Source organism: Streptomyces sp. NBC_00080, from assembly GCF_045041255.1.
GTDB classification, from domain to species: Bacteria; Actinomycetota; Actinomycetes; order Streptomycetales; family Streptomycetaceae; genus Streptomyces; species Streptomyces coriariae.
The window spans coordinates 227501-284671 of the sequence record NZ_CP108235.1 but is presented as its reverse complement, the minus strand read 5'-3'; the positions used below and the strand labels follow the sequence as shown (position 1 = coordinate 284671).

Genomic DNA, 57171 nt, shown 5'->3' with positions numbered 1-57171 from the left:
CCGGCTGCACACCGGCACCGGGGAGCCGACCGGACCCCTCCACATCGCCTGCTTCCCCAGTGCGCTCGCACCGGTGGCCGCCTCCCTCGGCGAAGCCCTGGAGAGCGCCCACAGGGACCTGCGGCTGCATATCACCGAGGCCGAACCCGAAGCGGCCGTAAGGCTGCTGCTCGAGCGACGCGTCGACGTCGCGCTGCTCTACCGCTACGCCAACCTCGCCGCACCCCCGCACCCCGGCGTCGAGGCCCACCTCTTGAGGGCCGATCCACTGGTCGCGATCCTGCGGACCGACCACCCGGCGGCTGACCCCGAGCGATCCGCGATCGACCTACGGGAACTCGCAGACACCCCGTGGATCACCGCCCCGCCTCAAACAGCCTGCGGTGACGCCGTCCTCCAGGCCTGCCGATCGGCCGGCTTCACACCGCAGGTACGGCACACCTGCACCGACTTCTCCGCCATGACCGCCCTCGCCGCGAGCGGCGGCCACACGGTCCTCATCCCGCACATGGCTGCAGCCCACCTCCCACCGACCCTGACGGCGCGACCGGTTTCTGACAGCACGCTCACCCGCACGATCGAGATCGCTGTCCGCCATGGCACAGCGCACGAACCCGCGATCGCCGCCTGCCTCGACGTACTTCGCACTCTCAGTGACACCTCGGCAGACACAGCGGCAATTCGAGGAACCTGACGCCCAAGGTCACGGTGCGCCGCCGGGCGGCGGCCAAGGCCGCGGCCGGGGTCGCCGAGGAGCCGCACGACGCGGCCACGTGGCCGGAACCGGAGCGTCACATACGTCGAAGGATCGGTGGCACAGCGTCAGGGGTGAGGCGCTCAGGGGCAGTCGTAGGTGAGGCGGACCTCGGCCGCGTGCGGCTCGGGGGTGAGGACGCGCAGCTCCGCCACAGCCCGCAGCCGTCCCGGTCCCTCGAAGGTCCACAGCAGTTCCAGCCGGACCGTACGCTGCCCCCGGGCGACGTCGGCATGCCGTACGACGGAGGAAGTGCCGTCGCTGCGCAGCCAGCGGTAGGTGAGCGTGCCGGGGCGGCCGTCGGTGCGGACCTCGCCCACAATGCCCACCGTCGAATCGCAGCCGAAGGCGTCCCGTACCGCTGTCACCGACACGTTCCGCACTCCGGGCCCCGTGTTCTCCCGCCAAAGCAGGAAGAGGACGGCGGCGACGAGCACCAGCGCGGGCAGCGCGTACCGGCGCAGCCTGCCGCGCCGGAAGGCGGGCGGCGCGGGCACGGCGGGCAGTGTGCGGTGCGGCTGGCGGGCCAGGGCGGCGGTGACTCCGGGGCCGAAACGCAGCACGGTGCCGTCGTCGTGCGGCGTCGGCGGTGCGACAACCGTCCGATCTGTGGGGAGGGACCCGTCCTCGACGGAGGTGGGGTCGTCGAGGACGGCGGTCGGGTCGGTCTCGGGCCGCTGGATCCAGTGGCTGGCCAGCACCGTGGCGCTGTAGTCCTCGTCGTCACCCGGAGGCGTCGGAGGTGCCGGAGGAAGAGGTGGGAACGCGGGCCGGTCGTGCGGGTCGGGTCCGTTCATCGGATGTCGCACCGCCGGGTGAGGAGTTGCCGGGAGGCTCCGCCACCGGCGGCGGGAGCGGTGGTGACCTGGACCGTCCAGTAGCAGCCGGTCCCCGTGAACGAGTGCTCGACGGTGAAGCCGTACTGCGTGGAGCCGCTCAGCCTTCGGACGTCGGCGGCCCCGTCCGAGGTGCCCGGCTGCCCGGACGCATCGCCCGAGAACCAGCCGACGGTCACGGACACCGGGCCGGTGCCGTCCGTTGTCACCGTGATCGACGCCGTACCTGTGCTGGTACCGGTCTGCCGGAACTCTGCGACGGCGACGTCCTTCACCCCGGTCCGCGGCGGGGGAGAGGGGCTCGTGGTGGTGCCGTCCGAAGAGGGCGGTGCCGACGGCTCCGCACTCGCCGTACCGCCGTCGGAAGTGGCCGGCGCGGGGTCGGTGGATGGCGTGACGGACGCGGACGGCGTGGTGGAGGTGTCCTTCGGACTACCGGACGGTGTGGCGGAGTCGGACGACGGCGTTCCGCTCGAAGGCGCGGGAGTCAGTGGAGCGCTCGTGGACGGGGCGTCCGGCGTCGCGCTCGTGGTGGCCAGCACCTCGGCCGCCTGCCCGGTGGCCGCCCCGGCGCCGTCTTTCCCGCCGAGACCCTGGGCCGTCAGTGCGACCAGGACGGCGAGGGCCGACACGAGGACGCCCGGCCAGGTGGGGCGCCACGGACGCAGCCGACCGGGCCCCGTCCCCTGCCCGAGGACCGTGCGGGCGGTGTCGGTCCCGGCGTGGGGCGCCTGTTTGGCGGACGGCAGCAGGAACAGGAGCAGTGTGACGAGTGCGGCGAGCCGTCCGCGTCCGCGCTCCTCCCAGTCGGGGCCGTAGGCCCCCTCCGCGATGCGCTCCAGGTCCTCGACGAAGGCCGCCGCGTCCGAGGGACGCTCGCTGGGCGACTTCGCCAGCCCGCGCCCGACCAGCGGACGCACCTCCTCCGGCAGTTCCTCGACCGGGACGGGGCTCTCGACGTGCCGCAGCGCCAGCTCGGCCATGTTGTCGCCCGTGTAGGGCCTGCGCCCCGTGAGGCACTCGAAGAAGGTGGCCGTGGCCGCGTAGACGTCCCCTGCGGGCGAGGCGGGGGCGCCGGTCCACTGCTCGGGAGCCATGTACGAGGGCGTTCCGGCCACTCCGGCCCGGACGCCCGCGTCCACCGCGATACCGAAGTCCACCAGCTTGGAGCCGCCGTCCGGCTCGACCAGGACGTTTGCCGGCTTGTAGTCCCGGTGCACCACCCCGACCCGGTGCGCGTCGGCAAGACCGAGCAGGGACCCCTTCAGGACGACGAGGGCAGCCTCGGGGGTCAGCGGGCCCCTGCGGGCGAGGAGGGTCCGCAGGGACACGCCCTCCACCAGCTCCATCACGATGGCGGCGCCGTTCGTCGCCTCGATGTACTCGTAGAGCCCGGCCACGTGAGGACTGCTCAGGCTGCCCAGCAACTCCGCCTCGGCCCGGAAGCCGTGGACGAAGCCGGGGCGGGTGCGCAGCGATTCGCTCAGGTACTTCACCGCCACCGGTACGCCGGTCGGTTCGTGCACGGCGCGCACGACCCGCCCGCTCGCACCGGACCCCAGCTCCAAAGCCTCGGCGTACCCCGGTACCGCCCATGCGTTCATCGTCGTCCCCCTGCCCATGCAGTCCGCGGAGTGTTCCCGGTGCCGTGTCCCGGCACGTCGGACCACGCGGACAGAGACACGATTATGGCCGCCTCGGTTGCAACCGCGCCCGTTCGCGACGGCGGCGCTCCCTTCGTGATCACGCACGTGCGCGCCTCTTCGTGGCTCCTGGGCCTGTGACAGCGTGCGTGTGACACACAGGATGCGCTCGACGAGACCCGCCTCGCGCAGTGCCTCGGCGACCCGTGCGTGGCGCGCCGTGACGCACAGGAAGACCCGATCGCGCCGCGCGGCTTCTACGACGGGTCCAAGCGCTTCGGCGAGGCCCTGTTCACCGCCCGACGAGGAGGTGTTGAGGCCTCCGGGTGGGGCTGCGAGTGCAGGGAAAAGGGTTTGAACGGGCGGTGCCGCGCTGCTACTTTCGTGGCGGACCGTGAAGTCGTCGTGTGGAGGTGAGCCCCGTGAACACAGCCCGTGGGTGCTCCCTCAACCCGTCACGGTCCGGCGGCTGACGGTCGGTGTCGCCAGGAGCGCCTGAGATCGAGGCACTCCTGGGAGGAGACTCCGATGAACACAAAGCCTTTCAACTCCGGCCTGAGCGAGAACGCGGTGGTGATCACGCGCGTCGCGGACAGGCAATGGCATGCACTGGATGACGACCTGGTGGTCGGCCGTGGGCATGCGGCGCACCGGCCCGACGGACGCTTGTTCGTCAGTATCGACGCCTGGCATGATGCCGTTTTCGACCGGCTCGCCGAGGCGATGCCGGCAGAGCTGCCGGCACCGCTGTACACGGTGGTGGACGAAGCCGACGCCGAGCTGACGGCCGGCTGGCGGCGGGCCGGGTTCGCGATCCGGCGCCGCGAGTGGGAGTACGTCGTGCCGACCGACCCGCGGGTCACAGGGCTCGATGCGGTCTTGCCGCCTCCGGGTGTGACGATCGTGCCTGCCGGTGAGGCGGACGAGAGTCTGCTGCGGGCGGTGGACCGTGCGATCCGTGACGAAGTCGAGGCGGCCGTCGGGTGGGAGTCGATGCCTGCCGAGGTGATTGCCGGGTCGGAAGGCGACACGGTCGTCGACCCGTCCAAGTACGCGGTGGCCGCGGCGCCGGACGGGTACCTGGGTCTGATCCGGGTGGTGACGGTGAACCGGCCGCGCATCGGGCTGGTCGCGGTCCGGGCCGGCGAGCAGCGCCGCGGCATCGCGCGGGCGCTTTTGGCCGAGGCACTGGGGACGCTGCACCGCTGCGGGTTCGCCGCGGCCTGGACCGAGGTCCAGGAGTCCAACAAAGCAGCCTCGGCGCTGTTCGAGGGCATCGGCGCCCGGCCGGTGGGCAGCAACCTGGAGCTGGTGCGGTGACGAAGGACAGGAACGTCATCGAAGTCGAGGGCAGGGTCGTCGAGTGCCTGCGCAGCGCCCTGTTCACCGTGGAGCTCGAGAACGGCCACCAGGTGCTCGCACACATCAGCGGGAAGATCCGCAAGAACTACATCAAGATCTTGCTGGAAGACCGCGTGCTGGTGGAGCTCCCGCCGTATGACCTGACGCGCGGCCGGATCGTGTTCCGGTACCGGAACTAGCGGCGGGCGGCATCTTCCGCAACAGCTGATTTCGGGGCTCCGGTCACGGCGTTTCCGTGACCGGGGTCCAGCATGGCCATACAGATCCGCGCGGTGCTCGCCCATGTGCTCCGCGACCCCGTCCTGCGCGGCGGGTATCTCCCATGCACAGTCCAGATCCGGAGTGAGCGCCTGGGTACGCACGAGGAGGAGGGTCGCGTTCAGGGGCGGGGCGGCGGCGTGCCGACGACGGCAGCGGCGTCGTGGCACAGATGGGCGAGTGGACGCGCGGTGTCGCCCGGCACGCGTCTCAGGTGTGCCCTACGGTGCGTATCTGCACCCACGGTCGGCGTACCGTTCCGGGGCCCGATGGCGTGTACCGGGTCCGGGTCCGGACTCCGGAGCCTCCGGAGCAGCCGGAGGAGTGGCTGTCGGCCGACGCTGGGCCATCGTCACCTCGGCCGAGGTGACGATGGCCCAGCTGCGGATGCCGGAGCTGACGTTCGCCGACATCGAGCCTGGACGCCGCTCGAGGCCGACCGCTTACTGCGGCTGTGTGGCGATCTGGATCAGGTTGCCGCAGGTGTCGTCGAAGACGGCGGTGGTGACAGGGCCCATCGCCAGGGGCTCCTGGGTGAAGCGAACGCCGAGGGCGTGCAGGCGTTCGTACTCCGCCTCCACATCGGTGACGGCGAACTGGGCGAGCGGGATGCCGTCCTGGACGAGCGCGTCGCGGTAGGGCTTGACGGCCGGGTGGCCGGCGGGCTCCAAGAGGAGTTCGGTGCCGTCGAGCTCGTCGGGCGCGACGACGGTCAGCCAGCGGGCCTCCTCGCCCAATGGGACGTCGTGCTTCTTCACGAAACCGAGGATCTCGGTGTAGAACTGCTCGGCCTTGGCCTGGTCGTCGACGAAGACGCTGGTCAGATGGATCTTCATGGAGTGCTCTTCTCTGGTCCGGACGCGTCGGGCATGGGCCAGCGCTCGGCTATCTGCCGCAGCGGGGCTGTGTTGAGGTCGTGGAACTTGTAGCGGCCCTCCCGTCTGGTCTCGACGAGCCCGGCGGCCTCCAGCAGGTCGAGGTGTTGGGAGACCGCCTGACGCGACATGCCGAGTCGGTGCTTCATGCTCAGCCGCGAGCAGATCTCGAACAGCGTCTGTCCGGACTTCTCCGTGAGCTCGTCGAGGATGATGCGGCGGGTGGGGTCGGCCAGGGCTTTGAAAAGTTCGTCGGCCACGACCTCAGGATAGGCAAGCAGTTACTTGCCTATCAAGCCGAGGCGCCGGTTCTCGTACGCGAAGGAGGAGAAGAAGGGACACGATCGCCGACTCCTGGCAGTGCTGCTACGACCTGGCCGGCAACCTGACCTGCCCAGGGCGCGGATTTTGGCGGCCCCGGGGGCGCCACCTGCATCTACCACGACGCCCGGCAGCTGACGAACAAGTTCAGTACCAGGGGCGCCTGGTCCGACTCCAAGATCAAGGTCAGCACCGCGCAGATCGATGTCGTCGCAGCAGCACGCTCACCTGCTCCGCGGCCAGGAGGCTGTTCGCCGCAAGGATCGACGAACCTCCAGGAGACGGATCTATGGCGTGCCGGGCGAGTGCGTGAGCTGCAGACGTGGTGCCGGCGGCAGCGGCACAGGCGCTCCCGTCTCAGGTGCCGCGCGGAACGCCTCGATCACATAGGCGGCGAAGCGCCGGGAGGCCGCGGCCCGTGCGGCATGCGGCGTGTCTTGGAGGCCTCGGTGGGCCATGAGCATGAGGACCAGGTCGTCGATGACGAAGCCGGGGCGCAGTTGGCCGGTCTTCTGGGCACGGCGTGCCAGTTCGCCGATCGCGCGCAGGGTCTGCTCCCGGTCGGCGGCGAAGTCCATGGCCTCGGGGAACGCTGTCATGAAAGCGTCGGCGAATCCCCGGCTGTGCGCGTGGAGTTCGCAGATCCGCTCGACCAGGCTCCGGAATCCGCGCCACGGGTCCGGGTCCGCAAGGACGTCGCGGACGGCGGCCTGGCAGGCCCGCCGTTGCTCGGCGAAGGTCTCCACGATCAGCGCCTGCTTGGTCGGGAAGTGCCGGTACAGCGTGGCGGGGCCGACGCTCGCATGCCGGGCGACCTCGCGCATGGGCGCACTCAGGCCCTTCTCGCCGAACACTGCGCGGGCGGCCTCCAGGATGCGGGCTCGGTTGTTGCGGGCGTCGGTGCGCACGGCCTGAGGCAATTGGCTGGTCATCGTTTCTCACTTTAGCCAAACGGACGGGGGCGTCCATTACGGTCCGAAGGCGGGTGCTGCCGCCCCGTTCCAGTAGCTCGCCTGTGACGCCCCGGCTGTCGGGCGGACTCGTCGGCCACGGCCGCAGCAACTGCGATCCCTCCCTTTACCGACATCAGGAGCAGAGATGAAAGCCGTCGTGATCAGGACGTTCGGTGACCCCGATGGCCTGGAGGTCGTCGATGTGCCCGCGCCCGTTCCTGCTCCGGGGCAGGTGAAGATCGCCACGGAGGCGATCGGAGTCGGCGGCGTGGACGCCGTGATCCGCCGGGGCACGCTTGCCGCCTACGCCTTCCGGGAGGGCCATCTCCTGGGCAGCGAGGTCTCGGGAAGGGTCGCCGCGGTGGGAGAGGGCGTGGACGCCTCATGGATCGGACGACGGGTGTGGGCGTTCACCGGCCTGTCCGGTGGATACGCCGAGCAGGCCGTCGCCGCAGTCGAGGACGTCCTTGTGCTGCCCGACGACCTGACCGCCGCCGAGGCAGTGACCCTCGGCGGCTCCGGCGTGGTCGCCCACTTCGCCCTGGAACGGGCCCGCTTCACGCCCGGCGAGACGGTGCTCGTGCGCGGTGCGGCGGGCAGCATCGGGATCACAGCGGTCCAGCTCGCAGCCAGGCTCGGCGCGAGTGCGGTGGCGGTCACCACCTCGTCGGTGCATCGCGGCGCCCGCCTGCGGGATCTGGGCGTGACCCATGTCCTGGACCGCTCCGGGGAGGGAGGCCAGGACACACCGGTGGGCTTCGACGTGTTGATCGATGTCGTGGGGGGTCCCCAGCTTCCCTTGTTTCTGGACAAGTTGAACTCCAACGGGCGGTTTGTGGCCGTCGGCGTGGTCGGTGGGCAGCCGCCGGCGGACTTCGGCATGCGGCTGATGGACGCCTTCCGCAGGTCGTTGTCGTTTGCCGCTTTCAGCTCCGACACCGTGCCCCGCCCTGATCGGCAGACCGTGCGCTCATCCCAGTTCGCCGATGCTGCGCAAGGGGACCTGCGAACGGTCGTGCACAAGGTGTTGCCTCTGGACCGGGCGGCGCTGGCCCACCGCAAGATGGACGAGGGAGAGGTGTTCGGCAGAGTTGTGCTGGCGCCCTGACCCGGGCAGGGGTGGCGTTCGCGGCGTGGGTGAATGCGGGAGCCGCCCAGATCGTTGACGCTCGGAGGGGGCTTGTGGCCGGCCATCTCGGGAAGGCCTTTCGGTGCTGGACGTGAACGCCGGCCTACTTCCTGACGACCGCGTCCCGCGGCTGTGGCGTACGCGAGGACGCGGTCGGCTCGTGATTCGCCTCAGGCCGAACAGCCCGCGTCGTCGATGACGTAGTGTCCGGGCGCCGTCTGCTGGAGGGTGTGGATCGTGAACGTGTTCCACAAACCCATGGCCTGACCGGAACCCTTGGCGTAGGTGTAGCCGCCGCTCTGGTAGGCGCGTCCGGCGACCGTGTGGTCGTAGTTGTCGGCCGTGTGGCATGTGGGCGTGAACCCGGTGGTGGTCGCCTCCGCGGCCGGGGAGACGCTGCCTGCCATTCCTGCCGGGTCCACAGCAGCAGCCGTGTAGCTGTACGTCGTGCCCGTCGCCAGGCCGGTGTCGGTGTAGGAGGTCGACGTGGAGCTGCCCACCTTCACGCCGCCGCGGTAGACCGTGTACGAGGCCGCGTCGTCGACCGCCTCCCAGGTCAGCGAGACGGTGGTGTCGGTGGTCCCCGAGACCGTCAGTGCGGTGGGCGCGGGCAGCGTGCCTCTGTCCTCGTCGCCGTCCAGCCCGAAGAAGTGGGCGGTGTGGTAGCTCGAGCAGATGGTGTCGAGGTAGTAGGCGCCGGTGCTGCCGCACTGCTCGGCGCCGCTGCCCGGGTCGACAGCCAGACCGTGCGCCATTCCGGAGACGGAGTAGACCTCGACGGCGGGACGTCCCGAGGCATCGTCGTACATGCTCAGCGTGGTGCCCCCACCGAGGCTCTGCGTACGTGAGGGCGTCTGGCCGATGCCCCATGCGTTCGTCCACTGCTCGCGCAACTCCGTCGCGTTTTCGGGCCGCACCGTGGTGTCGGCGGTGCCCTGCCAGATCGCCACACGCGGCCAGGAGGTCGTGCCGACCGGAGCGGCCGCGCGTACCAGGTCCCCCCACTGGGCGGGACTCTTGTCCGGCGGGCTGTACATGCAGGTGTAGGCAGCGGACACGGTGCTCGCACAGCCTGCGGGCAGCCCGGAGGCGATGGCCCCGCCCGCGAAGACGTCGGGATAGGCGGCCAGCAGGTTCGCGGTCATGGCGCCGCCCGCGGACAGGCCGGTGACGTAGACCCGACGGGTGTCGCCGCCGTACAGGGAGACGGCTTTGTCCACCATCTGCTTGATCGACAGTGCCTCGCCCTGACCGCGGCCGCTGTCACCCGGCTCGAACCAGTTGAAGCAGGAGTTGGCGTTGTTGGCGCCGGTCGTCTGGGGGAAGACCAGTGCGAATCCGTAGGCGTCGGCGAACTTGGGCCAGCCGGAGTGCGCGTAGTAGTCGTTCGCGCTCTGGGTGCAGCCGTGCAGAGCGACGACCAGCGGAGCGCCGGCCGGCAGTGCCGCAGGCGCGTAGGTGAACATCGACAGGTTGCCGGGATTGGTGCCGAACCCGGTGACCTGGGTCAGACCCGCGGCGGATGCGGGAGGGCTCACGGTGAGCAGAGCGCCGGTCAGGGCCACAGCCCCAGCGGCGGCGGTGACCCAGCGGCGCAGGCCTCTGACCAGGCTCCGGGAGGAGCGGAACACATGATGGGACTCTCCCATGACGACTGCCTCCTGATGTGGGGGACGCTTCGCCACGCCGGCGCCGACAGGCCCCGGTGAGGCTGCGTGGCCATGCATCATCGGTGCTCGCGCGCCCGCGTCGGCATGGGTGGGGCAGCCACGAGTGGCGAGAACCCGTGTGACGGCGGGACATGGCCCGGCCACGGCAGGTCGTGTAGGGCAGGAGCCTCCAGGCCCGAACTTCCCAGAAATGAACCCGATCCGCCGTACGCCGGGTGGTGTGCGCAGCCTTGCCGAGGCCCTGGACGGTGGGCGGCAGCCCCATATCTCGCAGACAAGCCGCGCCATAGCCTCTCGGGCATCCCGGTACGCGATCACGGAGGCTCATTCATGCGTCCCTCTCCCCGTCCGATGACACGCCCGTGGCGACGATGTCGACCGGCGGCCTTCGCCCTGGCCGCCCTCATGCTCACCCCCGTGCCCGCCGCGGCGGCACCGGCGAGTTCGGGTGACGGCCACTGCTCGCAGCTCTCCCAGACGCGCGTGCCAGGGGCCGAGCACCAGGAGACCGCCTGCCTGGACGAGCTGACCACGGCCGGGACGGTCACCTCGGGCCACACCGACCCGGCCGACTGGGCGGGGCTGACTTCCAAGGATCTGTCCGCCCCCAGCGGGGTCCCCGGCGTTCAGATCGACGGATACTTCCCCGACACCTCCACCACCAACTCCAACCACGGCTGGAACCACGACGCCCAGTTCGTGATCCGCCTGCCCGACCGGTGGAACGGCGGCCTGGTGGTCGCCGGCACCCCGGGCAACCGGGAGCAGTACGCCAACGACCGGGCCATCGCCGACCGGGTGCTGTCCCGCGGCTATGCCTACGCCGCCACCGACAAAGGCAACACCGGCCTCGGCTTCTACCGGGACGGGAAGAACCCGGGCGACGCCATCGCCGAATGGAACGACCGGCTCACCCAGCTCACCCTGGCCGCCCGGGCCACCATCGTCCGTCACTACCACCGCCCGTCGTCACGCACGCTCGTGACCGGGATGTCCAACGGCGGATACCTCGTGCGCTGGCAGCTGGAGAACCACCCCGAACTCTACGACGGGGGAGTCGACTGGGAGGGCACCCTGTGGCGCTCCGACGGCCCCACCTTGCTCCACTTCCTGCCCGCGGCACTCCTCGCCTATCCGGTGTACGCCGCCGGGGGAGAGGAAGCCGACGCGGCGCGCGGAGCCCTGCACGCCGCCGGCTTCCCGGCCGGATCCGAGTTCCTCTGGCCGTACCACCACAAGGTCTACTGGGACCTGACCCAGCGCATCTACCGCGAGGAACTGGACCCCGGCTTCGACGGCCCGACCGAGGCGGGCACGCCCTTCTGCGTGCCCGGCACGCCCGCCTGCGACGCCGACTACGACTATGCCGCCCGGCCCCGCGAGGTCCAGAGTGCCGTGCAGAGGATCGCTCTGACCGGCCGGATCGGAAAGCCGCTGATCACTCTCCACGGTACCCTGGACGTCTTGCTGCCGATCGCACGAGACTCCGACGTCTACGCCCGTATGGTGCGCCAGGCCGGCCGTGGGCGACTGCACCGCTACTACCGCATCGAGGGCGGCACCCACACGGACGCCCTCTTCGACGCCTACCCCGACCGCCTGCGCCCGCTCGCGCCCTGCCACCGCACGGCCTTCACCGCCCTGGAGGAATGGGTCGCGACGGGACACCGCCCGCCCGTCTCCCACACGGTCCCCCTGCCCGCCGACGCAGATCCCGCCACCCTGTCGAACACCTGCGCCCTCGACGCCCGCCCCGACATCGCTCCTTCGGCCGCGCCCTGAACGGGCCTTCACTGGACGGCGGTCGCGCCCACGGCGGCCTTTGCCCTGGACAGTCGCCATCCCGAGCAGTCGTGGCGGTCGCCGGGCAGCCGGCTTCGTCGATCTCCAGGAACAGCGTCCGGCGACCGGTTCCGGAGGCAGTGGGCGATCACCCGGCCTCACGGATGTCGACGAGAGGCGACGGCGCTGCCGACGAGAAGCGACGGCGCTGTCGTGTTCACGAACGTGGGACAGTCGGCCTCTCGTCAGAGCGGCGGCCGTCGAAGGGGAGGCCGGAGCCGGACTCGAACCCGGCCCCAGGACGAACGCTGTCCGAGCGTCCTGAGGTCGCAGGCAGTGGCCGCCGGCATGGTGTCGCCACCATCTGGCGGAAGGGCTGCCGGTTCGGCTGGTGGAGTGGCGTGAGGTCAGGTGGTCGGGCCGCCCGCGACCCACTCGCTCCACGGCATGTTCCAGTCGCTGAGGCCGTTGTCCGGGGCCAACGCGGTCTTGTCCGTGGAGTTCTTGACGATCACGACGTCACCGATCATCGAGTGGTCGAAGAACCACGCGGCGGGCAGGCTGCCGTCGTCGCCGCCCCTGACATCCTTCAGGCCTACGCAGCCATGGCTGGTGTTGACCTTGCCGAAGACCGAGTCGGTACCCCAGTAGTTGCCGTGGATGAACGTGCCCGAGTCGGTCAGGCGCATGGCGTGCGGTACGGCCTTGATGTCGTACGAGGGCTTGCCGTCCTTCTCCGTGAGGCCGACGCTCGCACCGTTCATGTGGACGTGCTCGAACTTCTCGGAGATCACCATCCGGCCGTTGTACGTCGGGTGCTCGACGCTGCCTGACGAGATCGGGATGGTCTTGATCGTCTTGCCGTCACGGACGACGGTCATCTGTTTCGTCTTCGCGTCCACGGTGCTGATCTGGCTTCGGCCGATCTTGAACGTGACCGTCTTCTGGAGGCCGTTGCGGTTGAGGGAGACGGTGACGGTGGAGCCGGACTTCCAGTATTTCTCGGGGCGGAAGTCCAAGCGGTGGTCGTTGAACCAGTGACCGACGACCCGCTGGCCGCTGCTGGCGCTGACCTGGATCTCCGACTCCACGGCGGCCTTGTCGCTGATCGCCGTGTTGAAGTTGACCGACACCGGCATGCCCACGCCGACGGTCGAGCCGTTCATGGGGGAGAGGTGCCCGACGAAGTCGTTTGCCGGGGAGACCGTGGTGATCGTGGCGTTACCGGTGGCGGAGCGGCCCTTGGCGTCCTCGGCCTCTGCGGCGATCTGGTACTTGGTGGCACGCTCCAGTGGGCCGTTTGGCTTCCAGGCGGTACCGTCCGCGGACAGGGTGCCCGGGATCTCGGTGCCGGTCGCGACAGCGGTCATGGTCACCTTGGTGAGCTTGCCATTACTGGCGGTTACACCGACTGGACCGTCGATCTCGACGTTGTGGGCGCCTTCCCCGGGTGTGATCTCTATTCGGGCGTCGGAGGCTTTCTGGGTGCCCGCCCCATCTGCCGGTGCCTGCGATGTCGGTTGGTTCCCGGAACCGTTGTCGCCGGTGGCAGCGATACTTGTGCCGCCCAGGGCCGTGACTGCGAGTACGCCCCCGAGCACTCCGGCCGTAGCCATCTGCCCGGTGCGTCGTCCGTAGAGCGTGATCAAGCGCTTCTCCCTGTCCCTGGTCTGTGCATTCCTGTGTTGATCGCCGAAGGAGCGCAACTATCGGTGAACCTACTTATAGGCAGATCCCTGCCCCGAAATGGGTAAATTGTGATGAAAGCCATGGATCGTGGAGCGCTTCGCCGAACGAAGGCCCGGGCCTGGGCGTGCGGGCGCGAGCAGGTGGTCCCGGAGCAGGAGGGGCCGCAGGAGGCGGAGCGTCGGGCGCCCTGGCCGGCCATGCGGAGCGGGACGAGACCTGGGAGGACTGGCACGGCATCGCCGAACCCTCCTGCGCATCCCGCCGTCGGCCGCGGCCCCCCATGGAGCGAACCGCGCCATCCGGCACAGTGCGGCAAAACCGACCGGCGTCCACCGGCCAGAAGCTCACGGGACAGGTCATCGGGCCAGACCGACACTCCTGCGGCAGACAATTCTTCCCATCCGAGCGGGTCCCGAGTGCGATCGCCGCGCTGAACCTGCCCGTGGCGCCGTTCCTCCTACCCGACACCTTCCGCAAGGTGCTCAAGGAAGCGTCCAAGCAGCACCTCAAGGGCGCGCTCAGGAGCTCCACCCGCACCTGCTCCGGCACGCCTGTGCAACGCACAACTACGAGGCGGGAATGCCCCTTTGGGATGTTCAGGTTCTGTTGGGGCATACCTGGGCCTCCACCACGGTCGGCTACCTGGCCACAGCGAAGGGCGACCCGGAGCGGCAGAGTCTGGAGTCTTCCCGGCGAGCAGTTCGCCGGCTGAGGTGGGAGTCGTGAACCGTTGAAATGGAACCTGCGTTGGGCCGCTGCTCGCCGCGACATCTGGCGGCCCACTCAGCTGCTTGCTGCCTTCCAAGAGGTCGGCTTCAACCCATCGCTGAGCAAGACCGCGGCCCTGTGGTCGAGCAAGCCGATCACAATCCGGCTCGACGATCTGGACATGATCTGTACCGCCTTGGACCGTTCGGTCGCAGACTTGATGGAGGCCGAGCCTGTCGCCGTCGCGCAACGACCCGAGACCGAGCAGCGCGCCGCCGGTGAAGTCGCTAGCACTGACCGGGTCCGCCCGCTCCCGAAGCCAGGCAGCGGTGGTCGACGACGCTCTCTGCCGCCCAACTGAAGGACGGATGAATGCCACGCCTGCACCAGGGCGACGGAAGCTGCGCTCATTGCCTGGCCTGGGCGAATGACCGACTCACCCTCTGCCACGGATGCCGAGGGTGGCGGCAGCTGTACCCGGACGTGGCGGAGTGCGCACGTTGTCGGCGTCGCCGTCCGCTGAAGCAGGGCAAGTGCCGTTTCTGTACGCTGCTGCTGAGGGAGACCGAGTTCGACGTCAGCGGGATCGGCCTTGATGGCGGCGACCAGCTCTGGTTCGGCCGTGAGCTCGCCCTGCGTAAGAGCGACCGATATCTGAGCGGGACCGGCGCCCAAGGCCGTTTCAAGGCGGAGGAACGGCGAGGCCGAGCCGCCTCTCGCGCCATGCGGCCCACGTCTCCGCACCTGGTTGACCCTGGGCAACTGGAGCTGTTCCCCACACCCCCACGGGACTGGGGTCGGCTGAACCCCGAGGACGAATACGCGCTCACACCGGCGGCCAAAGTGTTGCTGTCAGACTTTTCGAACTAAGTCTTGTCCCGTAAATGATCTTTCAGCTGCCGCATGACGTAACGCTCCCGGGCTTGCCTCTATCCGGTGAGGGCCAGGTTGTGTAGGCGTGCGATGCCGAGCATGGCGTGGTGGACACCATCGCCTTTCAGCCGGCAGTCGCGGAGGATCTTCCAGCTCTTCATACGGGCGAAGACGTGCTCGACGCGGGCTCGGACCTTGCGATGGGAAGCGTTGTGTTCCTCTTTCCAGGCTGGGAGTTCGGCCTGACCCGGTTCACGGCGGTGTGGGATGACCAGGCCGGTGCCCCGGTAACCGCCGTCCGCGATCACGGTGGTATGGCCGACGGAGGCCCTCGCGCCGGACAACTCCTATGCCTTGCAGTCGTTGCGGTTCCCAGGCACCGGCCGTCCGACCACAACGACCAACCGTGTGTCTGCGTCGATGACCACCTGGTGGTTGGTGGAGTACCTGTAGTTCTTGGACTGCTCAGCGGCGGTGTGGTCGCGGGTGGGCACGAGCGTGCCGTCGACGATGAGCACGCTGCCGGTGCGGAAGCGTTGCCGCTGCTTGAGCGCCAGCAACGGCCCAACGTGGTCGATGATGCGGTCGGCAGCTGACTTGCCCGCCATCCACCGGCCCCATTTCGCCGACCGCGTCTCCGCGCCCCGAACCCTATGACGCGCCCCCGTCAGCGGGTCCAGCGGTTTTTCCGGGCTCAGGGAGCGAACCTCATGCCGGCTCGGTGCGGCGCACGGGGTCTCCTCTCACGGCCCATCTGTCCGCGAGCGGGGGGCTTCTTGATCATAGCGGGACAGCCCTTATCTACGGGATCTGGGCGTGGACCCCCGGGTGGGCGGGACGACGAGCCTGCGCACGTTGCGTGATCTGTTTCCTTCGTCAGCGAGACATCCTGCACCCCGAGATGATGCGCGACGCGGAACTGACCCGGGCACGGAGAGTGGCCGCCTCTCTGCCGGAACCGTTCGCCGAAGCTGTGGACCTCTGGATCGACGTTCTCCAGGTCCAGGGCAGTCGGTCGAGCCCCGCGCTTGCTTCCGGAACGATCTACAGCTACGTCCAGAACGCGCACCCGACCCTGAAGTCCTGGGCGGAGTCCGGGATCACGGACTTGAGGGAAATCACCAAGAAGGACGTTGAGGCCGCCATCATGGGCCTGCCGTCCGTTCGACGCCACTCTGTGCACCCCCCTTTGCGGTCACTGTTTCGGGCGCTGCGACGTGAACGGAAGATCTTCCGAGATCCCGCACGCAGCGTCTCCTTGCCCATCGCGGTGAAGCTCCCCAGTCCTCTCCCCTCAGATCGTGTGAGGGGAATTCTGAGCAGGGTCGAGGACGCCAGAAGCCAGTTCATCGTCGCCCTGGTCGCGATTCATGCTCTCGTTCGCAACGATCTGCCAGCACTGCTGCTCGAAGACCTTGACCGCTCCTGCGGGCAACTGCGCGTGCGTCGCCCGGGGCAACTGGACCGCGTCGTCTACCTCGATGAGCTCACCTCCGAACTGGCGACATCGTGGCTGCGAGAGCGGTACCGACGCTGGCCACGAACAGGCAACCCCCACTTGTGGGTGAGCAGGATCTCCGCAGTAGACGAGGCCGGCCCGAGGATGAGCACCGAAGTGACAAAGACCGTCTTCGAACGGGTGGGTATCAGCGCACGCCAGCTGCGGGGAGACCGCATCTACGACGAGGCTCGGCACACCGCGGATCCTGTCCACCTGATGCGCCTGTTCGGCTTGAGCACAGGCACTGCGATGAAGTACATCACCGCAGCTCATCCAGACAAGCGTCCTGACCCACTCCGAGCCTGAACCGCTGTGGGCTGGCCCGTGTATGTGGGAGAGGCCCCGGCGGCGTGGGCCGCGCCTGCTCGACGCATTCGCGTTCGGCTTCCCGTCGGCGAAGGACCTCGATCCTGCGGTCGACCTGGGCGATCCACAGTGCGTGCCTTACCCGCAGCGCTTCAAGGCGGGGGAGGTCGGGTGGCAGGTCGTTGGGCATGATATCGGCTCGTTAATGCAGTCGCGCGCCCTCATCAAAGTGATTTTCTGCGGTGCCAACCGAACGCCAAGCGTGTCGCCGAGAAGAAAAGGGAATCGTGTAATCGTATATCAGCAATTTTGTGAACAAGGTCATTTACGCCATTCTTGCTGGCGTGACATTCCTGATTACCGGAGCTACGGGTTTCCTGGGCTCCAGAGTTCTGTATGAGCTGCTGACGACGTACGAGCATGACGTAGTGGCCCTTGGTCGCAGCTCACCTGCCTCGTTGCGGGGCAGGGTCCTTGGGGCGCTGGAGGCGGTATCGGGGCGGACGCTGCTGGACGAGGAGCGAGCCAGGCTGCGTTGCGTCAGTGGCGATGTGACGTCTCCCTATCTTGGGCTTCCTCCGGCGCTGTATGGGCGCCTCGCGGCTGAATGCCGGGCGGTGTGGCATTGCGCGGGCGATATCGCTCTGGCGGGAGAGCGGCAGCGACTGTTCGCTGTGAATGTGCGAGGAACCGCCGAAATGCTGACTTTTGCCGAGCAGACGGATCCGTCGTGTCGATTGGTGCACATGAGCACCATGGCCGTCGCTGGCGGAATGCCCACCGGAGTGGTTTTTGAAGACCATCTCAGTGATGCGTACGGCTTCGAGACGAATTATGACTGGTCGAAGTATGAGGCGGAGAAAGCGGTCCGTCTGTGGGCTCAGCGGCATAGCAGGGAAGCCATCGTTCTACGGCCGAGTGTCGTCGCCAGCGATCACACAGGCGGGGCAGGGGCGCCGTCCCACCCGCTGGGCGTGTTGGGAGAGCTCATCGACACCATCGCCCGCACTGGCGGGCCCGGGATTCCCAGCCCCGCTGAGCGTGGCTCAGTCGCGGGCGTACGGCTGCGACTGCCGGTTCCGTCGGACGTGACGTTCAACCTCGTTCCCGATGCGTACGCGGTGAAGGCCATGCTGCGTGTGGCCCATGACAGTGCTCCGCGCACCGGCGTGCGCGCCTTTCACATCGTTCATCCGGTGGAGACGTCGGCGCGGCAGATCGCGTTGGCGATCGAGGCTCTTCACCCCGGGCTGTCCGTGTCCCTGGTCGATGAGGTTGTCGATCCCACGCCAGCCGAGAGCTTCGTTGCTGCCTCGCTGCCCGGGTTTTTGAGCTTTCGGCATCGGCGGACCTACGACCGGTCGAACACCCTGGCTCTGACATCCGGTCTGGCCGACCCGACGCCGATCGACCATTCCTATCTGGTGCGTGCGCTTGCGCCCTCAGACAGTTGCGGGGACGCGTACGTGCCGCGCACCGAGCAACCGGTCAGCTTGTAAAGCGTCCTGCAGCCGGTGGTCGGCGCTCGGTCCGGCACATTCCTCTGCGTCTCTTCATCATGTCCGTTTGCCAGTCTGGAGCTGTTCGTTGTCTGTGCCTGTTTCCCTGCTCTCCGACGACGCTGTCGCGGTGGTCGGTGCCGCCTGTCGTCTCCCTGGTGACATCAATGGCCTCGATGACCTGTGGGGGGTTCTCGCCACCGGTCGGGATGTGGTGGGCGAGGTCCCGCCGGATCGTTTCCGGGCCGATGACTTCGTTGATCCCAACAGGCGGCGGCCGGGTTGGTCGTACACGGCTGCCGGTGGCTTCCTGCGCGACATCACCGGCTTCGACGCCTCGTTCTTCACCGGGATTTCTCCCCGGGAAGCCTCCCAGATGGACCCGCAGCAGCGGCTGCTGCTGGAGCTGGCCGTCGAGGCGCTGGACGACGCCGGCATCGACTGGGGGCGGTTGGAAGGCTCGGACACAGCCGTGTTCGTCGGCTGTTCCAGCCGTGACTACGGCGACCTGCAGGCGTGCGCGCCCGAGTCCGGCAACGCTTATAGCGTCTCGGGCGTGGCCGGGGCCATCGCCGCGAACCGGCTGTCGCACTGCTTCGACTGGCACGGCCAGAGCGTCACCGTGGACACAGCGTGTTCGTCGGCGCTGACCGCGCTGCACCAGGCGTGCGAGGAGATCCGCTCGGGTCGTGCGCGGATGGCGGTGGCCGGCGGTGCCAACGTGTTGATCAACCCGCGGCTGTTCGCCGGGTTCTCTGCCGCGTCGATGCTGTCGCCGACCGGTCGGTGCCAGCCGTTCTCGGCCCGTGCCGACGGTTTCGTACGGGCCGAGGGCGGCGGCCTGGTGCTGTTGAAGCGGCTGTCCGACGCCCGGGCAGACGGCGACCGCATTCACGGGGTGATCGTTGCCACCGGCGTCAACAATGACGGTCGCACCCCCGGACTGGCTCTGCCCAGCAGCTCGGCACAGCAGGCGTTGCTGAGCCGCGTCTACGAGGGCGTCGGTCTTGTGGCGGACGATGTGGCGTATCTGGAGGCGCACGGAACGGGCACGCAGGTAGGGGATCCCCTGGAGTGTGAGGCGATCGGGCGGGCGCTCGGTGTGGGGCGCAGCCGGGGCCCGCTGCCGGTCGGCTCGGTCAAGAGCAACATTGGGCACATGGAAGCCGCCTCCGGTATGGCAGGTCTGCTGAAGGCACTGCTGGTACTGAAACACCGGCAGATCCCGGCGACGCTGCATGCCGAGGAACTCAATCCGAAGATCGACTTCGAGCAGCTGGGGCTGCGTCCCGTCACACACACCGAGCCTCTGGGGGCGGTGGGGCTGGCGCTGGCGGGGGTGAACTCCTTCGGGTTTGGTGGCGCCAACGCTCACGCGGTGCTGGCCGGAGCCGATCTTGTCGGGCTGGCCAGGACACCGGCCGCCGCTCATCTTGGGGACCCGCTGCCGGTGGTGGTCTCTGCGCGCACCGCAGCCGCTTTGAAGGACGCTGCCGAAGCGCTGGGCCAGCACTTGCAGTTCACGGCAGCCGAGGACTTCTACGATCTCGCCTACACCACGGCCGTGCGACGCCGCCGGCACGAGCACCGAGCCGCTGTGGTGGCCCGGACTCCGCAGGAGGCCGCCGAGGCGTTGTTGCGGCTGGCCGCTGGGGAGGACGACAGCCTCGCCGCCGCGACGGTGGGCGGTCAGCAGGGTGGGACGGCGTTCGTCTTCAGCGGCAATGGATCACAGTGGGCCGGTATGGGAGCCGATCTGCTGGAGAGGGAGCCGGTCTTTGCCGCCGCGGTCCGGGCGGTCGATGCCGAGCTACAGCCCAGGCTGGGATGGTCGGTGGTCGAGGAGATGGCCGCCGGGTGCCCCCGTCTGGCCCGCACGGAGGTGGCTCAACCGCTGCTGTTCGCCCTGCAGCTGGGCGTAGTGCGGCTTCTGGCAGAGCATGGCGTCGAGCCGGACGCAGTGGTCGGTCACAGTGTCGGCGAGATCGCCGCAGCGCATGTCAGCGGCAGCCTGAGTCTGGCTCAGGCGTGTCGGGTGGTCGCCGTCCGCAGCAAGGCCCAGGGCGCGACCGCCGGAAGCGGTCGCATGGCGGCGGTGGGCCTGAGCCGGGAGGAAGCCGTCAAGGAACTGGCCAGCCATCACGGGCGGTTGGAGGTGGCCGGCGTCAACACCGACCGTGACGTGACGATCGCCGGACGCCCCGATGCGCTGGCCGAGCTCGGACGGCAACTGGAAGCCAGGGAGGTCTTCTTCCGCGAACTGGACCTGGAGTACGCCTTCCACAGCCGTGCCATGGACGGCATCTGCGGCGAGGTGACCGACGCTCTAGCCTCGTTGCGGCCAGCGCAGCACCGCACGCGGTTCGCCTCCACCGTCACCGGTGGCCTGCTGGACGGCACGCACCTGGATGCCGCGTACTGGTGGCGCAACGTCCGCATGCCGGTTCTGTTCGCCGACGCGGTGCGGACCCTGGCCGAGGCAGGCTGCACCCGGTTCGTGGAGATCGGTCCGCACGCGGTGCTGGCCGCCTATCTGCGACGCCTTGTGCCCGACGGCACTGTGGTGCCGTCAATGCGCCGCGCTCAGGACGGCCCCTCGGCGGTACGCCGGGCCGCCGCCACTCTGCTCGCTGCGGATGCCGCCCCCAGTGCCCGTTGCTTTCCCCGCCCGGGCAGGGTGGTCTCTCTGCCGGGATACCGCTGGCAACACGAGCGCCACTACCACGGCGGCGCCGACTCGTGGGCGTCCGTGCCGCAGGACAAAGCGCTGGCGCACCCCCTGCTGGGGCGCCGGGCCGCCGTCGCGGAGCCGGCCTGGCACCAGACGGTCAGCGACCGGCGGCTGCCCTGGCTGGCCGATCACCAAGTCGACGGCACGGTCGTCATGCCCGCCACCGCCTACGCGGAAGCGGCTCTCGCAGCCGGCCGCCAGACCTGGGGAGCGGCCTGTGAGGTGACCGACCTCGACATCGTCCGCCCCCTGACACTGCCCCGCCCGGAAGACCCCACCGAAGTGACCGTGCAGACCTCCCTCTCCCTGGAGGACGGCATCGTCTGCTTCGCGTCCCGCACCGGATCCGCCGCAGAGTGGACGCTGCACGCGCGCGCCCGCATCCGGCGCCTGGCTTCGCCCCCGCCGGCCCCTACCGACTCTGGCACCTGCCCACCGCCAGGCGCCCTGACGATCGACGCGTCCGTCCACTACGCGCACACGGACCAGGCCGGGCTGGCCTATGGACCGTCCTTCCAAGTACTGACCAGTCTGTGGCTGGGCGAATGGGAAGCCGGATCCGACTACCGGCTGCCCGAGGACCTGGAGGAGGACTCCCAAGGATACGAGGCGCACCCCGTCATCCTCGACGGTGCACTGCAGACGGCCGCGCCGTTGCTCGCCCAGGCAGCAGGCGCCCGGATGTTCCTGCCCATCGGTTTCGAGAGCCTGCGTGTCTGGCAGCCGCCCCGGGCCAAGGGCCGGATCCATGTGCGTCTGCGTCATCTCTCCGGCGCTGATGCCCTCGTCGACGTCACCGTGACGGACTCGGACGGTGAGATCGCCGCACGACTGACCGGATGCCGCCTGCGCGCGGTCAGCACCGGCACGTCGAGTGCCCCGCAGGAACTGGCCACCGTACTGCGGGCTTCTCCCTGGCCTGGCCCACACGGGACAGATGCTGTATCCCTGCCCGACCCGGCCGGCCTCGCTGCCGCGACGGCCGGGGAGCGAGTCGCACTGGAACAGGACCAGGTCGACGACTATCCGCACTTTGCCCGACTGTCCAAGAAGGCCGCCAGTCACTGGGCCGCGGCGGCCTTCGCCACGCTCATCGGCGGAGCACAGGAGTTCAGCTGCTCTGAACTCGTAGCCACACACCAGGTCCGCCCGCACTTCCTGGCCTATACGCGGCTCATGGCCAAGATGGCGGCACACCACGGGCTCCTGAAAGAGGTATCCGGCGACGCGAGGGAAACGGGGAACGAGCGCTGGCGGTTCACCGCTGTCCCGGCCGATCCGTACGCACAGACCCGGGCGTTGGCTGACCGGTGCCCTCAGTGGATCACCGCAATTGCCCTTCACACCCGCTTCCACACGCATCTGACCGAGGTCCTGACCGGCGCGACCGATATCAGGGAGCTGGTGTTCAACGAGGCCGACCGCCGTCTTGCGGAAGCGTTCTACGGTGATACTCCCCAGATGCGGCTCTACGCGCGGTTCGCGGGTGGCCTGCTTCAGCACATCAGCGCCCAGTGGCCCACTGGCCGCCCCCTGAGGGTCCTGGAAGTGGGCGCCGGAACCGGAAGCCTCGCCGCGGCTCTCCTGCCCGCCCTCCCGCCGCATCTGGCCCGATATACCTTCAGCGACATCTCGGCGTCCTTCTTCCCTCGCGCGCAGAACCGCTTCCGAGAGTTCGACTTCATCGACTACCGCGTCCTCGACCTGAACGAGGAGCCTGCCGAGCAGGGCTTCGAGCCGGGCAGCTTCGACCTGGTGGTCGCTTCTAACGTGCTGCATGCCACCAGTGACCTGCGGGCGACACTGCGCCGTTTGGCCTCGCTACTCGATCAGGGCGGGCAGCTGCTGGCTATCGAGAGTCATGACGAGGAGATGATCGCGCCCTACTTCGGACTGCTGGAGGAGTACTGGTCCTGTGCTGACAGCGACCTGCGTGCGAGTCCCCTCCTGCCGCGCGAGGAGTGGGAGCCGTTGCTGCGCCGGTGCGGCTTCGACCGCGTTGCCACCGTCGGCAGCAGCTGCCCCGAGTCCGCCGCCGACTACTCCCTGGTCCTCGCCCGCCGCAACCCCGATACGGCAGCGCGCACTTCCCCCACAGCGGAGTCGGCCGCCGCCTTGTCACGGGACGGCTGGAGCATCGTCACAGGAGCATCGAACGGGGAGCCGGCCAGGGCGCTGGCCGAGGCGCTGGACGCGGCAGGGGCCGACGAGGTGGCAATCGTCGCCCCGGCGGGCGACCCGTGGGCAGAGGCCGACACTCTCACTCTGAACTCGCGCGTCGTGCTGCTCGCAGACGACCTCAGCGGCCCCACGTCGCAGGTGCTCACCCGGACCGGCGGTCTGCTGAAGAGCATCGCCGCGGCATGCGCGAACTCGGGAAGCGAGGGGGCCGAGGTATGGGTGGTCACCGGTGCCACCGGCTTGTTCCCACAGCCGGAGGATTTCGGCCAGGCGGCCTGCGCCGCAGTGTGGGGGATCGCCCGGACCCTCGCCAACGAACATCCCTCGTTGACGATCCGGCGTATCTCTCTCGTCCCGTCTGGTGACCTGCGATCGGACAGCGCCCGACTCGCAGCCGAACTCACGCACGCCCCCAGCGGGGAGGACGAGATCATGCTCGGCCCGCAGGGACGCTTCGTGCCGCGGCTACGGACCCTCCCGGCCCCCAGTCGTATGGCCGGCGCCGACGACCACTACCAGCTCCAGCTGCAGCGGCCGGGCCGCGGACACCAGCTGTCCTGGACGTCCGTGCAACCGCAGACACCGGGAGCCGGTGAAGTGGTGGTCCGGGTGCGGGCAGCCGCACTGAACTACCGCGACGTGATGCTTGCCGAAGGCATGCTGCCGCCGGGCGCGGAACCCGCCACGGACTCCGGGCCCCAGCTGGGCCTCGAATGCGCCGGCGACGTCGTCGCCGTGGGCGTCGACGTGACCGGTCTGGCGGTCGGTGACCGGATCTTCGCCTTCGGGCACGGCACGCTCGCATCGCACGTGCGGGTGCGCACCGAACAGACCGGCCGCATCCCCGACGGCATGTCCTACAACGAGGCCGCCACCCTGGCCGCCGTCCACCTCACCGTGCAACACAGCCTGGAAACCTGCGCGCGCCTGAGGGCGGGGGAGACGGTGCTGGTGCACGGCGGCGCCGGCGGCATCGGACTGGCCGCCCTGCAGTGCGCCCAGCGAGCAGGTGCCACAGTCATCGCCACCGCCGGGAGCCCCGCGAAACGTGACCTGCTCAAGATGCTGGGCGCCGCCCACGTCTTCGACTCGCGCAGTCTGACCTTCGCCGACGACGTCCGCACCGTCACCAAGGGGCGAGGCGTGGACGTCGTGCTGAACTCACTGGCCGGAGAAGCCATGACCCGCAGCCTCGAGTGCCTGAAGCCGGGCGGCCGGTTCATCGAACTCGGCAAGCGCGACATCTACGCCAACCAGCCGCTGCTGCTGCGCCCCTTCCGCAACAACCTGGCGTACTTCGCAGTCGATATCACCCGTCTCATCTCCGACTCGCCCGCCGAGGCCGCGGCAGCCTTCCGCACCGTCGCCGAACGGGTCACCGAAGGCGTCTACCGGCCGCTGCCCCACCAGTGCTACCCGACCCCGCAGATCGCGGAGGCCCTGTCAGCCCTGCGCCATTCCCGCCACATGGGCAAGGTGGTCGTCACCTTCTCCCCCGGCAGTCCCGTCCACGTCGAGGAAGGCGACAGCGTCAAGCCCTTGGCCGAGGAGGGCACCTACTTGATCACCGGTGGACTGAGCGGACTAGGCGCCGCCACCGCCCGGCACCTGGCCGCGCGCGGCGCACGCCACCTGGCCCTCGTCGGACGCCGCGGTACCGCTTCCCCGGAAGCGGCTACTCTCCTGGCAGAACTCGAACGCCAAGGCGTATCCACCGTCGTACACGCGGCCGACGTTACCGACGTGGTGAGTATGGAGCGCATCGTCCAGCAGGCCGAGGATCGCGGACATCCGGTCCGTGGCGTTGTGCATGCCGCCATGCACCTGGATGACGCACCTCTGGAAGAACTCACCGCGGAGCGTTTCCACAGCGTGCTGGCGCCCAAGGTGAGGGGAGGCGAGATCCTCAGCCGGCTGACGGAGAACTCGGACCTGGACTTCTTCGTCGTCTACTCCTCCATCACTGCTCACATCGGCAACATGCACCAGGCCCCCTACGCGGCGGCCAACCTGCATCTGGAGGCTCTGGTACGCGACCGCCGGCGACGAGGGCTGCCCGGTCTCGCCCTGGCCTGGGGTGGCATCAGCGACACCGGCTACGTGGCCCGCACCCAGCTTGCCGACACGATCGTCCGCTCCGGGCTGGGACTGATCAAGCCCGAGACCGCCCTGTCCGCCCTTGACCGGCACCTGCACCGCGACACCGTCGCGACAGCGATCGGTGTCATGGACTGGGATCGACTTGCCCAGCTCCTGCCGGACCTGAACGGGCCGCGCTTCAGCGACCGGCTGACGGACACCACCGACCATTCCCGCCGCACCGCAGCCGAAGACCTGCGCAAGCGCCTGTCGGCAGCAGCCGACGATCAGGCACGCCAGACTGTCATCACGGAAGCGCTGATCGGCGCGGCGGCACACATCCTGCAGACCGCCCCGGAGCGGATCAACCCCGCCGCCAACCTCGCCGATCTCGGCCTCGACTCGCTTATGGGGGTCGAACTGAAACTGCTCGTGCAGCAGACGTTCGGCTGCGACTTGGCTTTGATGGAACTCATGGCCGCAGGCACCGTCAACGGACTGGCCCAGCGTCTCCAACAGAACCTGCGCCCCACCCCGCAACGGTAGAGGCGATCCCGGTGGCCGACCGGAGGCCCCACGTCGCCTCCGGTCGGCGCCGCAGGACCACGACCTCGGTGAGGGCCACGCGATCGATCGCCCATCGAGTCCGCTGAGCCGCCTGAAACTGCACAAACGGGCGCCCCACTACCCGATCGATGGCTAAGGAACTTCGTCATGATGATGCCCAGCAGGGAGACGCTCTCCAGCAGTGGCGTGTCCGCAATCGCGTGGTTCCCGAAGCCGGCGATTCAATCGACCAGCCATGGCCGATCCGTCTGCCTTGTCGCCTTTCACGGTTCCGCCACTGCAAGGACGGTTCCCGGGTGCTGACCAATGCCTTGGGTGAGCTGGCACGTTGGTCGTTCCGGCATCGCCGGTCGGTACTGAGTCTGGCGGTCTTGCTGATCGTGGCGTGCGCCGCGCTCGGCTTCGGTACCGGAATCCGCTGGTCCAATGGGGGCTACACCGCCGAGGACACGGCGGCTGAACGTGCAGAGCATATGGCACGAAAGTTCGGCGCCGGCACAGCAGACCTGGTGTTGTACGCCCGGCCGGGACGGGCGGTCGTCTCCCCAGACGTCGCCGCACAAGGCCGTCAGGTGACAGAACTGGCCCAGCGGTCACCCGGAGTCCGCTCGGCGCTGTCGTACTGGACCACCGGGCTCGAGCCCCTCCGTTCGGCGGACGGCAAAGGCGCCCTGCTGCGGATCGACCTGGAGGGAGACGAGTCACAGGAAGCCAGGACGGCCAGCACTCTCGTGCCCGCCCTTCGCGCAGCGGCCCCCCGCTTGGCACTATCGGCCACCGGGCCGAGTTGGATCAACGTGCAAGGCACGACGCAGGCGCAGCACGACTTGCTTCGCTCTGAGTTGTTGGCCCTGCCGTTCATCACGGCTGTGCTCGTACTGGCTTTCGGTTCCCTCGGTGCCACATTGGTGCCCGTGCTCATCGGCGGACTGGCCGTGACCGGGTCGCTCGCGGCTCTGGCCGCCGCTACCCGGGTCTTCCCCGTGTCGGTGTTCGCCGCCAACTTGAGCGTCGCGCTCGGCTTCGGACTGGCCGTGGACTACGGCCTGTTCACGCTGTCCCGGTACCGCGAAGAACGGGCCCGGGGGCTCGGCGGCGAGGAGGCGGTCGTCGGAGCGATCCGCACGGCCGGCCGTTCGGTGATGTTCTGTGCGGTCACCATGATCTGGTGCATGGCGGCTCTCCTCGTCTTCCCGCTGGGCCTGGTCCGCTCGCTGGCCCTCGCCTCGATCGTCGTCGTCGTGTCCTGCGTGATCACTACACTGCTCGTTCTTCCCGCCCTGCTCGGAGCTCTCGGCGACCGGCTGGAGCGGTTCGACCCTTTCCGCTGGCTGCCCTGGCGGCGGTCGCCTCTGCAGGTATCGGTCAGCCCGACCTGGCGCCGCATCGCCGTGGCGGTGACCGGACGGCCGCTGCTCTGGTCGGGGATGGGAGCGGCCACGCTCCTGACCCTGGCGCTACCGGCCATCTGGTTGCGGCCGGCGTTGATGGACGAATCCATCCTGCCAGCCCAGGTGGAGGCACACGCGGTCGCCGACCGCGTCCGCGCGGACTTCCCGAACCCACCCGAGCGGCAGCTGACCGTCGTACTGCCGAAGACCGACCCGGGGGCGCGCTCGGCGGACCTGGACGCCTACGCCCGCCGTCTGGCTGAACTGCCGGGCCAGGCCGGGGTGAGCACTCTGGCAGGTGACTACGCCAAGGGGCGGCTCGTCAAGGCCCGCCAGACCGACCTGCCACACGGGACCGGAACGCTGCTGGTGGTCTTCGCCGCAAAGCAGCCCCAGTCCGCGTCCACGGCCGCTCTACTCAACAAACTGCGCGCCACGTCGGCACCCGGACCGGCCTATGTCGCGGGTGTCCCCGCCCAACTCGCCGACACAGCGTCGCAGATTCGCATCGCACTGCCCTGGTGGGCGGGACTGATGCTGGGTGGCACCCTCCTCGGCCTACTCGCATTCACCAGGAGCCTGGTCGTGGCGGTGAAAGCTGCTGTACTCGGTGGCCTGAGTATCACCGCCGCACTCGGTCTGATGGTCCTGTTCTTCCAGGACCTGGGTCTCCTCGGACCGCCAGCTGGCGGGGGCGACCCGTCGTTGGAGATCACCATGCCACTGCTGGCGAGCGCTCTCGCCTTCGGTCTCTGCGTGGACTACGAGGTCTTCCTCATCGCCCGGATGGCCGAGGAATGGCAGCGCACCCGCGAGAACACCGACTCCATCGTGTTCGGGATCGAGCGCACAGGCAGACTGTTCACCGCCGCTGCACTGGTCGTTGCCGTCAGCATGGGAGCGCTGGTGCTCTCCCGGGTCACCCTCCTGGTGGTGCTCGGTGCGACCATGGCGGCGGTCGTTGTACTGGACGCCACCGTAGTCCGCGGCGTCCTCGTCCCCGCCGTCATGCAGCTGGCCGGACGGGCCAACTGGTGGTCGCCCACACTGCGCCGCCGCGGCGCAGCGGCAACGGTGAGTCTGGAAGGCATCGATCACCGCGGTGCGGATGAGATCTGCGAAGCGGGTCGGCACACGGCCGGACAACAATGAGGACCTGGATCCTCAGGCGACGCCTTCCTCAACGTTGCCCTACGGCTGTGGATCCAGGAACTGACCCTGGCTGTCCACAGGTTGTCAGGAAGACCCGTGGCAAGGGGCTCCTCTGGCGCACGCTCTTCTCCCTGACGCTCCCTGCCGCAGAGCTGGCAGCATGTCCGGACGAAGGAGTCACTGGCCGCGGCAGTAGGCGGTCCAGGTGGGCTGCGCACGGAGGCCGTCGCATGGTCCGCAGCGCATCCAAGACAGGCGTCTTGGGGCCCCGGCCGGTTGCCGCATTCGGCGTCCGAGCCCATCTGTCTCTGGCTGAGCTGTCGCGGGGCAGCCGGGCCCTTCTGTTCCTCGCCACAGCCCTGGCATGGTGCTCGACGGGGGCGGGGCTGATTTTACCCTGGGTGATCATGGGCACGACCGCCGCCCTCACCCGCCGTGAGGCGGTCGGAGGACCGGTGCTCTGGCTCAGTGCCCTGGCCCTGGCCGCCGCCGGGTGCCAGGCAGGAAGCGGCTGGCTGCTCGCCCGGGCCGGCGAGGAGGTCGTGCTGCGGCTACGACGCCGGATCATCGACCACGTGATGAGGCTGCCACTGGCTTCCCTCCAGGCACAGGGAGCCGGTGACATCACAGCCCGCATCACGTCCGACTGCTCGCTCGTACGCGCCTGGGCGGAGGCCGCGCTGGTCCATCTCCCAGTCGCGGCGCTCGGTACGGCCGCCACCCTCACCACCATGGCCTGGCTGGACCCTACGCTGACCCTGCTAACCCTGGGCGCGTTCGCCGCCGCTGGGGTGCCACTGGTCGGCGTCATCGTGCGGACCAGGCGCGCGGCCACCGCCCAGCAAGCCGCCCTTGCAGACCTCGGGCAGCGGTTGTTCGCCACCTTGGCCGCATTCACACCCATCAAGGCGTACCGTCACGAGGCCATGGCGGCCGAACGGCTCGGACACACCGCAGCCCGCGTGAGCACCACATCGACCACCGCTGCCCGCCTTCAGTCGCTGATGGGTCCCTTGGTAGCACTGGGACAGCAGGTGGCCGTGGTTGCCGTCACCGTCGTCGCATCCCAGCAAATCACCGCCGGTGAACTGCCGAGCGCCACCTTCAGCGCCTTCTTCTTCCTCCTGCTGTATCTCACCTCGCCGATCACCGTTGCCGTACTAGGTATCGGACAGCTCCGCGCAGGACGTGCCGCACGAGCCCGCCTCACGTTCCTCCTCGGGCTCATGACCGAACCCGCCGGACCACCGCAGAGCTCTGTCCGTCCGGCAATCGCCACATGTCAGGAGGCCGTGAGCTTCCAACGCGTCAGCTTCACCTATGCAGGGGCGACGCCCACGCTCCTCAATCAGTCCTTCATCGTCCCCCGCACCGGTCTCACCGCCCTCATCGGGCCTTCCGGAGCCGGGAAATCGACGGTCTTCGCCCTGATCAGCCGCTTCATCGAAGCCGACGAAGGGTGCATCCGGATCCTGGGACAGGACATCAGTGCTTGGCGGCTTCCGGATCTGCGCCGCCACATCGCCTACGTCGACCAGAACGCCAGTGTGCTGGAGGGCACGATCCGGGAAAACCTGCAGATGGGCCGAGACCGCCCAATCCGTGAACAGGACCTGTGGGAGACATTGGAAACAGTGGGACTGCGCGAAGCCGTCCGGCAGCTTCCCCAGACACTCGACACGCACCTGGGTCGCGGCCGGGATCTGTCCGGAGGCCAGCGCCAACGCCTGGTGCTGGCTCGCGCGCTTCTCAGCGACGCCGTAGTCTTCCTGCTCGACGAGCCGACGTCCCAGCTGGACGACGCTGGCGAACAGCGAGTAATGGGCGCCTTGAACCATCTCGCCAAGACGCGTGCGGTGGTCATGGCCACCCACCGCCTGTCGTCCGTCCGCCACGCTCATCACACCGTCGTCATCACCCCGCCCGCACTCGACGGCAGGAACCTATCGGCTCCGCTCCCGGTCGGCATGGAGTGCGCTGAAGCGGGCGAAGAGCGCTTGCAGGACAGGACCAGCCCGGCCGGTGTCACCGCCATGCGCCAGACGATCCTCGAGGCGGGCGGTGCCGTGCGGCGACGCGGCCGCGCGCTCTGCCGCCCCGGCCAGGAAGCCGGAAGCCCACCGCACGTCCGCCCTTCACCGCCGCCGACCTAATAAAAGGCAGTTGGTAGAGACGGCGTAGGCGACGACGTCATGCGCACTGGAGCGCTGCCGGTAGGCGGAGCGTTGTCGGTCGGCGCCGGTCCCTTCGGTACGGAGGCGCTGCCACTGCTCGCGTACGACATCGCGTACCGGTGCTGCCGCAGAACCGGCGCCATTGTGCGCAACAGCCGTCCGACCAACCTGCTCTGGTCTGCCAAGAGTTTGTTGGCCAGCGAGCTACGAAGGTCGAACCCGTCGCAGACAGCCCCTCATCTACGCCAAGGGCCAGCGGGTTGCTGCTGAAACCCCTTCGAGAATCCGGGAACCTACCCACTTTGATCGGCATAGGGGTGAAGCCGGGCCCCGGCGGTGCCGTCGGCGAGCGTGCGCTGGGGCGTGGCCGGCTGGGCCGGGGTGGGGGCCGGGCCGGTCTGGCCGAGGAGGTCGAGGGCGGCCTGGGGGCCGTGGTCGCGGCGGGCGGCGGCCACCTCGTCCAGGTCCCAGGCCATCTCGCCGACGACGGTGCGGCGCGGGCCGCGGGCCTCGACGGTGCCTCGCACCAGCAGCAGGCCGGAGTGGAACACGGTGTGTGCGCAGGCTTCGTGGGAGTCTTCGAAGAAGGCGATGTCGACCAGGCCGGAGCCGTCCTCGAGCGTGGTGAAGATGACGCGCTTGCCGGACGGGATCGGCGGGGTCTGTGTGGAGGCCCGCACGCCTGCGACGAGAACCTTCTGCCCGGGCACCATGCGGCGCAGGTGGGCGGCGTCGGTCGCGCCGAGCTCTCGCAGCAGCCGGTGGGGGTGCTCCATCAGGTGCCGGCTCACGTCGATGGAGAGGGTGTCGAGTTCGGCGCCGAGCTTGTCGCGGCTGGTCATGTCCGGCAGCCCGCTCGGCTCGGCGGTCACCAGTTCGCCGCCCAGCGGCAGTTGCCCGTCGGTGGTGGTGCGGTTGCGGGACTGCCGGTGCAGTTCGGTGGCCTGCAGCAGCAGGTCCCGCCGGGTCAGGCCGGGGGGGAGGGCCTCGAGGGCGCCGATGCGGATCAGGCGCTGCGCGAGCGGCAGCGACGGGCGGGCCCGCAGCCACAGGTCCTGAAGCCCGGTGTGGGGCTGCGCGGCCACCAGGGGGGCGGTCTCCGCCTCGTTGATGCCCTTGATGGTGGAGAAGGCGAGCCGCACCGCCCAGCCCTGTTCGGTCTGCTCGACGCTGTGCTGGGCGTGGGAGTGGTTGACGTCGACGGGCAGGACGGGCACGCCGTGGCGGCGGGCGTCGGCGACGATGACCCGGCGCGGCCACATCCCCGGATCGTGCTCCAGCAGCCCTGCGTACAGATACGCCGGGAAGTGCGCCTTCAGGTAGACGGACTGGAGGGCGGGGACGGCGAAGGCGACCGCGTGGGCGCGGCAGAAGCCGCACGCGCCGAAGGAGGAGACGATCTCCCACACCTCGTCCAGGACGTCCTTGGTGTAGCCGCGTTGGCCGGCCGTGCGGCGGAACCAGGTCTCGACCTTCGGCAGCCGGTCGGGGTCGGCCAGGGCGATGTAGAGCGCGGGCATGCCGCCCTGCACAGGCCCCGGGCGGAAGAGGCTGATGTCGGCGACGACGTCCTGCATGTGCCGGAGCTGGAGGCGGCCCGCCAGGTCCTGCTGGCCAGGGCTCTCGAGCTGGAAGAGACCGATGGTGTCGGAGGCCCGGATCATCTCGAAGGCCCGCGGGTCGTTGAGGTCGACGTGGTCGGGATTGTCCAGGTCGAGCGCGCGGCCCGTCGTGCGGCGGATCTCGGCGACCGCGTACGCCATCGCCGACTGCATCCGCACGCCCAGCACGTCGAGCTTGAGCAGGCCGAGGTCTTCAACCATGCGACGAACTGGTCGAGATGGCGCCGTCGACACCAGGCCCGCTCACGCCGCTGTCACTACACACGGCGTGGTCACGCGGCCCGGCTCCTGCGGCCCGTCGACGGTCGCCGGCTGGACGGCGGGGAGCGGTATGCCCTGTCGAGCAGGATGCCGGCGGGTAGTTGCCAGTAGACGGCGGATCTCGGCCGGGGTGAGGTCCAAACGAACGCAGTCCGCTACGCCGATCCCGTACAGCACCGGCTGGCCGATGTCCTGGAACTCGTTCGCGGGACAGGCCGGGCGAACCCGCCCCTCACCCGGCACCATCCAGCTAAAATCCCCACGCTCAAGCCGTTGACCAGGACATACACCGAAGTCCGGCTGGAGTACTAGTCACCGACCGGCACCGCCTCGCGTTCTCCGAAGTCTTCTTCGTTCTGCCGGACAGGTGAGCCGACATAACCAGCCGCTCGCAGGCCGATCGGGGGCAGCCACTCGGAGCAGACCCTCGCTCGGCGCCACCGCAGGGGCCCACCCGCCGCTCCGATGCAGAGCGCTCAGCCCTCGGATCCCGAAGAACTGAGCATCGAAGTTGTCCGTCGGGGCCCGCGAGGTAGCGTCCGGATCATGGACACGAGGGCGGGTTGCTGCACGAGGCGGCGGGCCGCCTCGCTATGGGAGGGGCAGGACCGTGAGCTGGTACGTCTTGGTGGAACGACTTACTGGCTCTAACAAAAGCTGTTGATCATGTGACTGTTGGCTTGTCTGCTCGTTGGTCTGGTCGTGGGGAAACGCCAGTCGCGACCGTGGATCGTGTCGGATGAACTCTGGTCACTCATCGAGCCGTTGCTGCCCGAGCCGGCGCGGAAGCTGGTCGAGGGCAGACCTCGGGTGCCGGACCGCCAGGCGCTGTGCGGGATCCTGTTCGTCCTGCATACCGGCATCCAGTGGGAGTACCTGCCCCAGGAGCTGGGCTTCGGCTCGGGGATGACCTGTTGGCGGCGCCTGGCTGCCTGGAACGAGGCCGGCGTCTGGGATCAGCTGCATGTGCTGCTGCTGGAGAATTTGCGGTCGAAGGACCGGCTGGATTGGTCGAGGGCGGTGATCGACTCCTCGCATGTCCGCGCGGCCCGGCGGGGCCCAAAAGCGGACCCAGCCCGGTCGACCGCGCACGTCCGGGCAGCAAGCACCACCTCATCGTCGACGGGCAGGGCATCCCGCTCGCGGTGTCGCTGACCGGCGGAAACCGCAACGACGTCACCCAACTCGAGCCGCTGCTGGACAAGATTCCGGCCGTCGCGGGCCGGGCCGGCAGACCGCGCCGACGCGCTGCTGGCCAACCGTGGCTACGACCACGACAAGTACCGTCGCCTGCTCTGGCAGCGCGGGATCCGCCCCGTGATCGCGAAGCGAGGCGAGCCTCACGGCACCGGCCTGGGCATCTTCCGCTACGTCGTCGAGCGCACGATCGCCTGGCTCCACGGCTTCCGCCGCCTGCGCATCCGCTGGGAACGACGCGACGACATCTACGAAGCCTTCCTCGGACTCGCCGTCTGCCTGATCACCCACCGCCACGTCCAACGGCTTTGTTAGGGACAGTAATGGCCCCTTCGAACTTGATCGTCTGAGACTGGAACTGTCCGACACGCCAGCGTGAAGCCCCCCGCCGTGTGTGCCTCGCCCTCCCGTGATCCTCAGGCGCGGGCAGGATGGCGACCGGCCACGTAGTCGGACCAGTTCTCGCCGGCCAAGGCTGCGAAGCGTTCCGCTGTTCTCGGCTGGATGCCGATCAGGTCGGAGATCAGCACCGGTGGCAGGTCGGCTAGCGCTTGCACCATGGCGGTGTTCCGGGCTGCGCGGGTGGGCAGGCTGCAGCGCTTGAGTTTGTCGGCCAGTCACGCGGGGTTGCGAGGGCGCCCGGGAGTGCGGCCCGGCAGGATGAATGTGCTGGCTTCGCTGCTGTGCCGGGATCCGTCGTTGAGGTGGTCGTCGATGGGCGGGCGAGCTTCGGCCGCATGCTGCCCGAGCACGTTGGGTCGCGGCGCGCGCCCGTACAGCCCGTCCGCCATCATCGCCGCCGTCCCGCCGCCGGTCTCTTCGCGGGCTGCCCGACCACCACCAGCGTCCCGGACCAGGCGTCCCGCCCCGCCGCCAGCGCCTGGGCCGCGCCGGTCAGCCAGGTCACGTGCAGGTCGTGTCCGCAGGCGGGCATCACGCCGGGGGTCTCGGAGGCGTACGGCAGTCCGGTCGCCTCCTGGACCGGCAGCGCGTCCATGTCGGCGCGCAGCAGGACCACGAGCCCGTCCCCGTTGCGGCACCCCGGCGACTTCGGTGCCGCCGATGCCCCTGGGCGGTGTCGCACCCCGCCTTCCCCAGCCGTTCGGCGAACTGCGCGGCCGTGCGGTTAGCCTGGCCGGAGAGCTCGGGGTGGCGGTGCAGGGCCCGGTAGAGGTCCTCCAGGTGGGACCGGGAGGTCGGCGGTGAGGTCCAGCGCGGTACGGGCCGCGGTGGAGGTCATGGAGGGCAATCCCTGCCGGGGCCCGCTGTGGAACCTTTTCCGGGGCGAGGCCGTTTCCGGGGTGAGATCGATCAGACGAGTACCGAGGTGATGGCAGTGGCACTGTTCGACCGGCTCAAGGACCAGGCCAAGAGCTTGCAGCAGCAGGCGCAGGGCGGGCGCGGCACGACCGGGGGGCATGGTTCGCAGAGCGGTTCGCGCACGGGCTCGCACGGTGGATCCCGCGCCCAGCTGGTCGGCCTGCTGAAGAACCAGCTCGGCTCGATCAAGACCGAGCTGAAGAGCGGTGCCTACCGGGACGCGAGCATGGCGATGTGCGCGCTGGTCGCGGCGGCGGACGGCCATGTGGACGCGTCCGAGATGCAGCAGATGGAGTCGATGATCCTCAGCAACGAGGTGCTGCAGAACTTCCCGCCGGAGCAGCTGCGTCAGCGCTTCCACAAGCACGTGGAACAGCTCACCCGTAACTTCCCGCAGGGGAAGGCCGAGGTGATGCAGGACATCGCCAAGGCCGCCAAGAAGCCGACCGAGGCCCGCGCGGTGATCCAGACCGGCATCGTCATTGCCGGCGCCGACGGGCACTTCTCACAGGCGGAGCAAATGGTCCTCCAGGAGGCCTGCGCGGCACTGGGGCTGAACCCCGCGGAGTTCCAGCTCTGACAGCTCGACAGCTCTGACAGGGAAGCGGTCGCCGACGCAGGGGGAGTGCGTCGACTGCCGCTGGAGCGGGCCCGAGCGCGGCATTTAACCCTGCCTGCCATGTCACCTGGAAAGCCAGCACTGGCCGCGTCGGCTGCGGCGAACGCCGCGAGTGCGCACTCCTCGGCATCGGACAGAGACCGGCCATATCCCTCGAGCAGGGCGGTGCGCAGCTCAGAGTGGCCCGGCGCAGCGAACCGGGCCCGCTGGTCCGCGACTTCGCCAAGCCCGCCACCTCTGTGTGCAGTTCGTTTGCGGGTGAGTGGGGCTGGAATCGGCATGGCGAACCTCTGGGGAGCGAGTTGAGGCCGGCCGCGGACATGACCGGGGGCCCCGCCCGTAAGCGTCGCAGAGGTCAAGGGCGGCGGCCGATCGGGAGATCGAAGCGCGCGTGGTCGATCAGGACACCCGCGTCGGTGTGTTCGCCCAGCAGGGCACGGGCCCGCTCCTCGAACTCGTTCAGCCGGTTGCCGAACAGGGGACGGGAAGCGAAGGACGTCGAGTACAGGTAGCCGATGACCGTCTGCACGGTCCAGTGCCGCGCGACGAGAATGGTGTGTTCCTCGACTTCGGTGAACGCGGACTCGGCGAGGATCTCCCGATAGGGACGGTCGTGAACTGCGTAGATCTTGTCCTTGCCTGCCCGGCGTTCGCTGCCGGTGCACTCCTGGATCAGGGCCCGCAGGGCGTCCGTCCATGCCGAACGGGCCGTCCAGAGGCTGCCGTCCCCCATGACGACGACCGTGGCGTCCTTGGCCGTGCAGCCGTCTAGCAGGGACAGCACCGCCGGCTGGTCCATCCAGTGGAACGCGCGGCAGATGGTGACCATGTCGGCGGCCCAGTCGGCGTAGGGCGGGACGAACACCGCGGCTGGCTTGTTGTGCAGACGGATCGTCGTGTTGGGCATCCCGGCCAGGGTTTTGTCGGCTTCCGCGAGCATGCCCGGATCCCGTTCGACGACGTCGATCTCGGCGAAGGCGGCGTGCAGGGCGGCGGCACCTGCCCCGTTCCCGATCCGAGATCGAGGAGGATCGGGTGCCGCTTGCGGGTGACCGTCTGGCTGAGTAGGCGGACGGCTGCCTCGGGGATGCCGGGCCGATAGGCGGCGTAGTAGGGGGCGATGCCAGCAAATTCGCTCATGATGGTGTCCTTTGCGGTGGTGAGGGGCGAGGTGTTCAGACCGTGTTCCGGTCTGTGCCACTGACCCAGCACGTGGAGCTCTTCTGTTGGCGTTGAGGGCACTACCCTGCGGTGGTCATGCAGCCTGCTTGCGGGTTATACCGCGCAGTGGCTGCGGCAGACCTGACAGATCGGCGGCGCGCCCACCCCTTCCCGGGGGTGGGCGCGCCGCCTGGTGCTTGAACACGCCCGCCGCAGCCGTGCCCGGCCCGCGCGACGGCGCGGCGCTGGCCCAGCTCGTCGGCGACGCCCTCGCCCACGCCGACACCGAGGACGCCGCGGAGGTCAGAGCCATCACCGACGCCATGGTGCGCCTGCTGATCGGCGCACCGCTGCACTCCGACGGCAAGCTGACCATCGTCTCCCTGGCCACCGAAGCCGGACTGCGCCGCAACAAGCTCACCCACAGGCACACCGGCCTCAAGGACCTGTTCTACGCCCTGGTCAAGGCCCGCACCCCCGTCCCCGACGTACTGCCTGACTCCGCGCGGGCCCGCGCGGTCAAGCAGCAGCAGGACCTGGCCCGCCGCCGCGCCGAACGCGACGACCTGCGCGGGCAGGCGCAGCTCCTGGCCCGGATCGTCCACGTCCTGGAGATTGAGAACAGCAAGCTCAAGGAGACCAAGGCCGCCCTGGAGCAGCAGGTGGCCGCCCGGGCCCTGGTGCCCGACCTCGCCCGCCGGAGGCGCCGGCCCTGACCCCGGCGTCAACGCCGAGCGGCGGCACCCGCCCGGGTGCCCCCGCTCCAGGTGGTGGTCAGTCGGCGTCCTGCTCCGCGGGCGAGCCGACGTTCTGAGTGGCGGCCCAGGAGGCGAGGAGGCGCAGTCCCTCTTCGTGGGCCGAGCCGGGTTCGGCGGTGTAGACAGTGAGGGTGAGACCGGGTGCGGCGGCCATCTCAAGGCCCTCGTAGGCGAGGGTGAGGTCGCCGACGGTGTGATGGTGGAAGCGTTTGGTGCCGGTGCCGTGGTGGCGGACGTTGTGGGCGCCCCAGCGGGTGCGGAACTCGTCGCTGCGGGTGGACAGCTCGCCGACGAGGTCGTGGAGGTCCTTGTCGTGGGGGTTGCGGCCGGCTTCGGTGCGCAGGATGGCCACGGCGACGTCGGCGGCCTGGTCCCAGTCGAGGTAGAAGCGCCGGGAGGCGGGGTCGAGGAACTGGAATCGGGCCAGGTTGGCCTGGTTGCCGGTCGTGGCGTAGACGTCGTCGTAGAAGGCCCGGGCGAGCTGGTTGACGGCCAGTAGGTCCATGCGGCCGTTGCGGACGAAGGCCGGGCCGGCGGTGACGGCGTCCAGGACCCACTGCAGGCTGCGGTGCGCCTTCCACTGCGCGGCGCGGCGCCGCGGGCGGATTAGGGCGTCGGAGCCGTCGGCGGCCTGCGCCAGGTTCAGCAGGTGGGCTCGTTCGGCGTCGTCGAGCCGGAGGGCGCACGCGACAGCTTCGAGGACGGCCGGGGAGACACCGGCGAGGTTGCCGCGCTCCAGCTTGGCGTAGTACTCCACGCTGACATCGGCGAGCGCGGCGACCTCGCTGCGACGCAGGCCCGGTACCCGTCGGCGGCTCCCGGAGGGCAGGCCGGCCTGCTCGGGAGTGATCTTGGCTCGCCGCGAGGTCAGGAACTCGCGGACCTCTGCTTGGTTGTCCACGCCTTCGACGGTACGTCCCGCCCGCGTCCATAGGGATGTACCGGCAGTACACCCTTTGATGGTGTCTCGCTCCCCGTGCCAAGAGCGGGTTACCTGGATGACGTGGTGCTTTTCGCCCGGTCATCACGACGGGATCTGGCATCTGACCCTGCACTCGGCGACGGCCCCGGCACCCGGGAGTCATACGCCTCGGCACGCGAAGGAAGCTCTCTCATGCGCGGAGCAATGATCTACGCCCCCGGCGACATCCGTTTCGAGTCCCTGGAGGACCCGAAGCTGCTCCACCCCAGCGACGCGATCATCCGTACGGCCGTCACCTGCGTCTGCGGGTCCGATCTGTGGCCCTACCGGGGTGCGGAGCCGATCGGCGACCCGCATCCGATGGGCCACGAGTACGTCGGCTTCGTGGAGGAGGTCGGCTCCGAGGTCACCTCGGTGAAGCCGGGGCAGTTCGTGGTCGGCTCCTTCGCCACCTCCGACAACACCTGCGCGAACTGCCGAAACGGCTTCCAGTCCAACTGCCTGCACCGCGAGTTCATGTCTACCTGCCAGGCCGACTACGTGCGCATCCCGAACGCTCAGGGCACCCTGGTCGCCACCGAGGAGGTGCCGGGCGAGGAGTTCTGGCCGGGGCTGCTGGCCGTCTCCGATGTCATGGGCACCGGCTGGTGGGCCGCGGATGCCGCCGAGGTGAGGCCCGGCTCGACCGCCGTGGTGGTCGGCGACGGCGCGGTCGGCCTGTGCGCCGTGATCGCGGCGAAGGAGATGGGCGCGGAGCGGATCATCGCCATGTCCCGCCACGAGAGCCGGCAGAAGCTCGCCCGGGAGTTCGGCGCCACCGACATCGTCACCGAACGCGGCGACGCGGGAGTCGAGGAAGTCAAGGAACTGACCGGCGGCATCGGCGCCGACAGCGTGCTGGAGTGCGTCGGGACCGCCCAGTCCATGAGCCAGGCCCTGCACTCCGCACGGCCCGGCGGCAACGTCGGCTTCGTCGGCGTCCCGCACGAGGTCGCCGTCGACGGGCAGGAGCTGTTCTTCTCCCACGTCGGCTTGCGTGGCGGCCCTGCCCCCGTGCGCCGCTACCTGCCCGACTTGGTCAACCGCGTCATGGAGGGCCGGATCGACCCGGGCAAGGTCTTCGACCTCACCCTGCCCCTGGACCAGGTCGCCGAGGGCTACCGGGCGATGGACGAGCGCCGCGCCATCAAGACCCTCCTCAAGCCCTGACCTGCCTCCACCGCGCAAGGAGCACTCCGTGCAGATCACCCGCAGCTCGGTCGACACCGCCAAGGGCCCGGCCGACTGGTTCATCGGCGACGTCTACATCGACGCCGTCGCCGCCGCCCCCGCACCGTCCCGGGTCACCGCCAACCTGGTCCACTTCATGCCCGGGGCCCGCACCCACTGGCACCGCCACCCGCTGGGTCAGACCGTCTTCGTCACCGAGGGCGTCGGCCTGTGCCAGCGCCGTGGCGGCCCGGTGGAGGTCATCCGGCCCGGCGATCGTGTGCTGTTCGAGGCCGATGAGGAGCACTGGCACGGTGCCGCTCCGAACCGGCTGATGGTCCACGTGGCCATCAACGAGGGCGACGACGACCACGCCGTCGTGCACTGGCTGAACCCGGTCACCGACGACGAGTACACCGCCGCCCCGGCCACCGACTGAACGAGGAGAACCACCGTGACCACCTTCGCCCTCGTCGGCGCCGGGCCGGGCCTGGGTCTGGCCGCCGCCCGCCGCTTCGGCGCCGCCGGCCACCGCGTCGCCCTTCTCTCGCGCAGCGTCCAGCACCAGGACAACCTGGTGGCCGAGCTGGACCGGGACGACGTCCACGCCCGCGGATTCACCGCCGACGTCCTCGACCCCGCCTCCCTCACCGCGGCCCTGCAAGAGGCCGCCGACACACTGGGACCGATCGAGATCCTCCAGTTCAGCCCCGTGCCCCGCGGCGACTTCATGAAGCCGGTCCTGGACACCGGTGCCGCCGACCTGGACGACCCGCTGGGCTTCTCCGTCAAAGGCCCGCTCACCTGCGTGAACGCGGTTCTGCCCGGGATGCGGGAGCTGGGCCGGGGCACGCTGCTGTTCGTCAACGGCGGCAGCGCCGTCCGCCCGAACCCGCAGGTGGCCGGCACCTCGATCGCGTTCGCCGCCGAGAGCGCCTACGTGGCGATGCTCCACACCGCGCTCGCCGACGAGAACATCCACGCAGCCCAGCTCATCGTGCCCGGCGCGATCCGCCCGGACGCCGAGCGCTCAAGCCCCGAGGCGCTGGCTGAGCTGCTGTACGGCCTGCACACCGACCGTGGCGGCTTCCGCCACTACGCCGAGCCCATGCCCGACCCGCAGGACGGCACCCCCTGACCCTCGCCCTTCGCCGGGCCCTGACCGCCACCGCCGCCACCGGCACGCTGCTACTGGGCGCGACCGCCTGCTCGAAGGACTCACCCGAACAGGCCCCCGCCACGACCTCCGCCTCGTCCTCCGCCCCGGCTTCGGCGTCGGTGGGCCCGTCCGGATCAGACAGGAGTACTCCGATGGACATCCGCGTCACCCTCGACGGCCGGCCCGTCGACGCGGCCCTGAACGACAGCTCCGCCGCCCGCGACTTCGCCGAGCTGCTCCCGCTCACCTTGGACCTGGAGGACTTCCACGCCACGGAGCGGGTCGCCGATCTGCCGCGCAAGCTGACCACCGAGAACGCCCCCGCACCGGTCGCGGCCAAGGTCGGTGACATCGCCTACTACGCCCCCTGGGGCAACCTGGCCCTCTTCTACCAGGACGGGCCCGCGCCTTCCGCCGACCTGCTCATCCTCGGCCACCTCGACGTCAGCGCCGACCAGCTCGGCAGCGCGACACGCATCACCATCGAAGCCGCCTCCTGACCCCCCAGAGGAAGAGAAGTACCCCTATGCCTTCCGCAGCCAGCACCCGAGCGGGCAAGCTGCCCCTCGTCGTGTGGGTGCTCGCCGCCGGCACGTTCCTGATGGGCACCACCGAGTTCGTCATCGCCGGACTGCTCCCCGAGATCGCCGGTGACCTCGGCACCAGCGTCTCCCACGCCGGCCTGCTGATCACCGCCTTCGCGATCGGCATGATCGTCGGCGGGCCGACCATGGCCCTGACCACCCTGCGCCTGCCCCGCCGCCTGACCCTCGTCGCGGCCCTCGCGGTCTTCGCCCTCGGGCACGTCGTCGCCGCGCTCAGTTCCTCCTTCACCGTCGTCCTGGCCGCCCGGGTGATCACCGCGCTGGCCACCGGCGCGTTCTGGGCCGTCGGCTTCGTCATCGTCACCACCGCCGCCGGCCCCACCCGCGCCACTCGCGCGGTGGGCGTCATGATGGGCGGTCTGACCCTGGCCAACGTCGTCGGCGTGCCGGTTGGCTCCTTCGTCGGCCAGTACACCGGCTGGCGCGGCCCCTTCTGGGCCCTGGCCCTCCTGGCCGCGCTCGCGGCGGTGTTCGTCGGCCGGTTCATCCCCGCCACGCAGCAGCGGGCCGAGGTGTCGGTCCGGGCCGAGGTCGGTGCCCTGCGGCAGGGCCGGCTGTGGCTGGCGCTGGCCGCCGCCGTCCTGATCATGGGCGGGGTCCTGGCCACCTACACCTACATCACCCCGCTGCTGACCGACCGCGCCGGTATCCCGGCCGGGGCCGTCCCGCTGGTCCTGATCGTCTTCGGGCTCGGCGCCCTGGGCGGCACCGCCCTTGGCGGCTGGCTCGGCGACCGTTATCCGATGGCCACCACCATCACCGCCGCCGTCGTAACCGCCCTGGCCCTGTTCCTGCTGATCCCGCTGTCGACCGGCCCGGTCACCGCCGTGGCCCTGGTCTTCCTGATGGCGCTGGCCGGGTTCACCGTCAACCCGGTTGTCACCTCTCTCGCCGTCCGTTTCGCCGGCGACGCCCCCACCCTGACTTCGGCGCTGACCACCTCTGCCTACAACACCGGCATCGCCGCCGGCTCCGCCCTTGCCGCAACGGCCCTGGACTCCTCCCTCGGCCTGACCGGACCGGCCCTGGTCGGCGCCGTCTCCGCCACCCTCACCCTCCTGCCGCTCATCGCCCTCGCCCTCACCGGCACCCGGCGCCAGGCCCGGATTGTCGCCCAGCGCACCACCCTGGCCCCCGTACAAGGCGACGAGAGGGCACCGGCGTCCTCCAGGCACTGACGCACGTCACCATCCGTCCCCCCAGATGTCGACGGGAGCAGCACGACATGAACCCCACCTACGACTTCACCGGCCAGGTCGCCTTCGTCACCGGCGCCTCCTCCGGCATGGGACTGGCCGCCGCCCGCGCCTTCGCCGAAGCCAGCGCCGCAGTCGGCCTCGCCGACATCGACGAGGTAGCGGTCACCACGGCGGCGAAGGAACTCACCGACGCCGGCCACCAAGCCCTCGCCCTGGTCTGCAACGTCACCGACGAGGACCAGATCGCCACCGCCGTCGACCGCACCGTTCAGACCTTCGGACGGCTCGACATGGCCTACAACAACGCCGGGATCATGCCCCCGCCCACCGACGCCGCCGATGAGAGCGCCGAGCAGTTCGACCACGTCCAGGCCGTCAACCTGCGCGGCATCTGGGCGAGCATGAAACACGAACTGCGCCAAATGCGCGCCCAGGGCAGCGGCACCATCGTCAACTGCTCCTCCCTCGGCGGCCTCGTCGGCAACCCCGGCCGCGCCGCCTACCACGCCACCAAACACGGCGTGATCGGCCTGACCAAGAGCGCCGCCCTCGAATACGGCTCACGCGGCGTCCGGATCAACGCCGTCTGCCCCGGCACCATCGCCACCCCCATGGTCGACGCCATGATCGACGGCGGAGAACTCGACCGCGCCCAGGCCGAAGCCGGCCAGGCCATCGACCGGCTCGGCACCGCCGACGAGATCGCCCACGCCGTCCTGTGGCTGTGCAGCCCGGGCTCCAGCTATGTCACCGGCATTGCTCTGCCTGTCGACGGCGGCTACACCGCCCAGTGACTCGGCCAGCACTCGGGAGCCCATCACCCTGATACCGTCATCGACCAAGCGGCAACACGCGAGAACCGTCCGCAGAAGCGGTGAGCGCCGCGGTGGCGTACGTTGCGGGCACCGGTCGCGACCAGGGCTTCCCGGAGCCGGACGGCCCGGTTGCAGCCAGCCCGCGGCACCGGCGCTCCGAGCGCGATGAGCTGGGCTTCTGCATATTCGTGGCCCTGCTCCTGGCGGCGGACCTTCTGTGCCGCCCGGTCGGAAGCGCGCGGGTTCCTAGAATCCCGACTCCTGGCAACGCCGAACCCGCACGCGACACCGTGGTCAAGTGCGGTGTCGTGTGCGGGTTCTGGAGCTGTGTGCCCCTCGCGACTCGTGTGGCAGCGCCTCAGGGGACGGCGAGAACGATCTTTCCGTGAGCCTGGTGGGAGCGGAGCCGTTCGGCGGCCTGCGCGGCGGTGTCGATGGTGAGGGTGGAGTCGATCAGGGGGCGTACGCGACCGTCTGCGACGGCGGGCAGCAGCTGCTCGCCCGCGGCGGCATTGACGGCGCCGAGTTCGGCGGGCCGGGTGAAGCCGAAGGACACCCCCGCGACGCGCAGGTGGCGGTAGGACAGGGAGTCCAGGTCGATGGTGGATTCGGCCGTGTCGAGGCGGCCGATGTTGACCACGGCGCCGTCGACGCGGGTAGCGGGAAGACGCGCGGCGAAGGCGGGACCGCCGACGTGGTCCAGAGCGACGTCGACACCTTCGCCTCCGGTGGCGTCGAGGACGGCCCCGGTGAGGTCCTGCCCGCCGGGGACCACGACGGTGTCGGCACCGGCTCGCTCCAGCAGGTCCTGCTTGGAGGCCGAGCGGGTGGTCACGATGACCTGGCCGGCGCCGAGGGCCTTGGCGATCTGCACGCCGATCAGGCCGATGCTGGAGGTGGCCCCGGTGATCAGCACCGATTGCCCGGCTCGGAAACCGCCAGTCATGAGCGCTCCGTGTTCGGTGAGCAGGCCGGTGGGCAGCGCGCACGCGACGTCGTAGTCGAGGTGGTCGGGTACGGGCAGAACGTGGCGGTGGTCGGCGAGGACGTACGGGGCGAAGCTGCCCGGGATCGTGCCCATCACCCGGTCCCCGACAGCGAGGGTGGTCACGTTGTCGGCCTCGAAGACGACCCCGTCGCGGGTGCCGACCAGGGCGACGCCGGCGATGACGTGCAGGGTCTGGCCGACAGCGTGGTGGTGCCAGGCGGGGCGGGCGCCGGGGGCGAAGCGGACCATGTTGGCGCGCAGGCGGGAGGGTTCCTGACCGGCGTGGATGACGTCGAACCAGACGTCGCCGTTGAACCAGTCCTCGGTCCCTTGCCGGTCGGCTTCGGGGTGACGAACTCCGCGGGGTGCTCCTTGCTTTCGTGCGGGCGAGGTGAGGGGGAAGTCGGGTCAGCGTTCCAGCATGGCCAGGCCGGCTTCGGTGTGGGTGTCGCCGGCGGCCGGGGGGAGGGTGGAGAGCTTGGCCAGGACCTCGTCGCTGAGCTGGAAGCTGTCGGCGGCGGTGTTCTCCTCGACGCGGGTGACTCGCTTGGTGCCGGGGATGGGGGCGATGTCGTCGCCCTGGGCGAGGAGCCAGGCGATGGCGACCTGCGCGGGTGTGGCGCCGGCCTGGGCGGCGATGGTCTGGACTTCGTCGGCGAGGGCCAGGTTGCGCTGGAAGTTCTCGCCGGTGAAGCGCGGGTTGCCGCGCCGGAAGTCGCCTTCCTCGAAGTCGTTCTCGTTGCGGACGGTGCCGGTGAGGAAGCCGTGGCCGAGCGGGGAGAACGGCACCAGGCCGATGCCCAGCTCGCGCGGGACGGGCAGGACGCGGACCTCGATGCCGCGGGCCCGCAAGAGCGGCGGAAAGAGAACCCCCAGACTCTTCATCCATCCACGAATTGCAAAATTCTGCAATTCACTACATGCTGTATTGGCTGTGTCCGCAGGCACGGCACCAGACGACACACCCGCGACATCGGGGTGGTGAAGGGAGTCCCAGGCCCGTGCCGGTTCCGCTGTATCAGGCCAAAGCCGAGTTCTTCCGGATGCTCGGGCATCCGGTCCGCATACGCGTACTGGAGCTGCTGCAGGGCGGGCCGATGCCGGTACGCGACCTACTGACCGCGATCGAAGTGGAGCCCTCGGCGCTCTCGCAGCAGCTGGCAGTGCTGCGCCGCTCGGGCATCGTTACCTCGGCCCGTGATGGCTCGACCGTGGTGTACGAGCTGGCGGGCGGGGATGTGGCGGAGCTGATGCGGGCCGCGCGGCGGATCCTGACCGAGATGCTGGCCGGGCAGAACGAACTCCTGGAAGAGCTACGGGAAGCCGAGGTCGCGGCTTCGTGAGTACGTTCCTCACCCGGGCCGTGGGCCGGGTGCGCTCCCTATTGCCTGCCCGCGCCGACTTCGCGGTCATGGCCCGCAACCCGCGCCGGGACCTGCTCGCCGGCCTCACCGTCGCGATCGTGGCGCTGCCGCTCGCGCTCGGCTTCGGCGTTTCCTCCGGGCTCGGCGCCGAAGCAGGACTTGCGACCGCCGTGGTGGCGGGCGCCCTCGCCGCACTGTTCGGCGGCTCCAACCTCCAGGTCTCCGGCCCCACCGGCGCGATGACGGTCGTGCTCGTGCCGATCGTCGCCCAGTACGGGCCCGGCGGGGTGCTGACCGTCGGGCTGATGGCCGGTGTCCTGCTGATCGCGCTCGCGCTGCTGAAGGCCGGCCGCTACATGCGATACATCCCCGCACCGGTGGTGGAGGGCTTCACCCTCGGCATCGCCTGCGTGATTGGCCTCCAGCAGGTACCAAATGCGCTCGGGGTGGCCAAGCCGGAGGGCGACAAGGTCCTGGTGGTCACCTGGCGCGCGATCGAGGAGTTCGTACGGACACCGAACTGGACCGCCGTGATCCTGGCCGTCGCCGTGGCGGCGGTGATGCTGCTGGGGGCCCGATGGCGGCCCACCATCCCGTTCTCCATCGTCGCGGTCATTGCTGCGACCCTTGCCGCCCAGTTGTTCCACTTGGACGCGGCCGCCCCGATCGGGGACCTGCCCTCCGGTCTGCCTGCCCCTTCACTGGCCTTCCTTGATTTGTCCGCGGTGGGTTCGCTGCTCGCCCCGGCCGTCGCGGTCGCCGCGCTGGCCGCGCTGGAGTCGCTGCTGTCGGCCACGGTCGCGGACGGCATGACGGTGGGCCAGAAGCACGACCCGGACAAGGAGCTGTTCGGGCAGGGCATCGCCAACCTGGCCGCCCCACTCTTTGGCGGCGTCCCGGCCACCGCGGCGATCGCCCGGACCGCCGTCAACGTCCGCACCGGCGCGGGCTCCCGGCTGGCCGCGCTCACCCACGCCGCCGTCCTCGCGGTCATCGTGTTCGCCGCCGCCCCGCTGGTCTCCAAGATCCCCCTCGCCGCCCTGGCGGGGGTGCTGCTGGCGACCGCGATCCGGATGGTCGAGGTCGGCGCGCTGCGGGCGATGGCCAGAGCGACCCGCTCGGACGCGATCGTCCTGGTCCTGACGGCCGTCGCCACGCTCGCCCTGGACTTGGTCTACGCGGTGATCATCGGCCTGGTCGTGGCCGGCGCCCTGGCGCTTCGGGCCGTCGCCAACCAGGCCCGGATGGATCAGGTCGACTTCAAGGCCGACCTGCCCGGCGAGCACAGTAAGGAGGAGCATGCGCTGCTCGCGGAGCACATCGTCGCCTACCGGATCGACGGGCCGCTGTTCTTCGTCGGCGCCCACCGTTTCCTCCTGGAACTGAGCGAGGTGGCCGACGTCCGCGTGATGATCCTGCGCATGTCGCGGATCACGACAATGGATGCCACCGGTGCCCTGGTCCTCAAGGACGCGGTGGAGAAACTCAACCGGCGCGGCATCGCCGTGCTGACCTCCGGGATACGCCCCGGCCAACGCCAAGCCCTGCAGTCGGTCGGCGCGCTGGACCTGCTCCAGATGGAGGGCCGGGAGTACGCCACCACGCCGGAGGCCATCGCCGGGGCGCGCGCCCACCTGCACCGGGCCGGGGTGCTGCCCGCCGCTCCTGTCACCGAAGAGGTTTCGCGATGACCACTCCCTCCCGCCGCATGATCGAGGTGCCCGGCAGCGAGGCGCTGTGGCTGCTCGAAGGCGCCGCCCGGGGGAGCCTGGTCTATGTCCGGCGCGAGATCCCGGTCGTCCGCCTGGCCGTCCACATCCTTGAGTACGGGCGTCTGATCGTCCGTGCGCCCGCGCAGGCCGCCGCTCTGTCCTGCCGGCCGTCGCTCACCTATCACGCGGAGGAGATCACGACGGCGGGCGGCTTCGGCTGGACTGTGACCGTCACGGGCCCGGCCGAGGTGATCACCGATCCGGACGAGGCCGCGCACTACCGTCGCACGCTGCCCGGCTGGGCTCACGGCCCCCACGACACGCTGGTGCGCATCCGCCCGCAGACGGTGACCGGGTTCCGCCTGGCCCACGCCGAGGCCGCCCGGTGAGCGCCCAGCTGGAAACCTTGCCCCTGCGGCATGTGCTGACGCTGCCCGCGATGGGCTCAGCGGTGCGGATCGCCCGCGAAGCCACCGAGCAGATCCTGGCCGAGTGGGGCATCAGCCGACGCCATCCCACCGTGGATCCGGCGCTGCTGATCCTGTCCGAGCTGGTCGCCAACAGCGTCCAGCACGCCGCGGCCTTGTCCCCGAACGTCACCGTGATCTACGCGGCCGGTGCGGACACGTTCGCGTTCGCCGTGCACGACCGTCATCCCTACCAGCCCGCCCTGTTCGCCGCGGTGACGGGAACGGGCGGCGGTGGTCTGGGCACCGTCATGGAGCTGACCCTGGGCCTGGGTGGCACCGCCGTGATCCGCGGCGACGCGGACGGCAAGGGCAAAAGCATCTGGATCACCCTCCCCCTGTGAAAGATCGAGGCAGCAGCGGATGACCATAGAGTGGCGCTACACCACCCACCCCAACCTGGGTGTTCTCTCCCTGGCCGGGCACCTGGGCCCCGACGCGGTCGCCCGGTTCACCGGCGCAGTCGGCTGGGTCCTGGCCCGCGGTACCGGCCCGGTCATCCTGGACCTGACCGAACTGCGCGGCTGGTCGGTCGGCGGCCAGATGGCCGTGACCCAGGCCGCCCGCCAACTCGCCGACGAGGGGCGGCGCCTGGAACTCGCCGCGATCCCCGCGGACGGCTCCCTCGTTCCCGACGGCACCCATCCGCCGATCCCCGTGCACTTGGACCTGCCCGCAGCCCTCACCGCCCACCAGGCGGTTGCCGGGGAGCAACGGCAGTGGTGCAGCGACGCGTGGCCCGGCGCGCACACGGCGGTACCCCAGGGCTTGATGTAAGAGATGCACAGCAACGAACAAGGCAAGGAAACACAAACACCATGAGCGATGCGACCGAGATGCTGCCGCCGTGCCCCGAGTGCTCCAGCGCGTACGCCTACGAGATGGGCGCGTTGCTGGTCTGCCCCGAGTGCGGCCACGAGTGGTCGCCCGCAGCCGCCGAAAGTGTGGGCGGCGGCGCCGAGGCCGGGGTGATCAGGGACGCGGTCGGCAACGTGCTCACCGACGGCGACACGGTCACCGTGGTCAAGATCCTGAAGGTCAAGGGCAGCCCGTCCGGGATCAAGGCAGGCACCAAGGTGCGCAACATCCGCCTCGTGAACGGGGTGGACGGCCACGACATCGACTGCAAGGTCGACGGGTTCGGCCCCATGCAGCTCAAGTCCAGTGTGGTCAAGAAAGCCTGATCCAGCGGCCCGTCGGCGTATCGCGGGCTGAGCACAGGCCCAGGTGGTCCCGTCCTCGCCGGAGGACGGGACCACCTTGTCTGTCCGGGGCCGGGCGCTTACTCGCGGTCCGCCTCCAGGGCGTTCAGCGCGGAGTCCAGGTCGGCATGCACGGTGATCGGGATCAGACTATTCGCGGTCAGGGTGCGGATGGGCAGGGCGCCCACCCCGCACAGAGCCAGCGGATGGGAGCGGCCCGACAGACGGCGGGCCAGGTCCAGGACCGCGGCCTCGCCCTCCGGGCTCCAGCCGAGCAGCCCGCCGACCTCCAGGACAAGAGGGCCGCCGGCGCGGGCCAGCACCCAGCCGATGGCGCCGGTGAAGCGGCCGGTGCCATCCACACCGAGGTTGCCGGCCAGGTGCATGACGCCCGCGCCACGCCGTTCCTCGTAGTGCCAGCCGAAACTCATGGCCGCCTTCGCTCTGCTGGTCAACGCTCGCCGTGGGCGGGCTTGATGGCGCGGGCCGTGCTTGGGGTCTGCCCGCTGTAGGTGCCCAGGACGCCCATGCGGAACAGGCGGTCGTGGCCGCAGCGCGGGCAGTTGCCGTCCTCGCCGACCGCCGCCGGCAGGCACTTGAGACGGCAGGCCGGGCACTTCAGGAGGGCTCCGTTTGAGCCGAGCAGTCGTGGGATACGCACCGAACCTCCCTCTCGCGGCTTGTCGAATTGCTAATCTTAGCAATTCCCGAGGTCATCACGCGGGCGTGAGGGCGCGAGGATGTCCCCATGGCGAAGAGTTTTGGGTGGATGCGATGCATGGTGCACGCACGTCAGCGGCCGTCCGGTACCCCGGCGGCCCCTACGGGCGCGGGGTGGGCGCGGTGAGCACGCCGCTGTACCAGCTGAAGGCAGAGTTCTTCAAAACCCTCGGCCACCCGGTACGGATCCGCGTGCTGGAACTCCTCAGCCAGCGCGAGCACGCGGTCTCCGAAATGCTCGGTGAGGTGGGTGTCGAAGCGGCCCACCTCTCCCAGCAGCTGGCCGTGCTACGCCGGGCCAACCTCGTTACCCCCCGTCGGGAGGGCTCGGCGGTGTACTACTCGCTGGCCAATCCCCAGGTGGCGGAGCTGCTGCGGGTCGCGCGGACCATCTTGTCCGGGGTGCTGGCGGGCCAGGCCGAACTGCTGGCCGATCTTCAGGCCGCCGAACCCGACGCTGCACACCGGCGACGCCGGTCGTCCTAGAAGATCGACTTCCCTGATCGGCGGCCGTCTCCCAACGGAACCTTTTCCGCGCTCTGGACAGCGGGGAGACGGCCGCTCCCCATCCTGTCTCGTCCGCGGCCAGCTCTGTGGCCAGCTCGTACGGCACCAACCGGCCCAGCATCGCGGCCAGTTCGACCTCCAGCAGGCGGATGGTCGGCGCGGTGCAGTCTCTGTGACGTTCTCTCTTCGCGCTTTGACTCGCTCGGGCCGCGTTCACTTGTTGGCGGGTTGGCCGAGGTAGAACAGCAGCCAGACGCATCCCGCGAACAGGTGGGTACCGAAGATGTAGAAGAAGGCGCGCAGGGCAACGCCCCGTTCCTTCCAGCTCTCGATGTCCCGCTCACCCTCGGCCGGAGCAGGATCCTTCGCGCCCTGGGTGTCGTCGCTCAAGCTGTGCCTCCCGGCGTGGCCGTTTTCGGTGTCCTCCTGCGGTTCGGCGGCGGGCTGGTGCAGGCGCACGCGCACCTTCACCCCGTGCCGGCCGGCCCAGGCAAGGAGCGCCTCGACCTCGGCGGCGTCGGCGGTGTGGGTGACGTGGTCGCCGTCCGCGTCCAGGCAGGTGATCTCAAAGCGCACCGACGTGGCCTGGAGTCAGCGGCCACGGCCGTACGCGGGACAGGAGCAGCGGCATCCTGCCGGGCCAGTCGATTCCGCCCTCGCGTGCGAGGCGGCGGAGCTGCACAGGACATGTCCCGCATGAGCCGGGACCGACGGACCGGCGCCCGAACCCGCCCCACTGCTGACGGCCGGTCAACGCCTCGAACAGCGCTGCAAAATGCCTTGGCTGCCACCCGCACTGGTGCTGGCAGTGTCAATACTCCGAAGGAGAGAGGGTGGTTCCCCTGCCCCGGGTGGAGGCTGCACTGTCTCGACCAGCGGATACTGAGTGCCCAAGCCTGCGTGTCTGGTTGAGAGCTGATGTGCTGGCGATCTTCCGCTTCTACTCAGACGAGGAGATCGATTTCGACGTTGATCTGCGCGAGTTGCAGGGGTCGGAGCGACTTGAACTGTTCTGCGGCTTCTTGCGGGAGATCGGGCGGCGGTTGGGTAAGCCGGTGCTGACGCATCCGGAGGGTGCCCATGGTCATCCAGTGCTCGGATTCGATGTCGAAGCAGATCGAGTCGTACTCCTTGCGGAGCCACTGGTCAGGTGACTGCGGCTGAGGGCCGGAGGTCGTGGAGAGTGCGGAGCAGCACCCGGTTCAGCCTCCGACACGGTGTGCAAGGTGGAGCAGATCTGCCAGGTGCAGCACCCGTCCGTCGAAGCCTGGGGGGGGACATGGAGCGGCTGGGTCCAGCGGGCGGGGATTGAATCCAGCCCGTAGTACGCTCCCGCGAGGCCTCCGGTCACCGCGGCGACGGTGTCCGTGTCACCGCCGAGGTCGATCGCCGCGCGTATCGCGTCTTCGAAGCTGGTGGTGGTGCGCAAGGCCCAGACGGCTGAGCCCAGGCAGGGCCAGACGGCGCCGTTGAACTCGGTCGCCTGATCGGGGTGCCGGTCGGGCGCGAGGACGGTGGCGTAGCGGCCGCGGTGGTCGGGGTGACAAGGGCCAGGATGTCCGGGAGCGCGGCGAGGGGGTCGGTGTCCTCGAATGTGAGGCGGATGAGTTCGTGGAAGATCGCGGTGCCCTCCCAGGCCGCGCGGTCGCCGTGGGTGAGGGCGGCGATGCGGTGGGCCGCATCCATGGTGGCTTCCTGGCCAGCGGGTGCGAAGTGAACCGCGGAGGTAGATGTCCGCATCAAGGATCCGTTTCCCGCTGCTCGTTGGCGGCCTGGTCCGCAGGCTGCGGGATCACCGCACGGATCCCGCGCCGACGCAGATGACGGCGGATCGCCCGGGACGAATACGCCTTGTCGGCCAGAACCACATCCGGCGTGACTCTGGGGCAGCCGGTCCGTCGGGTAAGCGGGTCATGACCTGCTCGAATGCGGGTGCGTCACCGGCCTGGCCCGGCGTGAGCACGAAGGCCAGCGCTCGGCAGCGGCCGTCGGCGGCGAGGTGGATCTTGGTTTTCAGGCCGCCGCGTGAGCGGTTGGGCGGGACGCCTCCCACCACCTGCCCCACTCAATCTCAGCAGCGCAGGTCATCTCTCTGGCCTGTTGCATCTCTACCATGTCCACCTCCCTGGTGACCTGCACGTCTTCACAGCGGGTGACAGCTGCAGCAACAGGACAAAGTTGAGAAAGAAACGGCGTCATGTCGGCGCCGCGGCGGGAGTGCAGCAGGACGCGGCGTCGGCGTAGCGGGCGAGATGGGCGCGGTAGCCGTCCCACTTCGGTTCCGCGGCCCAGCCGGGCGGCAGGGCGGCGTCGGCGGTCGGGGCGGCCAGTATGGGCTGGGGCAGGTGCCACGTCACCGGAGATCTCTTCCACCAGAGGCTGCGGCGTTCGGGTGTACTCCGGGACGGTCCGGCAAATGCCGTGGCTGGCGGCACCCGACGGCACCGCAGACGGGCAGGTGATTGTGAAGTGCGCCCCCGGCCACCCTCCCGCCGCTGGGCAAAGCGTGGTGATGCCCGCCCGGGTCGGCTCGGTGCCGGGGAGACCTTGCGCCTGCGGCCCGGGCGCGATGTCGACGAGACCACGACCTCGATGGCTCACCGCATGCTCATAAGCGCTTTTACGGCCGGGCTCCTCCGGGCATCGGGAAGCAAGGGCGCGACGCCATGGGATTTGCCTGGGCAGCCGGAGGCCGGCAGCGACTCCTTGAGTGCATCGCTCACCGGGACAGCTCGCCAACGTGATGCGTCAGCGCATGCTCGCCGCATCGAGCAGGGTGGTCACCGTGGGAGTGACCAGCCCTGTCGGCATGTCGGCTTTGATTCCTGCGCGGGCGCTGGCGCCGTCGAAGACCAGGATCAACTGTCGGGCCAGCAGATCCGGGTCGCTCGCGCCTCCCCGTTCGGCCTCGGCACGGAAGAAGCCTGTCAGGTTCTCCTTGACTTGGCGGGCCACCCGGCTCGCAGGGTGGCCCTGGTCTTTGAGCTCGATCTGCACAACCAGGTACCGGCAGCCCTGGAAGTCGGGCGCACCCGCCTGTGACGCCAACTGGTCGAAAACGTGCAGGATGCGCTGGCGGGGTGAACGGTTGTCGTCCGCCGGAGGCAGGAGCGTCGTCACGTAGGCGGAGGCGCGTTCCTCCAGGCTTGCCGCCAGCAGTTCGTCCTTGCTTTCGAAAAGCTGGTACATGGAACGCTTCGACACCCCGGCCGCCTTGCACAGCGCGTCGACGCCGATGCCGACACCGTCTCGGTAGGTGAGCATGGCCGCTGCCTCTAGCAGCCGCTCTCGGGGACTTGACTTCGCCTCGGTGGTCATATTGCGAGGTTAACTCGAATCCGGCCAACTGGAAACCGATCGGTTTACGGTGCTTGCCGGGGGGACCTCCGGCGCCGCCCATGCTCGTGGTCCATCCCCGTGAGGCCGACCGTGACCGCGATGACCGGCGCGCCCGCGAGCTTCGGAAGTTCAGACCACGCTGCGTGTGTGCCCGGTATCAGCGATGATCAGTTTACTGAGGACGGATCGCGCCCGTAGAAGTACGCAGATCCCGGAGAAGCCCTGCCTACCTTCGCTGACTTGTGCCTCGAGAACACCGGTCAACGCAGGTGACAGAGCGTTTCTCACTGTCTGCTCGTTGTGATCCACCGTGTTTCCGCGGTGGATTCAGACTCAGTGGGCGATCACCGGCTCGCCCTCTGACGGCGCCAGAGCCGCGTTCGGTATCAGGAACGCTGCGAGCGCAGCGCCGACCACGAAGAATCCGGCACCCCACGCCAGGGTGGCGGTGTAGCCCTCGACTCCGGCCTGCGCCACCGTCAGGGCGCCAGGCCTGTGTGAGGACAGGTAGCCGGTCGCGGCCGATGAGGCAACGGTGGTCAGCAGTGCCGTGCTGATCGAGCCACCCACCTGCTGGCCGGTGTTGATCAGCGCCGAGGCGACGCCCGAATCCTCGTGATGTATGCCAGCGGTCGCGCCCTGGAACGCGGTGGTCATCACTCCGCCGAGGCCGAGCCCCAGCAGGATCATGCCGGGCATGATGTGTGCGACGTAGGTGCTGTCCAGCCTGAGCTGAGTCAGCAGGGCCATACCGGATGCGGCGACCAGGAAGCCGGCGCTGATCACGATCTTCGGGCCGACCCTGGGCAGCAGCAGCGAAGGAGCCGTGGTCGCCGCAGTGACGATTCCCCCGACCATCGGCAGGAACGCCAGACCGGCCTTGATCGGCGAGTAACCGATGCTGGCCTCAAGGTAGTAGGTCAGGAACAGGAAGATCGAGAACATTCCCATGCCTATGACGAACACGGCCAGGAACGAACCACCGCGCGTCCGGTCCAGCACGAGTCGCAGCGGCAGCAGGGGATGCGCGACCCTGCTCTCCAGCCACACGAACACCGCGAGCAGCACCGCGCCCGCGATCATGGAGCCGAGGGTGACCGGGTCGGTCCAACTGGTGGATTCGACATGCGCGAACCCGTAGACGATGGCGAACAGCGCAGCGCTCACCACGATCGTGCCCGGAATATCGAGTTTGGGCCGCTCGGTGACCGCCTGCCCGGCCAACAGCAGCACCGCACCGACCAGAGCGAAGGCCGCGAAGACGACGTTCACGTACATCACCCAGCGCCACGACATCCATTCCGTGAGCATGCCGCCGAGCAGGAGCCCGACCGCGCCGCCCGCACCGGACAAGGCACTGAAGATGCCGAACGCCTTCGCCCTCTCGGCCGGTTCGGTGAACGTCACACTGACCAGTGAGAGTGCCGCGGGCGCGAGCAGTGCGGCGAAGAGACCTTGGGCCACGCGTGCCGCGACGAGAATGTCGAAACTGCCCGCCGCGCCGCCGACGACGGATGCGCCCGCGAAACCGATCAGGCCGAGCAGGAAGGTGGTGCGTCGGCCGAACAGGTCACCGAGCCGGCCGCCGAGCAGCAGCAGGCTGCCGAACGCCAGGGCGTAGCCCGTGATGACCCACTGCCGGCTGCCGTCGCTGAAGCCGAGGTCATGTTGCGCCGCGGGCAGCGCGATGTTTACGACGGTTGCATCGAGCGTGACCATGAGCTGCGCCGTGCCCAGCACGACAAGCACCCACCAGCGCGCGGCATGTGAGCCGCGACGGCCCGAGTCTGTTTTCCCGGAGGCGGGCGCCTCACGGTCGAAGGTGGCAGTCATCTTTTCCCTTTATCGCTGGTCATAGGCCGTACACCGACCGGAAACCGATCTGTTTCCTGCCTAGGAAAACAGATCGGTTTCCATGACGCAAGTGAACGGGCTGGCCTCTGGTCTGCGAGTGGCCCGACAATGCCGACGCCCGCGTCGGCCGCCGCCCTCAACTCGCGACCTGGTGCTCGACGTCGCCGCGTAACCGGTCTGCTGACAGGACGTCCATATCGGCGTCGACACGCCGTACCGCGCTGCCGGGGTGTCAAAGCGCTCGGCGCACCAGCTGCTCGGCGCCGGCAGCGGACCATCGCCCCCTCGCCCCGGCCGCAGTCCAGGTCGCCCTGGGAAAACCGACCGCACCACATCAGCGATCTCGCTGGCCCCTGAGGGCGTTCGAGAGCTTCCAACCGTTCGAAGGCATGCAGTCAACGGCCGCCGGACCCAAGCCGGTGCTCAGGTTCTCTGCGGCCGGTGCCACGATCCGCGACCTGAAAATGGCCGTACCCGTCGGCCCGCAGGTCCAGCACATCGACGGCGCCCGGCTCGACGGCCACGCTGCGAGGCGACCGCATCACCATGGACGTCGAGAGCCTGACGGGCACTCTCCGGCGCCGAGGGAATTTCTCCTGCTTCCCGTCCTCCGCCTCCATCGCGCCCCCGGCGCCGTTCCGGAGTGGCTCTTCGGCACGGACTCGGCCTCAACTCCAACTCGGCCTGGACGGCGCCGGAATCGACCATGCCGGACAGGCGGGTGGGCGGCTCACCGTCCCAGGGATCCACGGATACGGAACGGCACCCTGAAGCGGGCCCTGCGCGACTGGTTCCCTCGATGGACTTGCACCCGGAAACCGATCGGTTTACCGTGATGGAAACCGATCGGTTTCCGATTCTTGCAGAGGCAGCCATGACCGCTTTGAAGGGCGCCGCAGTCTTCGTCACCGGTGGCAGCCGGGGCATCGGCAAGGCGCTGGTGGAAGAGCTCTACGCACGCGGTGCCGGGAAGGTCTACGCCACGGCCCGCGACCCGCGCAGCGTGACGCACCCCGACGCGGTCCTGGTGGCGCTGGAGGTCACCGACCCGGCCTCCGTGGCGGCGGCCGCCGCACAGGCGGAAGACGTCAGCGCCGTCACCGGACTGCGCATGGGATACGTGGACACGGACCTGGCAGCCGGCGTCGACGCGCCCAAGTCCGACCCGCGTGACATCGCCGCCTTCTCCCTCGACGGCATCGAGACGCGCGTACGACGTGCTCGGCGACGACATCACACGGCAGGTCAAGGCGGGCCTGGCCGGAGACCTGGCCGGGCAGTACCCCAGCTGGCCAAACAGGACAAGGAGACACAGAGAGATGCCCAGTCAGGAATCACGTCCCACGATTCACATCGCCGGGACCACCAGTCACATCATCGCCCCGCGCGTGGGACACAGCCGCGAGGGGACGCTGCGCTACCTCAAGGCGGGCAGCGGGGCGCCCCTGGTCCTGCTGCACACCGTGCGTACCCAGGCCGAGCACTTCCGCCTGCTCATCCCGTTGATCGCGGACCAGTACACCGTGTACGCCCTCGATCTGCCGGGGATGGGCTACTCCGAGATCGTGCCCGGGGCGTCGTATGACGAGCCGGCCATGCGCACGGGCGTCGAGCGGCTCCTCACCGAACTCGACCTCCACGACGTGACGTTGGTCGGGGAGTCCATGGGCGCGGTGCTTGCCCTGACCACCGCGGCCGATCTGCCGGAACGGGTGCGGCGCGTCGTCGCGGTCAATA

45 protein-coding genes and 10 pseudogenes (2 of these 55 only partly in view) are annotated in these 57171 nt (G+C 69.4%); 32 read left to right on the top strand and 23 right to left on the bottom strand.

The window, feature by feature from the left end; genetic code table 11:
• Together OHU34_RS01355 and OHU34_RS01350 are read left to right on the top strand one after the other, a co-directional pair.
• Positions 1–694 carry the 3' portion of a LysR family transcriptional regulator gene (locus OHU34_RS01355; protein ID WP_405764152.1) on the top strand. The gene continues 242 nt to the left of window position 1, outside the view, so only the last 694 of its 936 coding nucleotides appear in the window; the start codon falls outside the window, past its left edge; the stop codon is at positions 692–694.
• Positions 691–769: pseudogene (locus OHU34_RS01350) on the top strand (MoaD/ThiS family protein); the annotation flags it as partial. The gene OHU34_RS01355 and the pseudogene OHU34_RS01350, both read left to right, overlap by 4 nt.
• Positions 770–837: 68 nt before the next feature.
• Here the strand turns inward: OHU34_RS01350 and OHU34_RS01345 are convergent.
• Positions 838–1551: a hypothetical protein gene (locus OHU34_RS01345; protein ID WP_230193525.1), complete on the bottom strand. Its 714-nt coding sequence runs from the start codon at positions 1549–1551 to the stop codon at positions 838–840.
• A complete protein-coding gene (locus OHU34_RS01340; protein ID WP_405764151.1) occupies positions 1548–3194 on the bottom strand; it encodes a protein kinase domain-containing protein in 1647 nt (548 codons plus the stop codon). Before OHU34_RS01340 ends, OHU34_RS01345 begins: the two co-directional genes overlap by 4 nt.
• A gap of 567 nt (positions 3195–3761) precedes the next feature.
• Between OHU34_RS01340 and OHU34_RS01335 the strand changes: the two genes are divergently transcribed.
• The gene (locus tag OHU34_RS01335) at positions 3762–4553 is read left to right on the top strand and encodes a GNAT family N-acetyltransferase (RefSeq protein WP_405764150.1); all 792 of its coding nucleotides are present in this window, start codon (positions 3762–3764) and stop codon (positions 4551–4553) included.
• Positions 4550–4774, top strand: coding sequence for a translation initiation factor IF-1 (gene infA / locus OHU34_RS01330; RefSeq protein WP_020131535.1), 225 nt, complete (start codon positions 4550–4552; stop codon positions 4772–4774). The genes OHU34_RS01335 and infA overlap by 4 nt, the downstream gene beginning before the upstream one ends.
• Before the next feature lie 522 nt (positions 4775–5296).
• Here infA and OHU34_RS01325 read toward each other — a convergent pair.
• The 3 genes from OHU34_RS01325 to OHU34_RS01315 all read right to left on the bottom strand — a co-directional run bounded on the left by OHU34_RS01325 (position 5297) and on the right by OHU34_RS01315 (position 6981).
• Entirely contained in the window at positions 5297–5689 is a 393-nt protein-coding gene (locus OHU34_RS01325) for a VOC family protein (protein WP_142270903.1), read from the bottom strand.
• Positions 5686–5988 (bottom strand): helix-turn-helix transcriptional regulator, encoded by a 303-nt coding sequence (locus tag OHU34_RS01320; RefSeq protein ID WP_142270902.1) that lies wholly within the window; start codon positions 5986–5988, stop codon positions 5686–5688. Before OHU34_RS01320 ends, OHU34_RS01325 begins: the two co-directional genes overlap by 4 nt.
• Positions 5989–6336: 348 nt before the next feature.
• Positions 6337–6981 (bottom strand): TetR/AcrR family transcriptional regulator, encoded by a 645-nt coding sequence (locus tag OHU34_RS01315; RefSeq protein WP_230193528.1) that lies wholly within the window; start codon positions 6979–6981, stop codon positions 6337–6339.
• 166 nt (positions 6982–7147) lie between these two features.
• Here OHU34_RS01315 and OHU34_RS01310 point away from each other — a divergent pair, with 166 nt between their 5' ends.
• Complete coding sequence (locus OHU34_RS01310; RefSeq protein ID WP_405764149.1) at positions 7148–8110, top strand: zinc-dependent alcohol dehydrogenase family protein; 963 nt, start codon at positions 7148–7150, stop codon at positions 8108–8110.
• Positions 8111–8301: 191 nt separating this feature from the next.
• Here the strand turns inward: OHU34_RS01310 and OHU34_RS01305 are convergent, their stop codons facing one another.
• Complete coding sequence (locus OHU34_RS01305; protein ID WP_405764147.1) at positions 8302–9780, bottom strand: PHB depolymerase family esterase; 1479 nt, start codon at positions 9778–9780, stop codon at positions 8302–8304.
• Positions 9781–10131: 351 nt separating this feature from the next.
• Between OHU34_RS01305 and OHU34_RS01300 the strand changes: the two genes are divergently transcribed.
• Positions 10132–11583: a tannase/feruloyl esterase family alpha/beta hydrolase gene (locus OHU34_RS01300; RefSeq protein WP_405764145.1), complete on the top strand. Its 1452-nt coding sequence runs from the start codon at positions 10132–10134 to the stop codon at positions 11581–11583.
• A 407-nt stretch (positions 11584–11990) separates the two neighbouring features.
• On the opposite strand, the gene OHU34_RS01295 is transcribed toward OHU34_RS01300, so the two are convergent.
• Complete coding sequence (locus OHU34_RS01295) at positions 11991–13199, bottom strand: Ig-like domain-containing protein (RefSeq protein ID WP_200840158.1); 1209 nt, start codon at positions 13197–13199, stop codon at positions 11991–11993.
• 160 nt (positions 13200–13359) lie between these two features.
• On the opposite strand from OHU34_RS01295, the gene OHU34_RS01290 reads away from it, so the two are divergent.
• Both OHU34_RS01290 and OHU34_RS01285 read left to right on the top strand, forming a co-directional pair.
• Complete coding sequence (locus tag OHU34_RS01290) at positions 13360–13998, top strand: tyrosine-type recombinase/integrase (RefSeq protein ID WP_405764143.1); 639 nt, start codon at positions 13360–13362, stop codon at positions 13996–13998.
• 4 nt (positions 13999–14002) lie between these two features.
• On the top strand, positions 14003–14341 hold the full coding sequence (locus OHU34_RS01285; RefSeq protein WP_405764141.1) for a helix-turn-helix domain-containing protein: 339 nt from the start codon (positions 14003–14005) through the stop codon (positions 14339–14341).
• A gap of 568 nt (positions 14342–14909) precedes the next feature.
• On the opposite strand, the pseudogene OHU34_RS01280 reads toward OHU34_RS01285, so the two are convergent.
• Positions 14910–15452: pseudogene (locus OHU34_RS01280) on the bottom strand (transposase); the annotation flags it as partial.
• Between the two features lie 302 nt (positions 15453–15754).
• Here OHU34_RS01280 and OHU34_RS01275 point away from each other — a divergent pair.
• The 5 genes from OHU34_RS01275 (at position 15755) to OHU34_RS01255 (ending at position 30413) form a co-directional block, all read left to right on the top strand.
• Positions 15755–16660 (top strand): hypothetical protein, encoded by a 906-nt coding sequence (locus OHU34_RS01275; RefSeq protein ID WP_405764139.1) that lies wholly within the window; start codon positions 15755–15757, stop codon positions 16658–16660.
• 311 nt (positions 16661–16971) lie between these two features.
• The gene (locus OHU34_RS01270; RefSeq protein WP_405764138.1) at positions 16972–18159 is read left to right on the top strand and encodes an SDR family oxidoreductase; all 1188 of its coding nucleotides are present in this window, start codon (positions 16972–16974) and stop codon (positions 18157–18159) included.
• A gap of 94 nt (positions 18160–18253) precedes the next feature.
• Positions 18254–25696: an SDR family NAD(P)-dependent oxidoreductase gene (locus tag OHU34_RS01265; RefSeq protein WP_405764136.1), complete on the top strand. Its 7443-nt coding sequence runs from the start codon at positions 18254–18256 to the stop codon at positions 25694–25696.
• Between the two features lie 149 nt (positions 25697–25845).
• The gene (locus OHU34_RS01260; protein WP_142270892.1) at positions 25846–28260 is read left to right on the top strand and encodes an MMPL family transporter; all 2415 of its coding nucleotides are present in this window, start codon (positions 25846–25848) and stop codon (positions 28258–28260) included.
• On the top strand, positions 28257–30413 hold the full coding sequence (locus OHU34_RS01255; RefSeq protein WP_405764135.1) for an ABC transporter ATP-binding protein: 2157 nt from the start codon (positions 28257–28259) through the stop codon (positions 30411–30413). The genes OHU34_RS01260 and OHU34_RS01255 overlap by 4 nt, the downstream gene beginning before the upstream one ends.
• A 314-nt stretch (positions 30414–30727) precedes the next feature.
• Here OHU34_RS01255 and OHU34_RS01250 read toward each other — a convergent pair.
• A pseudogene (locus OHU34_RS01250) lies at positions 30728–32254 on the bottom strand (DNA polymerase III subunit alpha); the annotation flags it as partial.
• Between the two features lie 765 nt (positions 32255–33019).
• Here OHU34_RS01250 and OHU34_RS01245 point away from each other — a divergent pair.
• A pseudogene (locus OHU34_RS01245) lies at positions 33020–33829 on the top strand (IS5 family transposase).
• Between the two features lie 101 nt (positions 33830–33930).
• Here the strand turns inward: OHU34_RS01245 and OHU34_RS01240 are convergent.
• Positions 33931–34074, bottom strand: coding sequence for a hypothetical protein (locus tag OHU34_RS01240; protein WP_230193546.1), 144 nt, complete (start codon positions 34072–34074; stop codon positions 33931–33933).
• Positions 34075–34245: 171 nt separating this feature from the next.
• A pseudogene (locus OHU34_RS01235) lies at positions 34246–34754 on the bottom strand (M20/M25/M40 family metallo-hydrolase); the annotation flags it as partial.
• A gap of 96 nt (positions 34755–34850) precedes the next feature.
• On the opposite strand from OHU34_RS01235, the gene OHU34_RS01230 reads away from it, so the two are divergent.
• Positions 34851–35414, top strand: coding sequence for a tellurite resistance TerB family protein (locus tag OHU34_RS01230; protein WP_142270882.1), 564 nt, complete (start codon positions 34851–34853; stop codon positions 35412–35414).
• A gap of 394 nt (positions 35415–35808) precedes the next feature.
• On the opposite strand, the gene OHU34_RS01225 is transcribed toward OHU34_RS01230, so the two are convergent.
• A complete protein-coding gene (locus OHU34_RS01225; RefSeq protein ID WP_405764134.1) occupies positions 35809–36393 on the bottom strand; it encodes a class I SAM-dependent methyltransferase in 585 nt (194 codons plus the stop codon).
• A gap of 418 nt (positions 36394–36811) precedes the next feature.
• Between OHU34_RS01225 and OHU34_RS01220 the strand changes: the two genes are divergently transcribed.
• A complete protein-coding gene (locus OHU34_RS01220) occupies positions 36812–37330 on the top strand; it encodes a hypothetical protein (protein ID WP_405764132.1) in 519 nt (172 codons plus the stop codon).
• Between the two features lie 58 nt (positions 37331–37388).
• On the opposite strand, the gene OHU34_RS01215 is transcribed toward OHU34_RS01220, so the two are convergent.
• Entirely contained in the window at positions 37389–38273 is an 885-nt protein-coding gene (locus OHU34_RS01215) for a helix-turn-helix domain-containing protein (protein ID WP_142270881.1), read from the bottom strand.
• A 213-nt stretch (positions 38274–38486) separates the two neighbouring features.
• Here OHU34_RS01215 and OHU34_RS01210 point away from each other — a divergent pair, with 213 nt between their 5' ends.
• From OHU34_RS01210 to OHU34_RS01185, 6 genes are all read left to right on the top strand, one after another.
• On the top strand, positions 38487–39503 hold the full coding sequence (locus OHU34_RS01210; RefSeq protein ID WP_405764130.1) for a zinc-dependent alcohol dehydrogenase family protein: 1017 nt from the start codon (positions 38487–38489) through the stop codon (positions 39501–39503).
• Positions 39504–39531: 28 nt separating this feature from the next.
• The gene (locus OHU34_RS01205; RefSeq protein ID WP_405764129.1) at positions 39532–39942 is read left to right on the top strand and encodes a cupin domain-containing protein; all 411 of its coding nucleotides are present in this window, start codon (positions 39532–39534) and stop codon (positions 39940–39942) included.
• A gap of 15 nt (positions 39943–39957) precedes the next feature.
• Entirely contained in the window at positions 39958–40641 is a 684-nt protein-coding gene (locus tag OHU34_RS01200; protein WP_142270878.1) for an SDR family oxidoreductase, read from the top strand.
• Between the two features lie 173 nt (positions 40642–40814).
• Positions 40815–41162 carry a cyclophilin-like fold protein gene (locus OHU34_RS01195; protein WP_142270877.1) on the top strand — a complete coding sequence of 116 codons (348 nt, stop codon included), beginning with the start codon at positions 40815–40817 and terminating at the stop codon, positions 41160–41162.
• Positions 41163–41188: 26 nt separating this feature from the next.
• Positions 41189–42445: an MFS transporter gene (locus OHU34_RS01190; protein WP_405764128.1), complete on the top strand. Its 1257-nt coding sequence runs from the start codon at positions 41189–41191 to the stop codon at positions 42443–42445.
• Between the two features lie 47 nt (positions 42446–42492).
• Complete coding sequence (locus tag OHU34_RS01185) at positions 42493–43260, top strand: SDR family NAD(P)-dependent oxidoreductase (protein WP_405764127.1); 768 nt, start codon at positions 42493–42495, stop codon at positions 43258–43260.
• 379 nt (positions 43261–43639) lie between these two features.
• On the opposite strand, the gene OHU34_RS01180 is transcribed toward OHU34_RS01185, so the two are convergent.
• Together OHU34_RS01180 and OHU34_RS01175 are read right to left on the bottom strand one after the other, a co-directional pair.
• A complete protein-coding gene (locus OHU34_RS01180; RefSeq protein WP_405764126.1) occupies positions 43640–44518 on the bottom strand; it encodes a zinc-binding dehydrogenase in 879 nt (292 codons plus the stop codon).
• A gap of 159 nt (positions 44519–44677) precedes the next feature.
• Positions 44678–45121, bottom strand: a pseudogene (locus tag OHU34_RS01175) (aldo/keto reductase); the annotation flags it as partial.
• 149 nt (positions 45122–45270) lie between these two features.
• Between OHU34_RS01175 and OHU34_RS01170 the strand changes: the two are divergent.
• From OHU34_RS01170 to OHU34_RS01145, 6 genes are read left to right on the top strand one after another with little or no spacing between them, the layout of a single operon-like run.
• Positions 45271–45612: a metalloregulator ArsR/SmtB family transcription factor gene (locus tag OHU34_RS01170; protein ID WP_142270873.1), complete on the top strand. Its 342-nt coding sequence runs from the start codon at positions 45271–45273 to the stop codon at positions 45610–45612.
• Entirely contained in the window at positions 45609–47324 is a 1716-nt protein-coding gene (locus OHU34_RS01165; protein ID WP_142270872.1) for a SulP family inorganic anion transporter, read from the top strand. The genes OHU34_RS01170 and OHU34_RS01165 overlap by 4 nt, the downstream gene beginning before the upstream one ends.
• The gene (locus OHU34_RS01160) at positions 47321–47734 is read left to right on the top strand and encodes a pyridoxamine 5'-phosphate oxidase family protein (RefSeq protein WP_142270871.1); all 414 of its coding nucleotides are present in this window, start codon (positions 47321–47323) and stop codon (positions 47732–47734) included. Before OHU34_RS01165 ends, OHU34_RS01160 begins: the two co-directional genes overlap by 4 nt.
• A complete protein-coding gene (locus tag OHU34_RS01155; RefSeq protein ID WP_405764125.1) occupies positions 47731–48156 on the top strand; it encodes an ATP-binding protein in 426 nt (141 codons plus the stop codon). Before OHU34_RS01160 ends, OHU34_RS01155 begins: the two co-directional genes overlap by 4 nt.
• A 19-nt stretch (positions 48157–48175) precedes the next feature.
• On the top strand, positions 48176–48589 hold the full coding sequence (locus tag OHU34_RS01150) for an anti-sigma factor antagonist (protein ID WP_142270869.1): 414 nt from the start codon (positions 48176–48178) through the stop codon (positions 48587–48589).
• A gap of 41 nt (positions 48590–48630) precedes the next feature.
• Positions 48631–48996, top strand: coding sequence for a zinc ribbon domain-containing protein YjdM (locus tag OHU34_RS01145; protein WP_142270868.1), 366 nt, complete (start codon positions 48631–48633; stop codon positions 48994–48996).
• A gap of 98 nt (positions 48997–49094) precedes the next feature.
• Here the strand turns inward: OHU34_RS01145 and OHU34_RS01140 are convergent, their stop codons facing one another.
• Positions 49095–49445, bottom strand: coding sequence for a hypothetical protein (locus OHU34_RS01140; protein WP_405764124.1), 351 nt, complete (start codon positions 49443–49445; stop codon positions 49095–49097).
• 20 nt (positions 49446–49465) lie between these two features.
• Positions 49466–49675: a hypothetical protein gene (locus OHU34_RS01135; protein WP_142270866.1), complete on the bottom strand. Its 210-nt coding sequence runs from the start codon at positions 49673–49675 to the stop codon at positions 49466–49468.
• A gap of 182 nt (positions 49676–49857) precedes the next feature.
• Here OHU34_RS01135 and OHU34_RS01130 point away from each other — a divergent pair, with 182 nt between their 5' ends.
• Positions 49858–50220, top strand: a complete 363-nt coding sequence (locus OHU34_RS01130) for an ArsR/SmtB family transcription factor (protein WP_405764123.1) — start codon at positions 49858–49860, stop codon at positions 50218–50220.
• 234 nt (positions 50221–50454) lie between these two features.
• On the opposite strand, the gene OHU34_RS01125 is transcribed toward OHU34_RS01130, so the two are convergent.
• Positions 50455–50817 (bottom strand): DUF6126 family protein, encoded by a 363-nt coding sequence (locus OHU34_RS01125; protein ID WP_142270864.1) that lies wholly within the window; start codon positions 50815–50817, stop codon positions 50455–50457.
• Between the two features lie 227 nt (positions 50818–51044).
• Between OHU34_RS01125 and OHU34_RS01120 the strand changes: the two are divergent.
• Positions 51045–51395 (top strand): annotated as a pseudogene (locus tag OHU34_RS01120) (hypothetical protein); the annotation flags it as partial.
• 48 nt (positions 51396–51443) lie between these two features.
• Here the strand turns inward: OHU34_RS01120 and OHU34_RS01115 are convergent.
• The 5 genes and pseudogenes from OHU34_RS01115 to OHU34_RS01095 all read right to left on the bottom strand — a co-directional run.
• A pseudogene (locus tag OHU34_RS01115) lies at positions 51444–52008 on the bottom strand (ADP-ribosylglycohydrolase family protein); the annotation flags it as partial.
• Positions 51996–52273, bottom strand: a pseudogene (locus OHU34_RS01110) (transposase); the annotation flags it as partial. The pseudogenes OHU34_RS01115 and OHU34_RS01110, both read right to left, overlap by 13 nt.
• 163 nt (positions 52274–52436) lie before the next feature.
• The gene (locus OHU34_RS01105) at positions 52437–52598 is read right to left on the bottom strand and encodes a hypothetical protein (RefSeq protein WP_160160099.1); all 162 of its coding nucleotides are present in this window, start codon (positions 52596–52598) and stop codon (positions 52437–52439) included.
• A 391-nt stretch (positions 52599–52989) separates the two neighbouring features.
• Positions 52990–53559 carry a TetR/AcrR family transcriptional regulator gene (locus OHU34_RS01100; protein WP_142270851.1) on the bottom strand — a complete coding sequence of 190 codons (570 nt, stop codon included), beginning with the start codon at positions 53557–53559 and terminating at the stop codon, positions 52990–52992.
• Between the two features lie 354 nt (positions 53560–53913).
• Positions 53914–55413 carry an MFS transporter gene (locus tag OHU34_RS01095; protein ID WP_142270850.1) on the bottom strand — a complete coding sequence of 500 codons (1500 nt, stop codon included), beginning with the start codon at positions 55411–55413 and terminating at the stop codon, positions 53914–53916.
• Positions 55414–56308: 895 nt separating this feature from the next.
• On the opposite strand from OHU34_RS01095, the pseudogene OHU34_RS01090 reads away from it, so the two are divergent.
• Both OHU34_RS01090 and OHU34_RS01085 read left to right on the top strand, forming a co-directional pair.
• Positions 56309–56717 (top strand): annotated as a pseudogene (locus tag OHU34_RS01090) (SDR family NAD(P)-dependent oxidoreductase); the annotation flags it as partial.
• A gap of 36 nt (positions 56718–56753) precedes the next feature.
• Positions 56754–57171, top strand: the beginning of a protein-coding gene (locus tag OHU34_RS01085) for an alpha/beta fold hydrolase (protein WP_405772110.1). It continues 458 nt past the right edge of the window; 418 of the gene's 876 nt are visible here — the first part of the coding sequence; the start codon lies at positions 56754–56756; its stop codon lies off the right edge, out of view.

Bases quoted from the DNA above. Each gene is read 5' to 3' on its own strand.
- OHU34_RS01345 (WP_230193525.1), bottom strand. From the start codon at position 1,551: ATGAACGGACCCGACCCGCACGACCGGCCCGCGTTCCCACCTCTTCCT.
- OHU34_RS01340 (WP_405764151.1), bottom strand. From the start codon at position 3,194: ATGAACGCATGGGCGGTACCGGGGTACGCCGAGGCTTTGGAGCTGGGG.
- OHU34_RS01335 (WP_405764150.1), top strand. From the start codon at position 3,762: ATGAACACAAAGCCTTTCAACTCCGGCCTGAGCGAGAACGCGGTGGTG.
- OHU34_RS01325 (WP_142270903.1), bottom strand. From the start codon at position 5,689: ATGAAGATCCATCTGACCAGCGTCTTCGTCGACGACCAGGCCAAGGCC.
- OHU34_RS01315 (WP_230193528.1), bottom strand. From the start codon at position 6,981: ATGACCAGCCAATTGCCTCAGGCCGTGCGCACCGACGCCCGCAACAAC.
- OHU34_RS01310 (WP_405764149.1), top strand. From the start codon at position 7,148: ATGAAAGCCGTCGTGATCAGGACGTTCGGTGACCCCGATGGCCTGGAG.
- OHU34_RS01305 (WP_405764147.1), bottom strand. From the start codon at position 9,780: ATGGGAGAGTCCCATCATGTGTTCCGCTCCTCCCGGAGCCTGGTCAGA.
- OHU34_RS01300 (WP_405764145.1), top strand. From the start codon at position 10,132: ATGCGTCCCTCTCCCCGTCCGATGACACGCCCGTGGCGACGATGTCGA.
- OHU34_RS01295 (WP_200840158.1), bottom strand. From the start codon at position 13,199: ATGGCTACGGCCGGAGTGCTCGGGGGCGTACTCGCAGTCACGGCCCTG.
- OHU34_RS01275 (WP_405764139.1), top strand. From the start codon at position 15,755: ATGATGCGCGACGCGGAACTGACCCGGGCACGGAGAGTGGCCGCCTCT.
- OHU34_RS01260 (WP_142270892.1), top strand. From the start codon at position 25,846: ATGGCTAAGGAACTTCGTCATGATGATGCCCAGCAGGGAGACGCTCTC.
- OHU34_RS01255 (WP_405764135.1), top strand. From the start codon at position 28,257: ATGAGGACCTGGATCCTCAGGCGACGCCTTCCTCAACGTTGCCCTACG.
- OHU34_RS01240 (WP_230193546.1), bottom strand. From the start codon at position 34,074: ATGGTGCAAGCGCTAGCCGACCTGCCACCGGTGCTGATCTCCGACCTG.
- OHU34_RS01225 (WP_405764134.1), bottom strand. From the start codon at position 36,393: ATGCTCGCGGAAGCCGACAAAACCCTGGCCGGGATGCCCAACACGACG.
- OHU34_RS01210 (WP_405764130.1), top strand. From the start codon at position 38,487: ATGCGCGGAGCAATGATCTACGCCCCCGGCGACATCCGTTTCGAGTCC.
- OHU34_RS01195 (WP_142270877.1), top strand. From the start codon at position 40,815: ATGGACATCCGCGTCACCCTCGACGGCCGGCCCGTCGACGCGGCCCTG.
- OHU34_RS01190 (WP_405764128.1), top strand. From the start codon at position 41,189: ATGCCTTCCGCAGCCAGCACCCGAGCGGGCAAGCTGCCCCTCGTCGTG.
- OHU34_RS01185 (WP_405764127.1), top strand. From the start codon at position 42,493: ATGAACCCCACCTACGACTTCACCGGCCAGGTCGCCTTCGTCACCGGC.
- OHU34_RS01180 (WP_405764126.1), bottom strand. From the start codon at position 44,518: ATGGTCCGCTTCGCCCCCGGCGCCCGCCCCGCCTGGCACCACCACGCT.
- OHU34_RS01160 (WP_142270871.1), top strand. From the start codon at position 47,321: ATGACCACTCCCTCCCGCCGCATGATCGAGGTGCCCGGCAGCGAGGCG.
- OHU34_RS01150 (WP_142270869.1), top strand. From the start codon at position 48,176: ATGACCATAGAGTGGCGCTACACCACCCACCCCAACCTGGGTGTTCTC.
- OHU34_RS01145 (WP_142270868.1), top strand. From the start codon at position 48,631: ATGAGCGATGCGACCGAGATGCTGCCGCCGTGCCCCGAGTGCTCCAGC.
- OHU34_RS01140 (WP_405764124.1), bottom strand. From the start codon at position 49,445: ATGAGTTTCGGCTGGCACTACGAGGAACGGCGTGGCGCGGGCGTCATG.
- OHU34_RS01100 (WP_142270851.1), bottom strand. From the start codon at position 53,559: ATGACCACCGAGGCGAAGTCAAGTCCCCGAGAGCGGCTGCTAGAGGCA.
- OHU34_RS01095 (WP_142270850.1), bottom strand. From the start codon at position 55,413: ATGACTGCCACCTTCGACCGTGAGGCGCCCGCCTCCGGGAAAACAGAC.